Raw genomic sequence first — 56,901 nt, 5'->3', positions numbered from 1 at the left:
GATGAAAAAATTCGTGAAGTGTTAACTGCGCTTGATCAAAGCATTCGCACTAAACAACAAGAAAAAGCGAAAGTAGAAGCTGAAAAGAGCAAAGCTGAAGGCGAAAAATTCTTAGCTGAAAACGCGAAGAAAGAAGGCGTTACAGTAACTGAGTCTGGCCTACAGTACGAAGTGATCACACAAGGTGAAGGTGAAAAGCCAGTAGCAACTGACGTTGTTAAAGTACACTACAAAGGTACTTTACTAGACGGCACTGAGTTCGATAGCTCTTACTCACGTAATGAACCAACTACGTTCCCACTTAACCGTGTGATCCCAGGTTGGACTGAAGGTTTACAATTAATGCCAGTTGGCTCTAAGTACAAGTTCACTATTCCATCTGAACTTGCATACGGTGAGCGTGATCTTGGTAAGATCCCAGCTAACTCAACGCTTGTTTTCGAAGTAGAATTACTTGAAATCCAAAGCGATGAAAAAGCAGTACCAGCTGAGTAATATTTAACTCAATAAAAAAGGGCCGAATGGCCCTTTTTTTATGCGCGAATTGGTATTAACTAAATGCCGCTTCTGTCATTTTTAATGTGCCACTATCTGCATCAAGCTCAACCAAAGTGCCAACAGGCAAGATAAATTGGCGCTTAATATGGCCAATCATAGCCCCACGATAAGCAGGAATCCCCAGCGGTTTAATATAGTCTGCAAAAATATCATCTAGGGTTAATGAACCATAACCACGACCTGGCCTACAGTCATTACAATCGCCAAATACAAAGCCTGCAATCTTATCAAGTGCGCCCATAAGTTTTAGTGTGCTCATCATTCTGTCAATTCGATAGGGCGCTTCATCGATATCTTCTAAAAATAAAATTGCGCCGTCAAAATCGGGTAAATAGCTTGATCCCGCAAGTGCGGTCAGTACCGTTAAATTACCTCCAATTAACTGTCCTGTAGCCTTTCCTGAAGTAATTGTTTGGGTCAGGTATTGTGTGTTAACGAGCTCATCATCGGCTTTCGGCAAATTTTGAAAATGCATTAGTTTACGCGCTTCGAACATGTCTTTAAATTGCGCTACATGAAACGGATTCCAATCACTCGATGCATTGGGACCATGAAAGCTGATCAGCCCTGCTTTAGAGAGTAACGCGTTATGCAATGCTGTAATATCCGAATAGCCCATCAATGGCTTAGGATTGTTACGGATCATTGCGTAGTCGAGTAAAGGTAAAATACGGGCAGCCCCTGAGCCGCCGCGTAAACACAAAATAGCATCAACATCGTTATCACTAAATAAACTGTTTAAATCGCCGGCTCGCATCGCATCAGTGCCTGCTAAATGCCCTCGCCTTGCCAAAATGTTTGGTGCAAGCTTAGCTTTGTAACCCAGTGCCTCTATAACGCCTTGTGCTAATAAAATATCAGCGTGCGCAGCAGTGGCGGCAGAGGGGCTACATATGCCAATTGTGCCGCCTTTAGGAAGAGCTTTTGGCTTAATTAATGTTTGGGTACTGCTATTCTGAGCAGCCATTAAGGGAGCGGATGTTAGACTTGCGCCAGCGGCAAGGATTGAAAGTGACTTTAAAAATGACCGTTTGTTCATAGCGAACCTCATGTTTTTATAATATGAGTATCGCATTGAAAGAATTATTTCAAATTTTTGTTACGAAATGGAATAGTTGATTCTTTTGGAGGATGAAGTTTTACCACCAATCAAGCCGTTTTTAGACTTATATGGCGCAAGGTATTTATGGTTGGGTGCAAATTACTAGTACTTTCAGCAGAGAAATGCTTCTCTGCTGTCATCGCAAATTAGCTTGTATGATTCGAATAAAGGTTATCGATTAACTCATCTTCTAATTCAAAGCGTAACTCAAGTGCCTCACCTAATGTAGACAAGTCTTTATCAAACTCATCAAGTAAGTCATCTTTGTCAACTTCAGCATATTTATCATTAAAGTCGAGAGCGACGTCAGTTGTTTCTGAAATACGCGGGTAAAGAGCATTTGCTAGGTTTTGGCTTTCAGGGCCTTTCTCTTTGCAGGCTTTTGCGATGTCGTCATATATTTCAAAGTGACCAGCAGAAAGATAATCCATTAGAATTTGGCAAAAATTCTGAATTTGCAGTTGATCCGGTAGGGCGTGATCTTTCTTCTCGTACGGTGAAAAGCCAGCAATACGACAGAATAACACCAATAATTCTTGGCGCTCTGTTAGCCATTTGTCTATTACAGAGTGACTGCCACCCCATTTTTGTTGAGCTTTTTCCAAACGCGTCAGCATATTTCATCTCCTCGCTGAGTAGGTTTTCCTTTGTATATATAAAAAGGAAATATGACACAAAGATCAACTAAATTCTTAGTGTCTAATTGCAACAGATTGTAAAAGCCATCCTAAGCACGTAATTTTTTACAATGAAATTGCAACGCAACGACACCTGAGGCTAGCTTTTATGCTCTAACAGCAGTGTATGGGAAATAAATCAAAACTACTAGTGTTAATTTTGCATTACTTATCTAATGGGAGAAGGGGTTAATTTACTGATTCTAAAAAGAAAAAACCACCTATAAAGGTGGTTTAATTCTTTTTCTATGACTTGTTAAAACAAGCGTTCTTATTGTTATGGGAAGATTATTGTTCTTCTTGTTATAAGATTTTTATTGTTGTTATTGTTAACGCGGGATAAGTTATACCAAGCTTTTTGGTATGTTGCAAATTTATTAATGAAAAGTTTTAAAATTATTTTATTTTCGCTCAAAAAACGCACTATAGGCTTAGGCTGACCTAAAAAACATGATCTATATCTAGCCATGATTATCTATCCATAGTGAGACGTGTAATATGGTGGTACAATCTGCACAATTTCATTCAGTTCTAGGATTCTATACGCATGAGCGAATTAAAAAACGATCGTTATTTACGTGCACTACAAAAGCAACCTGTTGATGTCACACCGGTATGGATGATGCGCCAAGCTGGCCGTTATTTACCTGAGTACCGCGCTACACGTGCCCAAGCAGGCGACTTTATGAGTTTATGTAAAAATGCTGAACTTGCTTGTGAAGTAACGTTACAGCCATTACGTCGTTATCCGCTTGATGCTGCTATTCTATTCAGTGATATTTTAACTATTCCTGATGCTATGGGCTTAGGTCTTTACTTTGAAACAGGTGAAGGTCCGAAATTTGAACGTCCGATTTCTTCATTAGCAGATGTTAAAAAAATCCCAAATATCGATCCAACTGATGAGCTTGGTTATGTGATGAATGCGGTAAGTACGATTCGTCGCGAATTAAAAGGTGAAGTACCGCTAATTGGTTTCTCTGGTTCACCTTGGACACTTGCCACTTACATGGTTGAAGGTGGTAGCAGCAAAACATTCGGTAAAATCAAAAAAATGGCCTTTGCTGAGCCACAAACACTGCACTTACTACTTGATAAATTAGCTGACTCAGTCATTGACTATTTAAACGCGCAAGTTAAAGCGGGCGCGCAATCGTTAATGGTATTTGACTCATGGGGCGGTGTATTAAGCCCACGTGACTACAATGAGTTTTCATTACAGTACATGCACAAGATTGTTGATGGCTTAATTCGCGAACACGATGGTCGTAAAGTGCCAGTGACGTTATTTACTAAAAATGGTGGTCAGTGGATTGAAGCAATTGCAGCAACAGGCTGTGATGCAGTAGGTCTGGACTGGACTATTAACATCGGTGATGCAAAACGTCGTGTTGGCGATAAAGTAGCGCTGCAAGGCAACATGGACCCAGCAATGCTGCATGGCACGCCTGAGCGTATTCGCCAAGAAGTTGCCACTATCCTAGAAGACTTTGGTACAGGCTCTGGCCATGTATTTAATCTAGGTCATGGTATTACACCAGATGTTGATCCAGAAAACGCAGGTGTATTTATTAACGCCGTTCATGAGTTCAGCGGTAAATACCACAAATAAGCAACAGCTAATCGTAAAAAAGCCCGCATTAAGCGGGCTTTTTTATTTATTTAAACAAACGATTTAAACCATTTAATGCGGCTACGCGATAGGCTTCGGCCATGGTCGGGTAGTTGAACGTGGTATTTACAAAGTAATCAATGTTATTGCCGCCGTTCTTTTGTTCCATAATTGCTTGCCCGATATGAACGATTTCAGAGGCACGCTCACCGAAGCAATGCACACCAAGAACTTCTTTGGTATCAACATGGAATAGAATCTTTAAGCTACCTACCTCGGTGCCAGCTATTTGCGCACGCGCTAAATGCTTAAATTGAGCACGCCCTACCTCGTAAGGGATTTTCGCTGCAGTTAGCTCTTGCTCTGTTTTACCCACTGAGCTCATTTCAGGAATTGTATAAATACCCGCTGGAATATCAATGATCAGCTTCTCATCGCAATTACCACATGCAATCGCATCGGCAGCAATACGGCCTTGGTCAAATGCTGCACTTGCAAGGCTTGGGTAACCAATTACATCACCTACAGCATAAATATTATCGACTTCTGTTTGGTATGTTTCATTTACTCTAAGCTGGCCACGACCATCCGCTTTTAGGCCCACGGCTTCAAGGTTTAACGTATCTGTATTACCAGTACGACCATTAGCAAATAAAATACAGTCAGCTTTTACTCGCTTGCCTGATTTTAAGTGCATCACCACACAATCATCACGGGTTTCTACTCTATCAAACTCTTCGTTATGACGAATAACAATGCCGCTATTCCAAAAGTGATAGCTCAGAGCATCTGAGATTTCCGCATCCATAAAGGCAAGCAGGCGGTCGCGGGTATTCACTAGATCAACTTTTGCACCTAAACCTTTAAAGATAGAGGCGTACTCACAACCAATTACACCTGCACCATAAATTAGTACGCGATGAGGGTCATGCTCAAGGCCTAAAATTGTATCGCTGTCGTAAATGCGTGGGTGGGCAAAGTCTACACCAGGTGGACGGTAAGGGCGCGAGCCAGTAGCAATAACGATTGTTTGTGCGGTGATAGTTTCAAATGAACCGTCTAAGTGAGTCACCTTAATGGTGTGTTTATCAATAAACTCAGCATCGCCTTGATACATATGAATGCGGTTACGCTCATAAAAGCTGCTACGTAAATTAGATTGCTTTGAGATGACGTTACTTGCATGGTGCAAAATATCAGGGAAAGTTAAGCGGTTAGGACGCTCGCTGATATTAAATAGCGGGTTTGCTTTGTATTCAATGTAACGGCTTACTGAATGACGTAATGCTTTAGACGGGATAGTACCCCAGTGCACACAGCCGCCACCGACCGCTTCTTGACGCTCAATAACAGCCACTTTCTTGTTACTTTTAGACAGGTTCATGGCGGTACCTTCACCGCCAGGACCTGTGCCTATGATGATCGCATCATATTGATAAGATGGAGTATCTTTTTGCTTTACTTGTTGTTTGGCCACAGCCGCTCCTATGTTAACTAAAAGAGGCTTTTAACAACCTCGCATTTAGTGCAAGCCAAGCCTGCTTTTGGTTTTCCCAAGCGGCTTCAAGCTCGTGATATTGTGTCATTAATGCTGATTTTTCGCATTGTTTCATCATTTTGCTTTTCTTGATGTCTAACACGCGTTTTTGCAAGGCACAAAAATGCTGCAACTTCTTCAGCAATAAATCATATTCAGATTGTAGTAATGTAAGCTTATCTTGCGCTAAAGGCAATTTTGCAAGGCGAACTTGGGTTTTATTCATTAAGGTTTCGGCTTTGGCTTTTTCAATACGTTCCACAGGGGTGCGTTTTAGTTTTGAAGCCAGGCCTAGCGCTGCTAATGAGCGGATCATCCACTTCGTAGGATCATAGTGATACCACTTAATGCCATTGCGATAGTCACTAGCAAAAATATGGTGGAAGTTATGGTAGCCTTCACCGTAGGTGAATAATGCTAAAAAGCCATTATCACGTGCCGTGTTTTTTTCGGTGTAAGGGCGAGAACCCCAAATATGCGCAACTGAGTTAATGAAAAAAGTAAAGTGCTGGCTTAATACTAAACGCAGTAAACCGGCTAGTAATAACATACCCCATACATCGCCAAGCATTAAACCTAGCAATAAAGGAATACCAAAATTAGTCGCAATAACTAATTTCATATAATGACGATGTTGCCACATTACTACTTTATTTTTTTGTAAGTCACGGCAGTTGTTGTAGTTACTGTATTCTTCACCTTGATAATCGCGCAGCATCCAACCAATGTGGCTATACCAAAAGCCATTTGTTGCAGCGTAAGGGTCTTTGATTGGATCATCAACTTGACCATGGTGAATACGGTGATCGCTACTCCAGTGCAACGCACTGTTTTGTAATGCAAATGCGCCACCAAAGGCAAAAATCACTTCAATAACTGGGTGAACATCATATGCTTTGTGCGCCCATAAGCGGTGATAACCTGCAGTAATCGATAGTCCTGCATAAAACATACAGCCAACAAATGCGATCCAGTGTGTACTGGTAAAACCGTAAGTCAGACCATACCAAGGTACAAGAGTGATCGCGGCTAAAAATGTCAGGCTAAAAAAGAGGACGTTAGTCCAAATAATAGGTGGTTTTTTCATCTAAATTAATCTCGGCGTACAACTGTACGCTAAAATAGTATTTCAAACTCTTCGCGTCAAGTATTAGACTGTCTCATTAACCGAAAATCATTAAAAGTTCACGCTGGGAGTTTCCATGTCGGGTGTTAGGGCACAACAGAAACAAAAAACACGACAAGCACTAATTGAAGCTGCATTTAATCAACTAAGTGCAGATCATAGTTTTTCAAACCTAAGCTTACGTGAAGTTGCCCGTGAAGCAGGGATAGCGCCAACCTCTTTTTATCGCCACTTTAAAGATATGAATGAACTTGGTTTAACCATGGTTGATGAAGCCGGATTAACGTTACGTCAACTAATGCGTCAAGCTCGTCGCCGAATCGCCAGTGGTGGCAGCGTTATAAGTACTTCCATAGTGACTTTTATGGAGTTTATAGATAATTCAAGTAACCAATTTAGGCTGTTATTACGTGAGCGCTCTGGCACTTCAAAAGCATTTCGTGCTGCAGTAGCACGCGAAATTAAACACTTTATTTTAGAGCTTGCCCATTATCTTGAAAGCGAAACTCCTTGCGATGCGACTCATGCTTATATTCAAGCAGAAGCCATGGTTACGCTCGTTTTTAATGCAGGTGCTGAAGCGTTAGATATCGAAGGCCAGCAACGTGAAGAATTAGTAGAGCGACTGATCTGGCAATTACGTTATATTGCCCGCGGTGCAACTTTGTATGTACGTGATAACCATCAATCTTAAAAGTTAATCTAAACAATACAGTGATTGCTGAACGAATATTTAAACGCCGTTCTCATTAGTTTTGGATATTATATTCATTTTCAATGATTCTTTAGGTTTGTTTTTTCTATTTTGTGTAAATAAAAATGTGATTTTTGAAAAAATTATGCTTGCAAGCTGGTTTTTTGAATGTTAAAAATACAGCTCACTGAACACACATTTAGATAAATACAATGCAAATGATTCGTTTAATTACATTAAAACTAAACCTCTTACTGCTTAAATCAGTGAGCGGGGCTTAGTGTATTTGCATTTGTAGAACATTAAAAAACCCCGCAAACGCGGGGTTTTTTTTATCTCGCTAATGGGTCATTGGGAACGAGGACAGTTTTATGAAAGATAAGGTTTGGATTTTTGACACAACGTTACGTGATGGTGAGCAAGCATTAAAAGCAAGCCTAACCGAAGACGACAAAATTCAACTTGCGCATACCATTAGCCGCTTAAATGTGGATGTAATGGAAGTAGGTTTTCCGGTATCAAGCCCGGCGGATTTTCGCTCAGTACAGCGAATTGCGACTGAAGTGAAAGGGCCAATTATTTGTGGCTTAGCTCGCGCTGTAGCAAAAGACATAGAAGCCTGTGGTGAAGCACTTCGCCCGGCAGAGCAAGGCCGTATCCATACTTTTATTGCAACCAGCCCATTACACCTTGAGCACAAATTACGTATGAGCTTAGACGATGCAACAGCGATGGCTGTTAAGTCGATTAAACTTGCGCGTAACTACACGGATGACGTTGAGTTTTCGTGTGAAGATGCAGGCCGCACACCGCATTGGGATTTATGCCGTATCGTTGAAAGTGCTATTGATGCGGGTGCATCAACTATCAACTTACCTGACACCGTAGGTTATGTAACGCCAGACGAATACGCTGCGATGATCCATCACTTAATGAACAATGTGCCAAATATCGACAAGGCGCGTTTAAGTGTGCATTGCCATAACGATTTAGGCTTAGCGGTTGCTAACTCAATTGCTGCGGTACAAGCCGGTGCTCGCCAAATCGAATGTACTATTAATGGTATTGGTGAGCGTGCAGGTAACTGCTCGCTTGAAGAAGTGGCGATGATCATGAAGATGCGTGAAGACCACTTAAAAGTGCATACTGATATTCGCAGTGAAGAAATATACCGTGCTTCGCGCCAAGTCGCGAAGATTTGTAATATGCCAGTGCAGCCAAACAAAGCAATTGTTGGTGAAAATGCCTTTGCACATAGCTCAGGAATCCACCAAGACGGCGTATTAAAAGCACAAAACACTTACGAAATTATGTCGCCAGAAAGTGTCGGTGTACCAAATAACCAATTAAACATGACCTCGCGTTCAGGTCGTCATGTTATTGAGCATCGTTTAGAAGAGTTAGGCTATCAAAAATCTGATTATGATATGGATAGCTTGTATGAAAGTTTCTTAGCATTAGCAGACCAAAAAGGCACTGTGTATGACTACGACTTAGAAGCGATGATTTACTTTAATCAAATCAGAGATAAAGACGAGAAGTACCAACTTGAGTTTGTTAACTCTACGTCTAACTCGCAATCAGTGGCGAGCTCAACAATCGGCATGACAATTGATGGCGAGTCTAAGCAAGAGGCCGCAACGGGTAATGGTCCTGTTGAAGCATCATTCTTAGCAATTGAGCGCTTAACGGGTATGTCGGTCGAAATGATTGAATACAACCTAGAAGCAACAGGGCAAGGTGCCAGCTCACTGGGGCAAGTGAATATTATCGCTAAATACGATGGTCGCCCTTATCACGGCGCGGGCATTGCAGCGGATGTGGTTGAAGCGTCAGTACGCGCCATGATCCGCGTTTATAACTTAATTTATCGTGCACAAAAAGTGTCTGATTTAAAACAACAGAGGAAAGCAGGATGAGTCAATCGAATTACAGTATCGCAGTATTAGCAGGCGACGGGATTGGTCCAGAAGTTATGGCAGCAGCAGAAACCGTCTTGGATGCTGTAAGCGAAAAGTTTGGTTTTACTTTGACTCGTCATCACCACGCGATTGGTGGTGCTGCCATTGATGAGTTTGGTCAGGCACTGCCGCAAAGCACTCTTAGTGCTTGTGAAAATGCCGATGCGATTTTATTTGGTTCGGTAGGTGGTCCTAAGTGGGAAAACTTACCACCGAACGAGCAACCTGAACGAGCTTCGTTGTTGCCACTTCGTAAGCATTTTGGTTTGTTCTGTAATTTACGCCCAGCACAATTATTACCAGCACTAAGTGCTGCATCACCACTGCGTGCAGATATCAGTGCACAAGGCTTTGATATCTTGTGTGTTCGCGAGCTAACCGGTGGTATTTATTTCGGTGAAAAAGGCCGCAGTGGCGAAGGGGAGCAAGAAGCCGCTTTCGATACCCAAACATACTCACGTAAAGAAATTGAGCGCATCGCCCGCTTTGCATTTGAAGCCGCTAAGCTGCGTAGCAATCACGTTACTTCGGTTGATAAAGCGAATGTGTTAGCGTCAAGTGTACTTTGGCGTGAAGTGGTCACTGAAGTGAGTAAAGACTACCCAGAAGTGAGCCTTGACTACATTTATGTTGATAACGCGGCGATGCAATTAGTAAAACAGCCAAGCCAGTTTGATGTACTACTTTGCGATAACTTATTTGGCGACATTTTGTCTGATGAGTGCGCGATGATCACAGGTTCTATGGGCTTATTACCATCAGCAAGTTTGAATCAGTCTGGCTTTGGTTTATATGAGCCAGCTGGTGGCTCAGCACCAGATATCGCTGGTAAAGGGGTGGCAAACCCTATCGCACAAATTTTAAGTGCTGCGCTTATGCTGCGCTACTCACTAGGGCAAGATGAAGCGGCTCGTACCATTGAAAAAGCGGTAGCAGAAGCAGTTGAAGCCGGTGTTGGTACGCCAGATATCTACCCAAATGCAGGGTATACCACCAGTGATGTTGCTGCGGCAATTGTGGCACGTATTTAATTAAAAATTGTTTGCGCTGAGCTCGTCACTCAGCGTAACTAAAATGAGGGAATAGCAAGTGGCCCAAACCTTATACGATAAAATCTGGCAAGCTCATGTAGTCGCCAGCATTAATGATCAAACCGATTTACTTTATATCGACCGTCACCTAGTTCATGAAGTTACATCGCCGCAAGCCTTTGCTGGTTTACGTGAGAAAAACCGCAAAGTACGTTGCCCAGAAAAAACCTTTGCGACCATGGACCATAACGTTTCAACAAAAAGCCGCTCATTAGATGCTGCGAGTGAAGTGTCGAAAAATCAATTAATGGCACTGGATGCAAACTGTAAAGAGTTTGGTATTCAACTTTATGATTTAAATTCGATTAATCAAGGTATTGTGCATGTAATGGGGCCTGAGCAGGGCATTACTTTACCGGGCACAACCATAGTGTGTGGTGATAGCCATACCTCTACTCATGGTGCATTTGGTGCACTAGCGCACGGTATAGGTACTTCAGAAGTTGAGCACGTTCTTGCAACTCAAACGTTACAGCAGAAAAAAGCCAAGTCGTTAAAAATTCAAATAAATGGTCGCCTACGTCCAACTGTTACTGCTAAAGATTTAATCATGGCGGTGATCGGTAAATTAGGCACTGCGGGTGGTACTGGCTATGTTGCTGAATTTTGTGGTGAAGGGATCGAAGCGCTGTCTATGGAAGCGCGTATGACGCTTTGTAATATGAGTATTGAAATGGGCGCAAAAGCGGGTTTAATCGCACCAGATCAAACAACTTATGATTATTTAAAAGGTCGCCCATTTGCACCAAAAGGTGCGGACTTTGATAGTGCCGTTGCCTACTGGCAAACACTAAAAACTGATGATGGCGCAGAGTTTGATCATGTTGTTGAATTGGAGGCTGCTGACATTCAACCGCAAATTACTTGGGGTACCAGCCCTGAGCAAGTGATTGGCGTAGATGAATGTATTCCTGATCCTGAGCAAGAACCAGATCTAATCAAAGCTGATGCAATTCGTAGCGCACTAAAATATATGGGCTTAAAAGCGGGTGATAAATTATCTTCAGCGACTGTTGATACCGTATTTATTGGCTCATGTACAAATAGCCGTATTGAAGATTTACGTGCTGCCGCGCAGATTGTAGAAGGCAAGCAAGTTGCAGCGGGTGTTGAAGCTCTGATTGTTCCAGGTTCTGGCCTTGTTAAAAAACAAGCCGAAGACGAAGGCCTTGCTGATATCTTCAAAGCGGCTGGTTTTGAATGGCGTGAGCCGGGTTGCTCAATGTGCTTAGCAATGAATGATGACAGATTAGAAGCTGGTAAACGCTGTGCATCTACTTCAAATCGTAACTTTGAAGGTCGCCAAGGTCGCGGTGGACGCACGCACTTAGTGAGCCCAGCAATGGCTGCGGCAGCGGCAATTCATGGTCGTTTTGTTGATATCAGAGGAGAAGCCTAATGAGCGTATTTTTTAGTGGCTTAATGGCCCCGTTAGATAAAAACAATGTTGATACTGACCAAATTATTCCAAAGCAGTTTTTAACGTCGACCAGCCGTGATGGTTTTGATGCGGCGCTTTTTTACGATTGGCGTTATTTAGATAACGGCGAGCCAAATCCTGAGTTTATTTTGAACCGTCCTTGTTACCAAGGTGCGCAAATTCTTTTAACTCGCGACAACTTTGGTTGTGGTTCATCGCGCGAGCACGCGCCATGGGCATTAAAGCAATATGGTTTTGAAGTTATCTTAGCGGAAAGCTTTGCCGATATTTTCTTTAATAACTGCGGCAATAATCAAATGCTTGCTATCGCATTACCAGCAGAAACACTTGAGCAATTATTTGTACTGAGTGAACAGCATGATGATATTCATATTGAAGTTGATTTAGAAAACCAACAACTTCGTAGCGATAAGTTTGACACTATTCACTTTGATATTCGCCATGATATTAAAGAGCGCTTATTAAGTGGCTTAGACTTTATCGGTGTGACTGAAACACTTAACAGCCAAATTGATGCCTTTGAGCAGCAACTTAAAGCTGAGCGTCCTTGGCAATAAGTAGGTTTTACATGTGGAACTTAAACGCGGCGAGAGCCGCGTTTTTATTTTTGGGAACATTTTAGTCAATAATTATGTAAGGTTATGATTGATAGAAGCTTTGCTTTTGGTGATTGGCACTCTTTATTAGTCTAGTAGTCAAAATAAAATAACTCAGCTGTTTAAATTGTCTGTGCTATTTCTGCATATGATACTCATGTGTTTAAATCCTTTTAAGAATTAATGATTTAGTTGTTTTGTATGAGCGCAGTCATTTTTAGTGGTTGTTTTATATTGCAATTTGTTGGCGGTATATGAGCGTGCTCACCAGATGGTTTTAGGTTGTTTAGCTAATTTATTTCCTTTCTGCTTAGGGGCAGGCTAGGCTAGCGACATTATAATTCAAATAAAGGAACACACCATGAAATACTTAGTGGCATCGATACTCGTAGCAGCATCATCAGTAGCGGCTGCACGACCTGCGCCGTTAGTGTCAATTCCAAGCCATGACGGCTTTTTTGATAACATTGCGGCCCATTGCGGTAAAGCTTACGAAGGTAAAGTCAGCGTTGATAACGCTGCAGGCCCTAACTCGTTTGCGGGCAAAAAGTTAGTAATGCATGTACGTCGTTGTAACGAGCGTGAGTTACAAGTGCCATTTCATGTGGGTGATGATGCATCTCGTACTTGGATCATCACAAAAACGGGCAGTGGACTTAGTTTAAAGCATGATCATCGCCATAAAGATGGCAGCGATGACAAATCAACCATGTATGGTGGTCATACCCTTGATGCGGGTTTTGCTAATGCGCAGTCATTCCCGGCTGATCAGTATTCAAAAGAGTTGTTTGCAAGCCAAGGTATTCCCCAATCAATGGGTAACACGTGGCAAATGTATATTTATCCAAAGCAATTTACGTATCGCTTAGTACGTGAAGGACGTGAGTTTCGCGTTGATTTTGATTTAACTAAACCTATTACGCCGCCAAGCGCACCATGGGGATATGAAGACTAGTACTATTTAGCTTCGTCTTCACATTGCAAAACAACCGTTAAAGGTGGCTGATAGGCACGTGGTTTAGTTGGAAAACGTTCATACTCCTGCACCCCATCAGTCACTCTTAACATAAACGGTTCATCTTTACAGAGCCGACTTGCGTGACGTAATAAAAAAACGCTTTGGTTTTTGAAGTGTGCGTAATCATCCGATTGAATTTCTAGATGATAGCGGCCATCTGCTAGTTTGGTTTGATAGTAGTGCACCTTTTCGTCGAAGTCGTAGAGCTTTTCTGTTTCGTCTTTTGCTGCGTGCGCATTACTGCAAACCACTAACATTAAAAAGGCGCTAATTAATAGTGCTGGTGTACTTCTCACTTCACTCATAAACACTTAACTCCATGTGATTAAAACCTTGTTTCATAATGATGTTGAACCTGAATTAGCATCCATAGTCAAACTAAGGTAACGTAATGTCTTATACGTAGTCTAACACCCATAGGGGACAAATGTGATGCTCAACAAAATAAAACAACTTTTTTCAACTATGAGTGAGTCGCAATCTAGTATCAGTGAGCATGATCTCAAAACTGCTGTTGCTGCGCTGTTAATTGAGGTTATGCGTGCCGATGATGAATTACAGGATGATGAGCAACAGACCCTGAATGAGACCTTAAAAAAATATTTTTCTTTAACAGATGAAGCTGTTGAAGAGCTTATTGATGGTGCTTCACAAAGCTTAGATGATGCTATTGATTACTTTCAGTTTTCTAAGCAAATTAATGCTCAGTGCAGTGCCGAGCAACGTATTGATATTATCGAGCTGTTGTGGCGTTTGGCCTACGCTGATGGCAATTTAGATAAGCATGAAGAAATGGTTATTCGCCGCGTCGCAAGCTTACTGTATGTAACTCATGAAGACTTTATCGCTGCTAAGCTAGCAGCGACAAAGCTAAGCTAGGGCGTGTTGACCTTTGTGGATTAAAATTTGTTCACTCTAGGGGCGATTTTATCGCGGCGCGAGATTTGTAACCTAGTGGGCTAAGTAAAAATCGAGCAACAAAGAGTTAATCGTCCCTAGGAAGAACCCGAAGGGCAGCGCGTGTTTGGCATTGATACTGCGTTATCGCCTATTTATGTGGAACAACCACACTACATAGGCTCTGCCTTGCCTAAATACCAAACACACTGCTGCAAAATTAATCATAAAAGGTCAACACGCCCTTATATTACTTATTTAATTTGCTCGCTACGCTGACAAGTTGCTGGGCAAGGCTAGCAACTTTTTCGGCTGTATCAGCATCGCTGATGCGGCCTTGATCATCTAATTTAGTGTGGATAGCAGCCACTGCGAGTTGATCGGCAAGCACTAAACTACCAATACCCGATAAAATATCACGTACGTGATTTAAACCACGTAAGCCACCTAAACCACCCGGCGAAGCTGCATAAAGTGCTGTAACTTTATTGCGAAATGCAGGTACTGCACCTTGCTCTGTACGAGATGCCCAATCGATTGCGTTTTTAAGTGGCGCTGTAATTGAACCATTATATTCTGGGCTTGCTAGTAAAATGCCATCAGCTGCGCGAAGCTTATCTTTTAATAATTGTGCGCCAGCAGGTGTACCTTGCGCTTCAATATCTTCATCAAATAAAGGTAAGTTTAAATCGCTTAATTTAATCACTTCTACTTCAGCACCACTTTCGAGGGCGAAGCGTGCAGCTTCATTAATCAGTTTTTGATTAAAGCTGTCTTTACGTAGGCTGCCTGCTAGGGCAATAATTTTAGGTGCTGTCATGATGGCTTCCTTTTTAAGCTTCACTGTTGATATGCTCACTTTAGCAAAAAACAGCTTGCAGAAAAGCCAAATAAACGCAAAACTTATGTGCGTATATGCACACAAGGAGCCGTTATGGCGATTCAATTTGATGATTGGCAAGATGTAAAAGTCGCTTTTGAAGTGGCAAGACTCGGCACGTTAACCGCTGCTGCCGAATCGTTAGGTGTTCATCACAGCACAGTGCTTAGAAGAATCAACAATTTAGAAGATAACCTTGATGCGCGGTTATTCCACCGCCATGCCCGTGGCTATACAGTGACAGAAATTGGCGCTAAGTTGTTTGCTACTGCGAAATCGATTAACGCTGAACTTGAAAAGCTTCATAACGATATTGTTGCTGCAGATAGCCAATTGCGAGGCAGTTTATTATTAACTACGGTCAGTGGTTTTATTGATGTGCTGAGCGATGTGTGTGAGCAGTTTCAAAGTCTGCACCCGCAAGTGCAACTCGAAGTTATTCTTGATCAAAACCGTTTACGCCTTGATCACGGTCAAGCGCATATTGCTGTGCGAGCGGGCCCTCGCCCTGACGAAGGTGACTATATTGCCCAGCATTTAGCTGAGCTTTCATCAGGATTTTATGCTTCTAAGAGCTATATTGAAAAGTATGGTATGCCAAAAAACCTTCAGCAGTTGCAGCAGCATAGTTTTGTATCTGGGGTGGCTGGCTATAACGGTAAAGTCCCTTATTTTGCATGGGTAGATCAGCACATTGAGCCGGCGCAAATTAAGTTGCGGGTGTCTGAAACATCAGAAGCAACACGGGCGATTGTCAGAGGCTTAGGAATTGGTGGTCTACAGCATGAAGTGGCAAGCCAATACCCTGATCTGCTTCCAGTGCTTCCTAAAGAGCTAAACTGGCCAACAGACCTTTGGCTGGTGACACATCACTTGGTGCATCGCACAGCCAAAGTACAAGCATTTAGTCAGCTTTTAAAAGCGTATTTTAAAGCGTTAAAAGCTTAAACAGACTTTTTAACGCTAATGCCTAGCCGTTTGGCTAGGCGCACAAGGTTGGCTCTATCAACGCTTAAGCTGCGTGCTGTGGCTGCCCAGTTGAGGTTATTTAACTCAAGCTGTTGCATAATCAACTGATAGCTAAACGCATCGGTTGCCTCTTTCAGCGATAAGCGAGCGGTTTTTTGTTCGTTAACAGCAATTGGACTTGGTGTTGCAACCGCTGTTTTAGCAATATCACAATGCTCAGGCTCAATAGTAACAATGCTTTGTTGCCATTGCTGTTGCTTGGCTTTGAGTGCTGCGCGGCTGATCACATGTTCAAGCTCTCTCACATTGCCCGGCCAATTATATTGGCGCAGCAGTAATTGTGTATCGCTACTTAGCTTAAGTTGTTTAATCCCTAGTTTTTTAGACGTTTGTTCAACAAAAAAGCCTGCCAGTAAAATAACATCGTTGTCGCGCTCTTTTAATGGTGCAACATGCAATGGGTAGACGCTTAATCGGTGATAAAGGTCTGCACGAAAGCGTCCTGCAGCGACTTCTTGTTTTAAGTTTCGGTTGGTTGCTGCAATCACTCTAACATCGACATAACGGCTTTGGTCTTCTCCCACCGTTTGTACTTCACCACTTTGTAAAACGCGCAATAACTTACTTTGCATCGCAAGCGGAAGCTCGCCGATTTCATCTAGAAATAGCGTGCCGCCATCGGCAAGTTGAAACTTACCCTGGCGCGCAGTATGTGCGCCAGTAAACGCGCCTTTACTATGACCAAAAAATTCACTTTCGGCTAAGTTCTCTGGTAATGATGCGCAGTTTAAGTGGATCAACGGCATATCACGGCGTTTTGAGTTTAAATGGATATTGCGTGCAACCAGCTCTTTACCGACGCCTGTGTCGCCTTGTATCAATACGCTAAATTCTGAGGCAGCTACGAGCTGGATATCATTTTTAAGGGTCTGCATTGCTTGGCTATTGCCAATAATTTCGACACCTTCTCGTGTTAGCGCTTCAAGATTAAGCTGTTGTGCAACTTGATGACTGTGCTGTGCGTGTTGCATAAGATGCTGCAAGGTTAGGGCATGATCAACATAGCCTGCTGCTAGCTGTTTTAGTTGATTGAGCTCGTTCACTGTTAAAGCGTCAAAGGCATGTTCATCTAAACTATCAAAGGTTAAAACACCGAGTAATTCAGTGTTGTCTTTGCTGCTCTGCAGCGGCACACCCATGCAGGCATGAACAGGAAAGTCTCCATGCTGGCTTTGTAATAAACCATCGTAGGGATCGGGTAGGCCACAATCTTTGGCAAATTTAAGCGGCTCACTGCCACGGCATATTTCAAATAAGCGAGGATGCTCTGCTATTTTAAAGCGTCTTCCTAACGTATCGTCCGACAATCCATGCTGGGCTACGGGCTTTAACACATCACCTTGTTTCAATAACAAGGCAACGGCATCACATTCAAGCCAATCATTAATGCAACTCAACAAATAACTGAAATTATGATCAACTCTGCTTGCCTTGGTAAGGGCAAGAGCAACATCAAGAAGGGATTTTTTGAGCGCCATGTCAATTTGACCTGAATGTGTTTTTTTGATGTTTTTAATGGTGTGTCATTTTGACTTTTTTATCAAGCATTAAAGTTTAATTGCCTGATATTTAATGGTTTTTATTTCTGGCTTGAACTGTGCATTAGCTAGGGAAATTAAACCCTGAGAGCACTAATGAAAGTCATTAATTTAACTGAACCTATGCCAGCTAAAATCAAATTTTATCAACTCAGCCAGTGGCCGTTATGGGCATTAGCATTTCGGCCTTTTTTCTTGGCAGCGGGTGCCTTAGCTGTGTTTGCAATGAGTTACTGGTTTTTAGTCTTGGCGGGTTATGCACAGTGGCACCTAACAATGCCCGCAACACTTTGGCATGCCCACGAAATGCTGTTTGGCTTTGCAGGGGTCGTTGCTATGGGCTTTTTGCTCACCGCCGCACAAACTTGGACAGGCGTGCCGAGTGTAAGTGGCATTAAGCTCTGTTTGCTGAGCATAATTTGGCTTGCTGCACGACTTAGTTTTTTTATTGATATTGCAGGGTACGAGCAGCTAAACCTTTATATTGTAAGTGCATTACAACTCGTTTGGTGGCTGGCTGGAATTGTTATTTTAGCTGACATGCTGATACAGGCGAAAAGCCGCCATAACTATTTATTTATTGTCATCGCATCTTTGCTCTGTGCACTCAATGTGATTTTTTTGAGCTTAGTTGTGCTTAATAAAATGTCGCTGGCACTGGGGGTTGTTGATACTGGTGTACTTATCATGACGCTGCTGGTTGGTGTTGTCGCTGGGCGAGTTGTGCCATTTTTTACCGCGCGCGGTCTTAACTTAAGTGAACAAGTTAGAATCCCCAAGCTCGATAAATTAGTCCTATTTAGCTCATTGTTCGCCATTGCATGGTTCTTTATGAGTCAGCTATTTTTTAGCGCAATGAGTACTGGTTGGGTTTTTGCTTGGCTTGCTTGTTTACATTCAGCCCGGTGTGTTTTGTGGTGGCATAAAGGCATTCTAAAAGTGCCTTTGCTATGGTCATTACATGTGGCTTATTGGGCTTTATCGGTTGGTTTAATACTCGTCGCGCTCAGTTATTTCAGCCCTATTATCTTATTCAAAGACGCGCTTCATCTGATCACTGTTGGCACCATCGGTTTAATGATCATCGCCATGATGGTACGTGTCTCTCATGGTCACACAGGGCGCATATTACAAGCCCCTGCGTTTATTAGTTTGGCATTTTTACTCATTGCGTTAGCTGCCATTGTACGTTCGTTACTTCCCGTTTATTTAGGTCATCACCTTGCATGGCAGTTAAGTGCGTTGCTTTGGATTGCTGGCTTTAGCTTATTTTTATTTCATTGTGCGCCCATTTTAGTCAATCGTCGTGTTGATGGTCGCCGCGGTTAATCTCTCCAATAGGAAAAACTATGTTATCTGAAAAAACGATCCAGATTGTTAAAAGTACTTTGCCTTTGCTTGCGCAAGCAGGACCTCAAGTGACTGAGTATTTTTATGATCGTATGTTTAGCTACAACCCAGAGCTTAAAAATATTTTTAATATGACACATCAGCAATCGGGCACTCAGCAATTCGCGTTGTTTAATGCTTTGGCGGCCTATGCTGCAAATATTGATAACTTGGCAGTGTTAAAAGGAGCGCTTGCGCGCATTAATCACAAACACACCAGCTATCATATTTTGCCAGAGCATTACCCTATTGTTGGTGGGCATTTGATTGCAACTTTAAAAGAGTTACTGCCTGAGCAATTTACCCCTGAGGTCGAGTACGCATGGCGTGAAGCTTATTCTTTATTAGCGGATGTATGTATCACCGAAGAGATGGCGTTATACCAAACGACCAAAAAGGCGCCGGGAGGCTGGTTCGGTACCCGTACTTTCACCATTACAGAAAAACGGATGGAATCAGCGCAGATATGTAGTTTTACATTAACACCTGTCGATGCAAAACCTGTTGTGGCGTATTTACCGGGTCAATATTTAGGGATAAAAGTAACGCCAGCAAACAGCAACTTAACTCAAGTTAGGCAATACTCATTGTCGCAACAAAGTAACGGTCGAAATTATCGAATTAGCGTGAAAAAAGAAGGCTTAGTATCTAATTACTTACATAGCTTAGCAGAGGGAGATGAGGTAGAGGTTTACCCTCCTGCGGGAGACTTTGTGCTTCGCGAAATTGATTTTCCTGTCGTGTTGATTTCGGCAGGTGTTGGTCAAACCCCAATGATGGCAATACTCGAGACATTATTAAGTAATCAACATAACCAGCCAATTCATTACCTGCATGCTTGTGACAGTGAGACGCAGTTTGCCTTTAAAGAGTATTTATTAAAACAACAGCAAGCGCACGCTTCATTACATTTTGTTACTTGGTTTAAAGATGGCAAGGGGGGAGATTTTGCGGGCTTGATGGATGTAAATCACATTGCTGCTAGCTTACCAATTAGTAAAGGTGACTTTTACCTATGTGGTCCAATGGCATTTATGGCAATGATAAAAGAGCAGCTACTTAGTTTAGGGGTTGCAAGTGAGCGAATTCATTATGAGGTGTTTGGCCCTCATCAACAGTTATAAAACAACGAAAGGCGCAGTGGGTCACTGCGCCATTATTGTCTATTCTGCTTCACATTCTACATTCGGTAGTGGTACTCGCAGCTCTTTTTTTGGGTAATAGAGCAAACACTGTTCACCCATTTTTTGCAGCACAAATTTTTCTGAAGGGATACTATGCGCCCCCATAATTGGCAATCCATCGGGCCCTTTATTTGTCCCATGATCTATCAATAGTTCAGCACTTTTAGTAAACACGTTATCAGCTAAAGTAACCAATGGGCCCCCTTTAGCTGATTGAATCGCTTGTTGTATTTCAGTGATTACGCCAGGATTTACGCGCGTTAACGTGGCGTTTTGTGGCTCCCCTGCTTGGGTGCTTTTACAGCCCGTTAAACTCACTAATAGTGCGCAAGTGAAAAGTGCTTTATTGTTCATTGTTGTCGTCCTTAGCCGGAGATGGACGTGTTAAGTCCATGTTTTCCTTATAAAGCGGTTGTTTATAAGAAAGTGGGATTCCACTGGCTTGTTCTGCTTGAGAGGCAAAGCTTGGTTGTTTGATGTTATTTGTTTGTACAACAATTGGACAGCTGCCATTCTCAATATGATGTATTGCTGTTGAAAATAAGCGTTCTTGTGTATCACCTAGTTTGTTATCAAAATCATCAGCAACTACACAACCTTTAACATCTGCATCAAACTGAGGTGAAGGAGTTGGTTTAAAACCGTCAGCATATTCCCCAAAGCCTTTATCATTAGCTCCAGAGAATTGGATAGTGTAGTAAGTAGTGGCGCAATTATGAGTGGGTGTAAAGCCATAAGGCTTGCCGCAGGTCGTATCACCAATAAGTACGACTTCTGCATCTATACCTTTTAAACCATTTATAAACGCTTCTGACGCAGAACAAGTTCCTGCTGTACTTAGTACATATACTTTAGATAAGTTGAGATCAGGAAGTCTGCTATTGGTTGTTTGAAATGTAGAGTAATCTATTTCACGGTCAATAAATGGGTAAGGAGCCTCTTGTGGTTGCTTGTCGTTTTTGATGGTTTGATAGTAGTAATAGTCATCAGTATTAGCTGGGCCGGCAACCATGTAAGCAAGCTGAGATGATAACGCTAATAAGCCGCCACCATTATACCTAAAGTCAATTACTAGCTCGTCAATGTTATCGCTTTTAAACTTGTTAACAGCGCTTATCAGCTCTGGTTGAGCAATACTAATAAAACTATTAAATTGCATATAGCCGACTTTTGTACCATTGGCGGTAGTGATGGTATTAACATTCTGAACAGGTGTTTGCGCGATATTGCCCGCTACAAGTGTGAATGATTTTTCACTGCCATCGTTACTGCGCACAACAAAGTTATGCGAATCACCCGCTGTTGGTCCAAAAAGCGCTTCATTTAAAATATCTACGCCTTCTTGGGTATTAGTGTTAATACTAACGCCGTCGACCATTAAAATAGTATCACCGCGCTGTAATCCGACATTTTTAGCTGGTGAATCATCTTCTAAATAAGCAATACGTAATTCACGAGGGGGGACATTGCTTAAAAATGCCCAGTTAATACCGTAGCCAGAAACCACGCCTGATTGTGCTTCTTTATAGTACTCTTCGGTTGGGCGACTGAAGTGGAAGTTATCTTTATATGCCCCTGAGTCAGTTGTTTGATATGTTTTTAATTGCGCAAAATAAGCGGCGACAGAGTTGAAGTTGTCTGGGTCGTTATCTTCAATCTCATCGTACCAAAGGTAAGTTTCATCACTCCATGAACGTAACCACATTTTTTCTGTAAACTCACTGCCAGCAGTATCTGGGTAAGGCCTATTATTATTGTAAGGGTCATTGCCTGTTCGAGGAACCGCACATTGGTTTTTAAATTCACTTGATGGGGCGAAAACTCCTGCCGTCCAAGATGGCTCAGAAGTTGTTGGCGGTGGCGGATTAGTTGTACTATCAGACGAGCCACTTCCTCCTCCGCACCCTGTTAAAGAGAAGCCAGACACTGCCAAAAACACCGCTGGAGCAAGTTTATTACAATTAAACATATGAATTACTTTCCTGTAAATATTTGCTTAAAACGTATCAATAACTATAGCCCATAGCAATAGATAGCCGCCCCTTTTTTATGAACATTATTGCTCTAAACTAGAGTGCTTTACGGTCATTTACTTGAGCCACTTCAAGTCGTTGCCATGCCTCGAATAGCTGTCGTTGTTTATTTGAAATTTTTAATCCGTAGGTTTGCTGCATGTAGAAATAGGCATCAGCGATACGTTTTCGTGCATAAATAGGAGGCTCAAACACCCGTTGCTTAAAATCTATTTTAATAGGACAAGCACCGTATTTAGGACTATGGGATGTGACCATTCCATAGCGAAAATTCGAGCGATCAGCGTTGATTTCACCTATTGCAGGTGCCAGATTATTGATATCAGCTTCCATTTTTCGGAACTTTTCGCTGACTTTTCGGCAATTTTTGCGTCCGCCGTTTTGCCAACATTGTAACTGATGGCCAAATTCCCACGCAGGTACTATGTGCTCCCACTCAATTCGTTTTGCGCGAACATTTTCTTTGCCTGAACGTGTCATTGCATTTCGAGGTATATAGCCACATCCATTAGGATCTGGTACAAGTTTCTTACCTTGGCGTTTTATGTCACATCCACAGTAAAGGCTTTTACTATCGTCTGGTAGGGTTTTTATTAAGTGCTTTTTGGCACTAGAAAAGCTTGAAAATTGCTCTGCATTTACAGAGAAATTGATTATTAAACAAAGGGTAAAGTAGAGAAATAAACGCATAACAATCACATCAGTGAACTACAGGAAAGCTCATTTTAGAGTGACTATTCTAAAAGGAAAAGTTTTTCAACTCAGCTATAGTTGTTAGGCCGTTTTCATTAAAGGAATTACTACTATGTTACTAGGTGCTTTTTCTGTGAGTTTAAATGTAAAAGATATCCATGCCTCTAAGCTGTTTTATGAAAAGCTGGGTTTTAAAGAGTTTGCCGGCGAAATAGAGCAGCATTGGCTAATTATGAAAAACGGTGAACATTTAATTGGTTTGTTTCAAGGAATGTTTGATAAAACCATGCTGACCTTTAACCCCGGTTGGGATCAAAATGCTAAAACGTTAGCTGAGTTTGCTACTTTTGAGCAATTAGCTCTGCATTTTCAGCAGCAAGGTTTAGCAATACAAAAGGCCGGTGAAGCGAGCTTTATTATCACCGACCCAGATGGCAACCCTATTTTGATAGACCAACACGTGTAGCTGGTTTTTTACGCTTTATACGAACGTTTTGCAGTAACAAAATAATTCCGGTAATACAAAACAGCACGCTGGTGGCTGAGAAGCTGATAAGCAGTGGGTTATTAAAGTTTTCTCGCTCGTCGTAATCCATAATATGCAGCATCCAGAAAAAGTCGAAAATACGCCACAGGGTGCTGCGTACAGTGATGACTTTACCGTTTTGGCTGTCTAAATATATGGTTGTCGCAAGCCAATCATCGAAACGAACTTGCCATATGTTTTGTTTATGGGCAGCTTCGCGGGGGCCTTGTTTTAATTGCTGTACTTGCAAAACATTGGCATCAATCAGTAAGTGTGCTTTGGCGTTCGCGATAATTTCAGCCTCACTGGGTTTTGCCATGATAGCTCCAGTATGACCATTAAAGCTGACAGTGCTTTGCTCAGTAGTAACTTCAATGATTGGTGCATTTAAAAAGTGACTATAGTTAATCGCTTTTATTTGTTGAAATTGGGCGGTTATCCGATCAACTGATGCTGTGTAATCGGCTATCATAAATGGATTATCTAAACTGCGTTTTGCTAAATGTTTACCATGCACTTTTTCGAGGGGGAGTGAACTCATTACTAAGCCTCCCGATAGCCATAGAAGTAGCTGAATGGCTAGCAGATAGCCAAGCCATTTATGCCCTTTTCGAGCATATTTGAACATGCGTTTATTCATCATTACTCCGTTATTATTGTTGTATGGGAGCTATTTTAGGTTGTTTAACTGTATTGCCAATGCGGCATAATGTCGCATTAACTGTATTCTAGATTTGGTATATATACAAAACTGAGTTAAAGTTTCAGTCGATATCAATAGAGGGTAAAAACGAGAGTATGTCGGAAATTCAATTTTTAAATGTGGATCTGGAGCTTGAATCAAAGCACGATATTAGTGCACTTGTTGCTGATTTAAAGAAAAATGCCATGGTTTTACATTACGACCAAGATGAATACCGTCAACTAGCGCGTATTGAGGCTGCTGCTGATATCAGTACACCAGACAAAGCGATTAATCAGTTGTGTGAATTAATTGAATCGTGTTCACGAAATGCTCTTAAGCAGTGGTTATCGTGCTCTAAACGTACATTTGATATTGGCTTTGAATCAGGCGTTTCACCAAAATGTTTTAATCAAGCCCTGCATGCTGATACTTTGTTGCGTATTTCAGCGATTGGCGCAGGGGTTGAAATTACGATTTATCCAGTCGAAAAGTAGCCTGAGCTTAGCGCTCTACAACAGCTGCGGTCATTCTTGATACGCAGCAAAGCTCTCCTGCGGCATTGGTAATTTTAATATCCCACACTGAAGTGCGCTTACCTAAATGAAGAGGCTTTGCTGTAGCCGTTAATACACCCTTACGAGATGCTTTCATATGGTTGGCATTAATTTCTTGGCCAACAGCATAAAATTTATTGAAATCAACCACAAAGTTAGCCGCATAGCTTGCCACTGTCTCGGCTAACACAACGTTCGCTCCGCCATGTACCATGCCCATAGGGTTATGATGCTCAGGAATGGCAGGCATAGTCGCCACTAAATAATCATCACCAATTTCAGTCACCTCAATGCCCATGGTTTTCATTAAAGTACCTTGCCCGGTGATCCCTTGCTCTAAACTTTTACAAAGCTCTAGTGTGATTGGTTGATGCCAAATACTCATTGTATTTCCTTGCGTGCAAATTAAAAATAATACCTTATGGCATCTTTATACCTGGTTCAATGTTAGTTTTGTAGCAATATGATGGCGTTAATTTAAATTTGCGATTTTCAGATAACTGTATATACTCACAGTTAAATGTACTGTATGGAAAACCAGTTGTATGCGCCCATTAACAAAACGCCAATCGCAAATTTTAGAACTAATTAAAGTCTTTATTAAAGATACAGGCATGCCACCTACGCGTGCTGAAATAGCTCAAACATTGGGTTTTAAAAGTGCCAATGCTGCCGAAGAGCATCTAAAAGCACTGGCAAAAAAAGGCATGATCAAAATGAAGCCTGGGGCGAGTCGTGGTATTCAATTAATTGAAGAAGACGAACCTGAGCAATTAGGTTTACCTTTAATTGGACGAGTTGCAGCGGGTGAGCCCATTTTGGCGCAAGAACATGTTGAAAGTCATTGTCAGGTTGATCCTTCACTATTTAAACCTGCGGCTGACTTTTTACTGCGTGTAAATGGTATGAGTATGAAAGACATTGGCATCATGGATGGTGATTTACTCGCAGTACATAGAACGCAAGTTGCTGAAAATGGTCAGGTTGTTGTTGCTCGTGTTGATGAAGATGTAACTGTTAAGCGTCTTGAAAAAGCTGGGCGTAAAGTATTTTTACATGCTGAAAACGAAGAATTTTCGCCAATTGAAGTTGATCTTGAGCATGAATCTTTCAATATTGAAGGGTTAGCGGTGGGTGTTATTCGTAATGCCGACTGGATGTAGCTGTTTCTAAAATAGTGCACCAAATTGCTGTAATTTGGTGCGTTGCTTGTTTTTTATTATTTAGCATTGATTTGTAAACCCTTACTCTTTGTATAAAGCCTTATATGGCGCAGTTTTTCACTCTTTTTTTACTCTCACTCTGCCTCTCATTTTAAAATAACGCGCTGATTATAGTTGTTATTTTTGCACCAAAATAAACATTTATTACTACTAAAACTTGCTTATTGCTCATTTTTTAACTAATTGGTTAATACAGTGTATTAACACCTGATTAATAAAAATACACTCAAATGTGCTAGGTGTTAAACATAGGGTTGGTATCATCGCTGGGTCAAAATGATACGTAGTCGCTCTGAACAATAAAAAAAACGAATGGGCACCTTGTTGTATCGCCTTTTCGCTTTGCGTCTTGCAATAGCATTAAAAGGAGCCGTCACATGGGTAAACTGCGTTATGCCTTGTGGCTTATATTACTCTCACCTGTGCAGTTAGCATTGGCAAATAGCCAATTTAATATGCGTAAAGGGGTGACTGATATAAGTAATAGTGTTTATGAATTACACATGACGATATTTATTATCTGTTGTGTGATAGGCATCATCGTTTTTGCGGTGATGTTTTGGGCTTTGATCCATCATCGAAAGTCGAAAGGAGCCAAGCCTGCGCAATTCCACGAAAGTACCAAGGTTGAAATTCTTTGGACTGCCATACCATTTGTGATCTTAATCGCCATGGCAATTCCAGCTACAAAAACACTGATAGCGATGGAAGATGCTTCTAAAGCCGATATTACAATTAAAGTAACGGGCTCACAGTGGAAATGGCATTACGAGTACATGGGCGAGGAAATTGCTTATTACTCAATTCTATCTACTCCAAAAGACCAAATAGATAACCAAGCTGACAAAACAGAACATTACTTACTTGAGGTTGATAAGCCTTTAGTACTTCCTATCAATAAAAAAGTTCGTTTTCTAATGACCTCAGATGATGTTATTCACTCATGGTGGGTGCCTGACTTTGCGGTTAAAAAAGATGCAAACCCGGGTTTTATCAATGAGGCATGGACACGCATAAATGAGCCAGGCATCTACCGGGGTCAGTGTGCTGAGTTGTGTGGTAAAGATCATGGTTTCATGCCTGTTGTTGTGCAAGCGTTGCCTGAAGACGAATTTGCTAACTGGCTAGCAGAGGCTAAGCAAGAAAAGGCCAATGCTGCAGCAGCTGATGCGGCTTTATTAGATCAAACATTACCGAAAGAAGAATTAATGGTTCTTGGGGAGCAAGTTTATATGGCAAGTTGTGCGGCTTGTCATCAGCCTACAGGAATGGGCTTGCCGGGAGTGTTTCCTGCTCTTAAGGGGAGTCCAATTGTGCTTGGAGATGTAAAAGACCACATCGACATCGTATTACATGGTAAGCCGGGTACAGCGATGCAAGCATTTGATAAACAGCTTTCAATTAAGCAACTTGCTGCGGTTATCACATATAAGCGAAATGCATGGGGTAACGACACAGGCGATGTGATTCAACCAAGTCAAATTCAAGCAGCTATCGATGCAGCAACGGAGGCGAAAGAATGAGCAACGTTATTAATGAACAAGCCACTGAGCATGCGCATCATGACCATCATCCTGCAAAAGGTTTCAAACGTTGGCTTTACACCACCAATCATAAAGATATTGGCAGTTTATACCTGATATTTTCGCTCACTATGTTTTTAATTGGTGGCGCGATGGCAATGGTGATCCGCGCTGAATTGTTTCAACCTGGTTTACAACTAGTCGATCCACACTTTTTTAACCAAATGACCACAGTGCATGGTTTGATAATGGTATTTGGTGCGGTAATGCCGGCATTTACAGGGCTTGCTAACTGGATGGTGCCTATGATGATCGGTGCACCCGATATGGCGCTACCACGGATGAATAACTGGAGTTTTTGGATTTTACCATTCGCGTTTTTAATCTTGTTGGCTTCGTTACTTATGCCGGGTGGTGGCCCTGCATTTGGTTGGACTTTTTATGCGCCACTTTCAACGACCTATAGTAACGATAATACAGCCTTGTTTGTGTTTGCTATACATATCATGGGTATTAGTTCAATCATGGGCGCGATTAACGTTATTGTGACTATCGTTAATATGCGAGCGCCCGGCATGACATGGATGAAGTTACCACTGTTTGTGTGGACTTGGCTTATTACGGCATTTTTGTTGATTGCTGTGATGCCTGTTTTAGCTGGGGCGGTCACTATGGTGTTGACCGATAAATACTTTGCAACCAGCTTTTTTGATGCGGCGGGGGGCGGTGACCCTGTGATGTTCCAGCACATCTTTTGGTTTTTCGGTCACCCTGAAGTGTACATCATGATTTTGCCGGCATTTGGTATTATTTCAACCATCGTGCCGACCTTCTCACGCAAGAAGTTATTTGGCTACGCTTCTATGGTGTATGCGACCTCGTCGATTGCACTTTTGAGCTTTATTGTATGGGCACACCACATGTTCACCACAGGGATGCCTGTAGCCGGTGAGCTGTTCTTCATGTATGCAACCATGCTCATTTCGGTACCAACTGGGGTTAAAGTGTTTAACTGGGTTGCAACCATGTGGCGAGGCTCGATTAGCTTTGAAATTCCGATGATGTTTGCCATTGCCTTTATTGTGCTGTTCACCTTAGGTGGGTTCTCTGGCTTGATGCTGGCGATTACACCGGCAGATTTCCAGTATCACGATACTTACTTTGTGGTTGCGCATTTCCATTATGTATTAGTGACCGGGGCTGTGTTCTCAATTATGGCAGGAGCCTACTACTGGCTACCTAAATGGACTGGCAACATGTACAACGAAACACTTGCGAAATGGCATTTCTGGCTATCGCTGATCAGTGTCAACGTGTTGTTCTTCCCTATGCACTTTGTTGGCCTTGCGGGTATGCCGCGCCGTATTCCTGATTACGCCCTTCAATTTGCTGACTTTAACGCCATTATCAGTATTGGTGGTTTTGCCTTCGGTTTATCACAGCTACTGTTCGTGCTTGTTGTTTTTAAATGCGCACGAGGCGGCGAAAAAGCACCTGCTAAGGTATGGGACGGTGCAGAAGGTTTAGAGTGGGAAGTTGATTCGCCCGCACCGTATCACACCTTTGAAACACCGCCGGAGATCAAATAATGAACCATGCACCTTTGCTCAAAAAGCTGTTGTTAGCATGCTTAGGTATGTTTGCATTCGCCTTTGCATTGGTGCCACTTTACGATGTGTTTTGTGATGTCACAGGTTTAAATGGTAAGCCATCACTCGAACAAGCAAAAGAGAGTGAAACGGTAAGCATAGACCGTCAAGTTGATGTGAGTTTTACAACGCATGCGCAAAGTGGTGCGCCTTTTGATGTGCAATCAACTCAGTACAGTGTGGTTGTTCAACCAGGAGCGATGCGAGAAGTAAAGTTTACAGCCAAAAACACCAGTAATAACGACAAAGTGATGCAGGCTATTCCGTCTGTATCACCGGGAAAAGCAGCAAAATACTTACATAAAATCGCGTGTTTTTGTTTTGATCAACAACCACTAAAAGCGGGCGAAGAAGTTGAGTTTACCTTGTTGTTTTATGTTGATACGGAATTACCCGACGATGTAGAAGAGCTGACATTGTCCTATACCGTGTTTGATATTAGCGGGCAAGTTGTGGCTAAAAACGATTAAGCCGCCAAGCTAATTGCTAATTGGGAGCAAACAAAATGAGTCAAAATTACGAAAAATATTATGTTCCGGCCCAGAGCCCATGGCCAATAGTGGGTGCGATTGCAATGTTCTTAATTGCTGTCGGGGCAGGCCTGACAGTGATGCAAGTAAGCGCAGAAGCTAGCAGTGGTCAATATGTGTTGTATTTAGGCATTGCGATACTATGTTACATGCTGTTTAGCTGGTTTAAAAACGTCATCGAAGAATCACACAGTGGTTTATATTCAGCGCAAATGGATCGTTCATTTAGACAAGGAATGAGCTGGTTTATTTTTTCTGAAGTTATGTTTTTTATGGCATTTTTTGGTGCTCTGTTTTATGCCCGTATGATTTCAGTACCTTGGCTTGGTGGTGCTGGAAATAATGCCATGACCAATGAGGTACTCTGGCCAACGTTTGAAGCAGTATGGCCGTTGTTAACTACGCCTGCAGGTGATACAACTCAAGCAATGGGGTGGCAAGGTCTACCTCTTATTAATACGCTCATCCTACTCACCTCATCAGTCACTATCCACTTTGCTCACGTTGCAATGGAAAACAATAAGCGTGGTGCTTTAAAAGCATTTTTATCACTTACCGTGCTATTAGGCGCAATCTTTCTGGGTTTGCAAGTGTATGAATATATGCATGCATACCAAGATTTAGGTTTAACACTGGATGCTGGCGTTTATGGAAATACCTTCTTTTTATTGACGGGTTTTCATGGCATGCATGTAACGCTTGGGACCATTATTTTATTTGTCGTACTGCTAAGAATTTTTAAAGGCCACTTTACGAGCGAAAAGCATTTTGCATTTCAAGCGGCTGCTTGGTATTGGCACTTTGTAGATGTGGTGTGGTTGTGTTTATTTGTATTTGTGTACGTGCTGTAGCTTTGTGAAGCGGCGACGGGTTGGTGTGAATAAAGCCCAATTTCATTGCGGCAATAATGAGGAGCAGCACAATACCTGAAAACAGCACCCGACGACCTAAGTAATGCGACATGGGTTTCGAGTGCTCTTTTGCTGACATCATCACAAACAGCGCTCTAAATAGATTGAACAGAATATAAAGTAATAACAAAACAATAATGATTTTAATCATATTAGGTATTCCAAATGCAGTTAATTTTATGGCGTAAACAAAAGCTTAGCTCAATTATCGCAATTTGCGTTGTGATACTTGCAGTGCTTATTTGTTTACGACTAAGCGTTTGGCAATACCAGCGAGGCGAGCAAAAACAGCAGCAACTAAGCCAGTTAGCCGTTTCGAAAGAGCAAGGAGTTTTGAGCTGGCAAGAGCTGCAAAATTTACCTAGAGAGCTGAATAAAACGGGCTTGCAAGTCAAGGTCTCTGGCGAGGTAAATAAACAGCAGTATTGGTTACTTGATAATCAAATTTATCAGGGGCAAGTGGGCTATGACTTACTTGTCGCGATGACAATTGCAGGTGAAACCGCACCTTTAATCGTTAACTTTGGTTGGCTAAAAGCTCCAACAAACCGTAACCAGTTGCCAACCGTCGTGTGGCCAGAATCAACAAGGCTTACGGCCACAGTGCAATTGAAACAAGGCAACTTACAAGGTTTTACACTTGCCGATGATATTGGTGCAGAGCAAGGCTGGCCCAAGCGCATTCAAGGCATCGATTTAGCAATTTTTAGTGCTCAATTAGCAAAGCCCTTACAAGGCTTTATTGGTTATCGCAATGAAGCAGATGGTATAGCAACCCCGCATTATCAGAGTGTTGTGATGGGACCAGATAAACATTACGCCTATGCCGTGCAGTGGTTATTAATTGGCTTGGCTTGTGTGGTTATTGCTTATTTTGCGATGAGAAGGAGAGGTTATGAAAATAAACCCGCTTAGTTTATTCGTTTTATGCTGCTTTGTGCCGCTGGCACTTGCTTATGCAGCATTAAAGCTTGAGTGGTTACCGAGTGGTTCGAGTAATCATGGTGAGCTTTTAAGGGAGGAAGTGAAACTAGCTGATTGGCAGCAAGGCGAGCCTAAACAATGGACTATTGCGCTCAATTATCCAAAAGAGTGCAGTGAAGTGTGTGAAAACCAATTAGCAAGTTTAGACAACCTATACGTCGCTTTAGGGAAAAATCAGCAAAAAGTAGATGTGGCGGTACTGACGAATCAACAGCAGGTATCGGCTAATTGGCGTCAATTAGCAGTAAGTCCAGCGCTCAAAGCGGGAGACTTATACTTGGTTGATCACATGGGCTTGGTGGTTTTGCATTACCCCTATACGGCTGAGCCCGAACAAAACAGACTTATTCAAAAAGGCTTACTTAAAGATTTAAAAAAACTACTTAACTATGCGCGTTCAAGTTAAACCTCATTAAGGGGATAAAGATGTATAAAAATTATAAATATTTAGTCTTAATTACGGTTTTCTTTTCTATTTTGGTTGTTGGGCTCGGTGCTTATACACGGCTTAGTGATGCAGGGCTTGGTTGTCCTGATTGGCCAGGGTGCTATGGGTTTTTGACTGTACCAAAACATGAAACTGCTCTGTTACATGTTGAACAAAACTACCCTGATATGATGTTTGAGGCAGCAAAAGCCTGGAAAGAGATGATCCATCGCTATTTTGCTGGTGCCCTTGGTCTACTGATTCTAGCTTTGTTTGTTTTTGCATGGTTAAAACGTCAATATCCAAATACGCCAGTTAAACTGCCATTAGCGCTATTACTATTGGTGATTTTCCAGGCTGCATTAGGCATGTGGACAGTCACCATGAATTTACAGCCCTTGGTCGTAATGGGGCATTTGCTAGGCGGCTTTAGTATTCTATCCTTGCTTTTTCTTCTTTATTTACGGCTAACAACAAAGCCGATCGCAGGAGGTGATGCAGGAGCAAGACCATATTATCGCTTAGCGCTTGTTGGTTTAGTGGTTTTGGTTTTACAAATCGCATTAGGCGGTTGGTTGGCTGCAAACTATGCAGCTCCTCATTGTAATGGCTTACCTTTATGTAGCTACGGACAACCGTTTTCGTTAAAGAGTGTGTTTCAGCTTCCACTTGAACATAGCACTTACGAGTATGGCGTGCTGTCACAACAGGCTCGTATGTCGATTCACTTACTGCATCGCATTTGGGCGTTAGTCACTTGTGTGGTGCTAGCGCTTATTATGTGGCGTATATATTCACAGAGTTTTTCCAGAAAAATTAAGCATTGTACAGTAACAGTATTAGTCGCCTTATTGTGCCAAATCTGTCTCGGCCTTGCTGTTGTGCATTGGCACTTTCCATTGAGTGTAGCGCTTGCTCATAACCTGATGGCTGCACTGTTATTGTTGAGCATGGTACGTCTGTGCTTTCATTTAAAAGCAAGAACTTAGGAGGCTATTATGGCGATATTATTAAGCACAGAGAAGTCGTTAATCAGTCAATCAACTGAGCGATTGAAGGATTATCTTGCCATTAGTAAGTTTAAAGTTGTTGCTATGCTTGTTTTAACTGCATGGGTCGGTTTAGCGCTTGCTCCTGATATGGGGCGAGGGTTGTTTGTTCAATTAGCCAGTTTGCTTGGAATTGGCCTGTTATCTGCGGCAGCAGCGGTGATAAATCATGTTGTAGATAGTGAAATTGATAGCAAAATGGCGCGAACCCGTCATCGCCCTGTTGCTAAAGGACGTTTAAGTAAGCAGCATGCGCTGAGTTTTGCTGCGATAATTGGCTCACTTGGTTTCACTATGCTCATAGTCTGGGCAAATACATTAACTGCCGTGCTAACTTTATTTGCACTGGTTGGTTATGCCTTTATTTATACCTCTTTTTTAAAGCGAGCAACACCGCAGAATATTGTGATTGGTGGCTTAGCTGGCGCGATGCCACCGTTATTGGGCTGGGTGTCTGAAACAGGTCATATGGCAGCAGCGCCTTGGCTGTTGGTAATGATTATTTTTACTTGGACACCGCCGCACTTTTGGGCACTCGCGATTGCTCGAAAAAGCGATTATGAACGGGCAAAAATTCCAATGCTGCCCGTGACTCATGGTATTGAATTTTGTAAAACCTGCGTTGTAGCTTATTCAATATTGTTAGCCTTGGTCTGCGTATTACCATACCTGATTGGAATGTCGGGAGTAATTTACTTACTTGCGGCATGTGCCTTGAATACGGTGTTTATTTACAAAGCGCTGAAACTAAAAATTGCCCCTAAAGATGACACCGCAATGGATTTATTTCGTTTTTCAATTGTCCATTTAATGCTACTCTTCATCGCCTTATTTATTGATAAATGGTTAGTTTTATGACTCGAATAGGCGCTTTTTTGTGTTTGAGTGCGGTATTGTTTGTAACCGGTTGTGGTAAAAGCAACACCGCTCCTGAGGTCGAAGCACTGGTGTATGAGCAAGCAAAGCCGATTAGTCCGTTTTTATTAACCGATCAACATGGTGAGCCCACTGATAACAGCCAGTTTATGGGACATTGGAATTTAGTCTTTTTAGGCTACACCAGTTGCCCAGATATTTGCCCAATGACATTGGCAAAGTTAACAGCAGTACAAAAGCAGTTAAGCCAAGATTACCAAGTGCAAGTGTGGTTTGTAGCAGTTGATCCAAAGCGCGATACCACTGAAAAACGAAAAGCCTATATTGATTACTTTAACCCTGAGTTTCTTGCTGTATCAGGCCCCCATAAGCAACTTTTCCCATTTGTTAGGGAGCTTGGCTTAATTTACGCAATTAATGATAGTGATGAGCAGGAATATGCCGTTGACCACAGTGCCTCTGTGGTGATGGTTGATGCAAACGGCGCCGTTCGGGCTATTTTTAAGCCTGAGTTTAAGGCTGGTAGTGTGCCATTAATCAACGCCACGACATTGACTGAAGAGTTCCGAAAAATTGCAGATTATTACATAAATTGATTTTTTTAATATTTTGTAAAAGTTTGCTCGAAAGAAAAGCTTTATTTTTTGCAATAAATGTCTAAGCTACTAAAAAATTTTACTATTTTTTGATTCAAATTATGGCATTTTCATTAACTAGGACTAAGCTTTTGTTATGAGTTGCTTTGAACGGGGAAAGTATTAAGAATGTTAAAGCTCCCTACAGAATTAGCTATTACTCAGGTCGAGTCATTACATCAAGATTTACTGCATGAATTATCTGCAAACGATGATATCTGTCTTGATATTAGTGAGGTTACTCGGGCTGACACGGCGTCGGTTCAGCTGTTATGTGCGTTACAAAAACATTTACTCTCTGTGCATCATAAAATTATATGGGTGGGCGAGAGCGAGCCATTGCAGCAGGCAATAAATAGTTTGGGTTTAGGCCATTATCTTGTGCTTGAAAATGCCAATTAAGAGGTTTATATGAAAAGAATTTTAGCAGTTGATGATTCAGCATCTATGCGCCAAATGGTTGGCTTTACGCTTAAAAAGGCAGGGTTTGATGTAACGGAAGCGAAAGATGGTAGTGAGGCATTAAGTATTGCCAAACAGCAAGGTTTTGATGCTGTTATTTCCGACGTTAACATGCCGGTAATGGATGGTATTACACTGATTCGCGAGTTACGCAGCTTACCTAACTATAAGTTTACGCCATTGCTAATGCTCACCACTGAGTCAGGTTTAGACAAAAAAACAGAAGGTAAAGCAGCGGGTGCTACTGGGTGGATTGTTAAACCTTTTAACCCAGAGCAATTGTTAGCGGTATTGAAAAAAGTGATTCGCTAACAATAGGAGCGAGGCATGAGTATAGATCTAAGCCAATTTTTTGAAGTGTTCTTCGAAGAAAGCTTTGAAGGACTTGATGCGATGGAAGCTGAGTTATTAAACTTGGTTCCCGGCGAAGAAGATCAGGAAACTATAAATACCATTTTCCGTGCCGCGCATTCAATTAAAGGAGGTAGTGGTACTTTTGGTTTTAGTGCTGTTGCAGATTTTACTCATGTCCTAGAAACTCTGTTAGATCAAATACGTGAAGGTACACGAGACTTAACAGCGGAACATGTTAATTTACTCCTAAAGTCAGTCGATTGTTTACGTGCATTACTCAGAGCCTTACAAGCTGAACAACAACCTGATTTAGCGGAAGCGGATGAACTTCGAATAAAATTTGAAGAAATCCTTGGTATGCGTGCAGCGAGTCAGGCATCGGAACAAGTCGAAGAAACAGTTGCCGAAAGCAGCTTTAATACTTACCAAATCGACTTTAAACCCCATCATCATTTATTCAAAACGGGTAATGAACCTCTTTATATGATCAGCGAGTTAGCTGAACTTGGTGAGCTTGAAACACATGCTTTTCAAGATGGTATCCCCGATATTACTAATTACGCACCAGAAGATTGCTTTTTAGCCTGGCGATTCTTCTTAACCACAGACAAAGAGCAAAGCAGTATTGAAGAAATCTTTGAGTGGGTCGAAGATGATGCCGATATCACTATTACACTGTGTGGGGGCTTGTTTGGTGCTGAGGTAGAGCCATCATCAGCAAGTGAGCCTGCAAAGGAAACGAACACCAACACAGTTGAACCGATTGCTAAAGCAAGTACTGATGCTAAAAAAGCGGCGCCAGTAAAAACGGCGACTGCAAATGCAGAGTCAACGTCTATACGGGTTGGTATCGACAAAGTTGATTCACTCATCAATATGGTGGGTGAGTTAGTTATCACACAAGCTATGTTAAGCCAGCTTGGTGAGCAGGAGATAACCGAAGCAACGATCGCCTCGTTGCAAGAAGGTTTGGCTCAATTGGCACATAACACACGTGATTTACAAGAAAACGTCATGCGTATTCGCATGTTACCGATTAGTTTTGTATTTAGTCGCTTTCCGCGCTTGGTTCGAGATATCTCACAAAAGCTTGATAAACAGGTTGAATTGAAATTACTTGGTGAACAAACCGAGCTTGATAAAACAGTGATGGAAAAGCTGTCTGATCCTATGGTCCACCTCGTAAGAAACTCTCTTGATCATGGCTTAGAAACCGTAGATAAACGTGTTGCGGCAGGTAAGGATCCTGTTGGTACAGTGACACTTAATGCGTTTCATCAAGGTGGTAATATTGTGATTGAGATTATGGATGATGGACAAGGCCTAAATACTACCAAAATACGTGAAAAAGCGATTAAAAATGGTCTGATCTCAGAAGCAGATGATTTATCTGACAATGAAGTTAATGAGCTTATATTTTTACCCGGCTTTTCCACCGCAGATCAAGTGAGTGATTTGTCTGGCCGTGGTGTGGGTATGGATGTTGTACGTCGCAATATTGAAGCACTGAGTGGCTCTGTTGAAGTGTCATCTGCCCCAGGTGTTGGTTCAACCTTCACAATTCGCTTGCCATTGACGTTGGCAATTCTCGATGGGCAATTAGTACGTGTTGCCGAGCACACTTATATTATTCCGCTGATTTCGATTATCGAGTCACTGCAAATAGATATCACAAAAGTTAGCCGAGTTGGGAAAGATCTCGACGTATTGCGCTTACGTGATGAATACATTCCTATTTTACGGTTGTACAACATATTTAATCACCAAGGAGCGATTGAAACGTTGGATAAGACCTTGCTGGTGGTTGTAGAAAGCGATAACCAAAAAGTGGGCTTGTTAGTTGATGACTTATTGTCGCAACAACAAGTCGTTATAAAAAGTTTAGAGGCTAATTATCAAAAAGTAGATGGTGTCTCAGGGGCAACAATTTTGGGCGATGGTCGAGTTTCATTAATTGTAGATATTAGTGGCTTAATTAAATTGTCAGGACTGAGAAAACCTGGCAGCCAAGAATTAATCATCGAGTCAAAAGCGAATTTGGAGGCATCATGATAGCACAGCACGATGACCTGCATAACAAGCTTAATTTAGAACAAAATCAAGATGTAAAACAGTTTCTAACTTTCTTTATGGCTGAAGAAGAGTACGGAGTTGATATTTTAACGGTGCAAGAAATTCGCAGTTGGGAAGAGATCACTGTAATCCCTAATTCCCCTGATTTTGTTAAAGGGGTAATCAATTTGCGCGGCACCATAGTGCCTATTATCGATTTGCGACTTCGCTTTGGTATTCCAGCCATTGAGTATGGGCCATTGACTGTTGTTATTGTTTTAAAAGTAAAGTTAGAAAACGCGAGTAAAATTATGGGCATCGTTGTCGATGCTGTTTCGGATGTCTATAGCATTGCTGAGCATGAAGCTAAAGCGGTGCCGCATTTGTCAGACTCAGATAATGCGCAATATGTTGCGGGTTTGGTCAATGTGGGTGAGAAAATGGTTGCGCTATTGGACCTACAAAAAACAATGGACATTTAACTGGGTAGATTAACAAGAAGGTGAAGGGTATGGGTTGGTTTAGCAGTCCTAAAAATGTTGAGTCGAACAATGATTTAATTGTTACGGCACTAAACAAGTCGCTTGCAGTAATTGAATTTCAGCCGACAGGATCGATTATCACAGCCAATGCTAATTTTTTAAGCGTAATGGGCTATCGACTTGAAGAAATTCAGGGACAACATCATGCTATATTTGTCGCTGATGATGAATCAAAAAGCCCTGAGTACCAGCAGTTTTGGCAGCGCTTACGAAACGGTGAATTTATTTCTGACGAATTCAAACGTTTTGGTAAAGGTGGCAAAGAAATCTGGATTCAAGCCACATATAACCCGATTATTGATGGTAACGGCAATGTCATCAAAGTCATCAAATTTGCAACCGATATCTCCGCACAGAAAGAGTTAGAAAAACAATCGAAACGTGATGCTGATCTGTCTAATGCATTACGAGTATGCCAAGCGAATGTGATGATTGCCGATAACGATCTGAAAATTATATTCGTGAATGAGCAAGTAAAACAAATGCTACAAGCACGCGAGTCGACCTTACAGACAGTGCTGCCAAGCTTTTCAGTGTCTAACTTAATCGGTACATGTGTTGACGATTTTCATAAACAGCCAAGCCATCAACGTGAGTTATTGAAATCATTAAAAGAACCTTATAAAACAACGTTACGTTTGGCTGGTCTTATTTTTAGCCTGATTGCAACGCCTTGGTTAAGTGCATCAGGTAAGCGTTTAGGAACAATTGTTGAATGGCAAGATATCACTGATCGAGTGAATAAAGCCGAAACTGAAAAACGTGAAGCGGAAGAGAATTTGCGCGTACGTCGCGCACTTGACCGTGTAGCTACTAACACTATGATTGCAGACTCTGGGAATAACATCATTTATATGAACGAGGCCGTTCTTAATATGATGAAAATCGCAGAAAGTGATTTACGAAAAGACTTGCCGAATTTCAACAGCAATAATTTGATTGGTCAAAATATTGATGTATTTCACAAAAACCCGGCACATCAACGCAACATGCTAGCTAAATTAAGCAGTACTTACAGTACGGAAATTCAAGTCGGTGGTCGCACCTTTGGTTTGGTTGCGAACCCTATTTTCACTCCTGAAAATGAGCGTATTGGTACTGTTGTTGAGTGGGAAGATAGAACGGCTGAAGTCGCGATTGAAAAAGAGATTGCGGGTCTTGTTTCTGCTGCAGGTAAAGGTGACTTAGAAGCCCGTGTTGAAGAGACGGGTAAACAAGGCTTCTTCTTACGGTTAGCGCAAGGTTTAAATAGCCTTGTAAGCATTGTTGATGATGCAGTTAAAGATACAGGCAATATGCTTGATGCCATGGCGAATGGTGACTTATCAAAACGTATCGAGCAAGACTATCAAGGTTCATTTGAGAAGCTAAAACGTGATGCAAATGCCACGGCTGATAAGCTTACTGAAGTGATTAATCGCATTAATACCTCAGCAACTCTGGTTGCAAGTGGCGCAGAAGAAATCTCACAAGGTAATGCTGATTTAAGTCAACGAACTGAAGAGCAAGCTTCATCACTTGAAGAAACAGCATCTAGTATGGAAGAGATGACCAGTACGGTTCGCCAAAATGCGGATAACGCAAAAGAAGTGAACGAACTGGCAGAAGAAACACGCACGAAAGCACAAAAAGGCGGTGAAGTTGTAAACCGTGCTGTAGTGAGTATGTCTGCAATTAACGAATCAAGTAAGAAAATTGCAGATATCATTAGTGTTATTGATGAAATCGCTTTCCAAACAAATTTACTCGCATTGAATGCTGCTGTTGAAGCTGCACGTGCAGGTGAGCAAGGTCGAGGCTTCGCAGTTGTTGCAGGTGAAGTTCGTAATCTAGCGCAGCGCTCTGCAGCGGCTGCAAAAGAAATTAAAGAATTGATCCGAGACAGTGTTGGAAAAGTTGAAGACGGTACATTACTCGTTAATGAGTCAGGTTCAACATTACAAGAAATTGTTACAGCGGTGCAACGAGTGACTGCGATGATTTCTGATATTGCTCAAGCATCAGAAGAGCAAAGCTCTGGCATTGAGCAAGTTAATAAAGCAATTACACAAATGGACGAGATGACTCAGCAAAATGCTGCCTTAGTTGAGCAAGCATCTGCGGCAGGGGAATCAATGGCAGAACAAGCAAATGACATGCGACGCTTATTAAACTTCTTCTCGTTATCGAAAGAAGAGGTAGATGTCTCGAGTCGAGTAAGTGCAGCACCTGCGGTTAAGCAATCGAACTCGCCTGTACGTCCAGCACCGAAAGGCAATAACTTTGTTGACCCTAGCGATGAGTGGGAAGAGTTCTAATACTCTTCCCTATTAACAGAAAAAACTAGGTTATGTAGTGTATCTAATGTCTAGGCTGCAGGGTCAAAAACATGAAAGAGTTTTTATTAACAGATAGTGACTTTAAAGCTATTTCGTCGCAAGTTTATGATGCTTGTGGCATTGTTTTGGCCGAGCATAAGCGCGAGATGGTTTACTCGCGCTTAGCAAGACGAATCCGACATCATAAACTAAAAAGCTTTAAAGAATATTTAGACTTTCTTGAAGAAAATAAAGAACGAGAGTTTAGCGAGTTTATTAATGCGATAACCACTAATCTAACGTCTTTTTTTCGTGAGCCCCACCACTTTAACTATTTAAAAAACACCATTGTTCCAAAACTACTTGTGAGTAATGCTAAGCATAAACGTGTACGTGTTTGGTCTGCTGGGTGCTCAACGGGGGAAGAGCCATACACTATTGCAATGACATTAAGTGGTTTGTTTCCTTCTGATTGGGATGTGAAAATACTAGCCACTGATCTTGACTCGAACGTATTAGCCAAAGCTCAAGCGGGAACATACACAGCGTCGAATGTTAATGGTTTAGAGAAAGCTCAACTAAAGCGCTGGTTTTTAAAAAGTCATGATGGGCAGTTATACAAAGTTAAGCCAGAGCTACAAAAAAACATATTTTTCAAAAGGTTAAATTTACTTCAAGGTTGGCCAATGAAGGGGCCATTTGATGTTATTTTTTGCCGAAACGTGGTTATCTATTTTGATAAACCAACAAAAGATACGCTGTTCAAGCGTTACTATGACCTACTGACCGACTCAGGCCATTTATTCCTGGGGCATTCGGAAACACTGGGTAAGGATCACAAAGAGTTTAAGAATTTAGGCCAGACGATTTATCTAAAAGGTGGTCTATGAGCAATCATTTTAAACCTGTGTTACCTGGTTTCGAGCATGTTAAACGATTTTGGGATAACCAGAGACAAAAAGTGGTCGCAAAGGTTTTGCCTGGCGAGTTTTATGTATCAAAAACAGATGAACTGATTACCACGGTGCTTGGTTCATGTATTGCCGCATGTATTTATGATGAAGGACTCGGCATAGGTGGCATGAATCACTTTATGTTGCCAATGGAAAAAGGGGTCGACCCAGCGAATGCACATAGCTTAAATTGTCGCTATGGTAACTGGGCAATGGAGTATCTGATCAATGAAATCTTGAAAAATGGTGCTTCAAAACGTAATTTAAAAGTCAAACTGTTCGGTGGCGGTAAAATTATTCGCTCAATGACAGACATAGGAGTAGGCAATATTCGTTTTGCAAATGCCTATATACTTGAGGAAGGATTAGATTTAGTATCTCATGATGTGGGGGGCCCTTGGCCTCGAAAAGTATTATTTAATCCACAAACAGGTTCAGCGCAGGTGAAAAAAATGCGTGAATTACATTCTGATAAGCTTGAAAAACGTGAAATTAAATACTTACACGATATTGAGCATCAAGATGCTGAAACGAATATTGAATTATTTTAGGAGCGCATATGATCAAAGTACTCATTGTTGATGATTCTGCTTTGATCCGTGGTTTGCTCAAGGAAGTACTGGAACAAGCCGATGATATTCAGGTTGTTGGTGTTGCAGAAGATCCTTATCAGGCACGAGATTCTATTAAACGGCTAAATCCTGATGTATTAACACTTGATATAGAAATGCCAAAAATGGATGGGTTGAGTTTTTTAAAAAACTTAATGCGCCTACGTCCTATGCCTGTTGTGATGATCTCTACCCTAACTCAAAAAGGCTCGCCAATCACACTTGAAGCACTAGAGATTGGTGCGGTCGACTTTATTGCAAAACCAACTGCAAATGTATCAGAAAATATTCAACGCTACGCTCACTTATTACAACAAAAAGTACGCACAGCGGCTTCGGCCAGAGTACGTACCTTTAAAGCGCAAAAGGTGGAAGATGATAAATCTTTAACTTCTTTGCAGTTTAAACAGAATGCTGTTTTGGCTATTGGCGCTTCAACAGGGGGAACCGAAGCAATTAAAGAAGTGCTGGTTCGTATGCCAGAAAATTGCCCACCCATAGTGATCACTCAGCATATTCCGCCGGTATTTAGTACCTCATTTGCGATGCGTATGGATCGAACGTGTAAAATTAACGTCAAAGAAGCTGAACAGGGTGATAAATTAAAGCCGGGTTGGGCTTATATTGCACCGGGCGATCAGCATTTAAGTGTTGTTAAAAAAGGCAGCGCTCTATATTGCCAACTCGATGCTAATGAGCTGGTAAATCGCCATCGTCCAGCTGTCGATGTGTTGTTTAATTCACTTGTTATAGCTTGCCCTAAAGTAACTGTTGCAGCATTGCTAACCGGTATGGGAAGTGATGGCGCTCAAGGCTTACTGGCGTTAAAACAAGCGGGTGCTTATACAATTGCACAAGATGAATTGTCGTCAGTGGTGTGGGGAATGCCAAAAGCCGCAGTGGAGCTCAATGCGGCTCATGAAGTTGTGCGCCTTGATAAAGTGACGGCACAAATGCTGAAACAGGCTATTACTGCGTGATAACCCAAGGTTGTGAGAACCAATAATAGCTGCCTTTTTTCGCGATTGAAGGGGCTGTGCAGTTAAAGCGAGAGCGACCTTTTTTCAGTTTTTCAGGTGAGGTGATCTTCACCGTATCTTTGCTAAGCCAAGCTAAATCTGCTTGGCCAATACCTGAAACATAACAAGCAAACTGACTTTTATGAAAATCTTGCATATCAAATTGCATCGTTAAACTAGGTGGGTTTTCGTCTGTCACACTATCTGAGTAGGTAAGCTGTTTGATAGTGAATGCTTGCGAGTCGAGTTTAGTGGCAAGCGTATCAAGCTTTGAATAAAAGCCTGATGCCGGAAAACGTGGTAATCGAGTAAAGTCAGAATGGATCCCTACAGCACCCGAATGCTGACCTATACCAACAAACCCGAGTGATTTAACTAACTGCTGTAATGAATTATTAAACTCGCCATAAGGGTAAGCAAGGTATTTATAATCATGACCAATTTCTTCTTTTATGCGCTGCTGGGCAGATAGAATGTCGTTCTTAGTACGCGCAAGCCATGCTTGCTCAGTTTCGTCTGGCTGTTTGCGATGCAAGTAATTATGAGTTTGCGTGTGGTTGCTAATTAAGGCGCCTTTACTTGATAGCTCTTTTAGCTGTTGCCACGTCATCACATAGCTTTTGCCTTCATCAATAAGTTCAGGATTTACGAAAATAGTATACGGATAGCCAAACTTTTCTAAGATAGGAGCAGCTTCTTCGTAATTGTTTTTATAGCCATCATCGAAGGTAATCGCGACAGTTTTATCTGTTAAAGGGTGTCCCGCTTGTAACGAGGTGATGAGGTCATTTAATGGAATAACTTTGAAGTTATTGTCTTTTAAATATTGCATGTGTTCAGTGAATGTTTCGCTGCTGACACTGGTTACCGCAGGAAGGCTTTCACTGACGTGATGATACTGTAGAATGACTGCGCCATGGGCACGCAAAGATAAACCTAACAGGACTGCAAATACTACATGAAACATTTTCTTAAACGTCATAAGGCACACCATAAAAGTTTACTGTTATTAGCCGGTCCGATGATTTTATCAAATATTACCGTGCCAATGTTAGGTTTAGTTGATACTGCTGTAATCGGTCATCTAGGAAGCGCTCACTATTTGGCTGGTATAGCACTCGGTTCAGCAGTTATCTCGTTATTATTTTGGCTAGCAGGTTTTTTACGCATGAGTACCACAGGTTTGGTTGCACAGGCCTATGGAAAACACGATCACAGCTTACTTGCTGAGCTATTAAAGCGCAGCTTGCTACTAGCAACAGCGGTTGCGCTGCTATTAATAGCGCTGAGTATACCTATTCAATCCTTAATGGCATATTTATCAAATGCCAATGAAGCTGTTTTAGAACAAGCAAATAGCTATTTTTCGATTCGTATTTTTAGTGCACCTGCCGCCTTATGTAATTTGGTGTTACTTGGTTGGATGTTAGGAGTGCATTATGGCCGGGGGCCATTTTATTTATTACTTATTACCAACATAACCAATATCGTGCTTGATATTTATTTTGTAGTGTTTCTTGATTGGGGCGTTGCAGGAGCTGCGTGGGCATCTTTAATTGCTGATTATATTGCACTTGCTTTTGCACTTATGTTAGTTGCACAACTAGCTAAAAAACAAGGTGTTAACCTTGCTGTGAAAGACTGGTTAAGTGTTGCTAAGTTACTTGATTTAGTAAGCTTAAATCGCGATATTTTTATTCGCTCATTAGCACTCCAGCTATGTTTTAGCTTTATGACTTTTTATGGCGCACGGATCGGCGAAACAACCTTAGCGGCTAATGCCGTATTGCTAAACTTTTTAATGTTGGTGAGCTTTGCACTAGATGGTATTGCTTATGCGAGTGAGGCAAAGGTCGGCAAGGCTAAAGGTGAGCACAGCGCTAAGCAGATTCAATTATGGGTTAACTTGAGCTTATTTTGGGGCGGGTTATTTGCGCTGTTTTATAGCCTTATATTTTTACTATTTGGCGAGGCTATTATTCGCTTACTTACCGATGTTCCAGAAGTTATTGAAATGGCAACAGATTACTTGCCTTGGGTAATTATATTGCCTATTGCGGCGATGGGGTGTTTCTTATTTGATGGCGTATTTGTAGGGTTAACCCGTGCCAAAGACATGCGTAACACTATGCTATTTAGTGCTGTAGTGGGCTTTTTCGGGCTGTTTTGGTTAGTGAGTAGCTGGCAAAATCATGGTTTATGGTTTGCGATGACCAGCTTCATGCTAATGCGCGGATTAACTCTTTGGTTTCGCTACCGTAAAATTGTCAACAACCAGCAATTATTAGAGTAAATTATTTCCACAAATTGGGGTCATGATCTTTTGGGGATGAGCGTTCTAAAACTTGCGCAAACCGGTTGGCAAAAATGCCTAGGTAACCCCAACCAGCAAAGAATAAAGCTATTGCTAATACGACTAAGCCGATTAATTGAAAAAATGCGGGTCCATAGTAGCCTATGGCAATAAAAATCACGGCTAGCACAAAGAGTGCTAGGCCGCGAAGAAAGCGTTTTAAGCTTAACTTGGGGTCGCTACCTAAGCGAAATACCCACTTTTTAAGCATGCTTTAGAGACCGGTTAGTAGTAAGAATGCTCACCAGATTGGTGATCAGTGATGTCTCTTACACCATTGATTTCATCAAACTTGGCAATCATTTCTTTTTCGATGCCTTCTTTTAGCGTGACATCAATCATTGAACAACCGTTACAGCCACCGCCAAATTGCAGTACTGCAATGCCATCAGCAGTAATTTCTACTAGGCTAACTTGGCCGCCGTGGTTAGCGAGCTGTGGGTTCACTTCAGTTTCAAGCATGTGTTGTACACGCTCTTGTAATGACGCATCATCGCTAAGTTTACGTGCTTTTGCATTTGGTGCTTTAAGTGTTAACTGAGTACCCATTTTGTCAGTTACAAAATCGATTTCAGCTTCTTCCAAGAAAGGGGCACTTTCAGCATCAACAATGGCATCAAAACCATTAAATGGTAGACGAATATCAGTCGCTTCAACGGCGTCTTCAGGGCAGTAAGAAACACCACACTCAGCCTGCGAAGTACCTGGATTTACAACAAAAACACGAATGTTAGTTTGTTCAGCTTGGTCTGCTAAAAGTTTAGCAAAATGAGATTGTGCAGATTCAGAAATAGAGATCATAAAACGGACTATACTTGACTAAATTACTCGGATACTGCCTATCATACTCCGCTCATCGTGTTGTCGCCAGTGTTGAGCGTAAAAAGTTGCATCTATTTTATCGAATGGTAGCGTTAAAACATCAAATAATTATGGGTGCTATCTATGCGTTTTATAATAACAATATTAACTATGCTAGTGAGCGTTAGCGCATTAGCAAAACCTCTTTCTTATTACTTTGAACAAGATGTGAAATTTGACCCAAATATTCCTACCCCTGAGCAGGTACTAGGTTACGAGGTGGGTGAGTGGCATGTGCGACATGATCAGCTTGTGCAATATATGCAAATTCTGGCCGAAAAAAGTGACCGAATGAACTTTAAAGTAATTGGTCGCACTCATGAGCAACGTCCGCTGGTGATGTTAACGATTACTGCACCAGACAAGCTAGGCCAAGTTGAATCTATTCGTAAAGCTCATTTAGCGCGTTTAAATGGTGGTGCTACTGACTCAAGCAAACAGCCGGCGGTTGTTTGGATGGGTTACAGCGTACATGGCAATGAATCATCAGGTAGCAATGCATCGCTATTGGTTGCCTATTACTTGGCCGCTGCACAAGGGCCAGAAATTGACACCTTACTGAATAACACGGTTATTTTGCTCGACCCATCATTAAACCCCGATGGCTTAGCGCGTTTTGCAAATTGGGCAAACAGCAACCGTGGTATGAAGTTGTCATCAGATCCACAAACTCGCGAGCATATTGAAAGCTGGCCAAGCAGTCGTACTAACCATTACTTGTTTGATTTAAACCGTGATTGGTTATTGCTGCAACACCCTGAATCACGTGCACGTATCGCACAGTTTCACCAGTGGAAGCCAAATATTCTGACTGACTTCCACGAAATGGGCCCGAATAGCACGTATTTTTTTCAGCCAGGGATCCCAACTCGTAAACACCCAATCACGCCTGAAGAAAACGTTACGCTGACTAAAGCAATTGCAAATTATCATGCAAAGACACTTGATGAGCATAATGCGCTTTACTTCACTGAAGAAAGCTTTGATGACTTTTACTATGGTAAAGGCTCAACTTACCCAGACGTAAATGGCGGTGTAGGTATTTTATTTGAACAAGCAAGCTCACGTGGTCACTTACAAGAAACCATCAACGGCCCGTTAAGTTTTCCGTTTACGATTAAAAATCAGTTATTAACTAGCTTGTCGACGTTCCAAGCGGCGATTGATAACCGTACTGACTTACTTGATTATCAAGCCAAATTTTACAACAAAGCGATAGATCTTGCTGGCGATGAAGACTTCAAAGGTTATGTTGTTAAAGGTGGTGCTGATACGAGTCGCATGCAGTACTTCCTTGATTTATTGAAGCAGCATCAAATTAATGCGTATGTGCTCGAAGAGCCGTTAAAAGTAAATGGTCAAAGCTTTTCTGAAAAAAGTTACTATGTGCCATTAGCACAGCCGCAATTTCGTTTAATTAAAGCGATTTTTAGTGAGCAACAGCGTTTTGTCGATAACACGTTTTATGATGTATCTGGCTGGACTCTTGCGCATGCTTTCAATCTAGAGTTTGCAAAAGTAAGCAGCAATTGGGGCTTAAATGTTGCTAAAGAGCCTTGGCAACAGCCTGTAAAATCAAGCTATGCAGCATTACCACAAAGCTATGCTTATGCATTCAAATGGGATGATTATTTAGCGCCAAAAATGCTTAATAGCTTACTCGAACAAGGTGTAAAAGCGCGTGTGGCATTAAGCCCACTCACAGCAAAAACGCCTATGGGTGAGATTGCTTTTGAGCCTGGAAGTATCCTTGTGCCTGCAGGTCTGCAAACAGATAGCAACTGGGTTAGCTATTTAAACCAAGCACAAAACGAGTTTGGCATTGAAATTACACCAATTAGTTCTGGCTTAACGGTAAAAGGTGCTGACTTGGGCTCTCGTTCAATGGCGGTAGTGAAAGCGCCGAAAGTGCTATTAGTCGGTGGTGAAGGGAGCAGCCAGTATGAGCTTGGCGAGGTATGGTATTACCTAGACCGTTTCGTTGGCACAGCGCCAAGCATTGTTGAAATGCAACGTCTTGATGATATTGATCTCGAAAACTACAGCCATATCATTCTAGCGCACGGTAATTACAATCGTCTTGATGATGCAACGAAAGTGGCAATTAAGTCGTGGGTTCGTAAAGGCGGAGTTATTTGGGGACACAAAGGCGGAGCTAAGTTCCTAGCCGATCAACAATTATTAAAAGCTAATTACTTATCTCGTCGTGATGTAGCCAGCGCCTTTGATACAACAGGGCTTACCTATGCTGATAAAGATGACCTCGCTGGTCGTCAGCGTATTGCGGGTGCAATTTTTAATACTTCAGTGGACTTATCTCACCCTCTGACGTATTCGCTAAATCGCAATACATTGCCAGTGTTTAAGAATAGCACTTGGTTACTTGAGAAATCAGACGCACCTTTTGTTAACGTACTTACTTACACAGACAAGCCGCTTTTAGCTGGCTTTACTGATGACGTAAACGTGGAGCAAGTAGCGGGTGCAGCAGGACTGATTGCACACTCATACGGTAAGGGTAGTGTCATTGGTATGACTGATAACCCAGTGTTTCGTGGTTACTGGTACGGCACTAGTCGCTTACTGAGCAATGCATTATTTTTTGGTAACGCATTCTATGCCTCAGCTGACTAATCACCTTTAATGTGCACCTAACGGAGTTAAGCAGGTAAGCATAGCCCACACCTGTTTAGCTCCGGCTTCTTTAATGACCTCAGTCGCTGCATTTAAAGTTGCGCCAGAGGTCATCACATCATCAATGATTGCCACGGTTTTTGCAGACAAATCCTGCTGGCAAATAAACGCACCCTTTAAGTTTTTAATTCTGTTCGTTTTACTGAGCTTTGATTGTGCTTTTGTAGCTTTTAGCTTTTGAAGAGGCGAAATAATAGGCTCATTTTGTGTTTGTAGTACAGGCAACCATGTTTGACTGACTTGGTTGAAGCCACGGGTTAAAAATCGCTGTTTATGTAAGGGCATTATAATAAAAGCGTCTGGCCAGTGGATATTTACTTTGCGAGCAACTGCAAGTTGCTGGCTAATGATTTGTTGTAGAGCAATCTTATAATACTGTTGGTCATTAAATTTTAACTGCTTTAACCATTGATTTAAGGGCACTTGGTACCAAGCGCAGGCAATTAAGTGGTCAAACTGACAGTCAGGAAAAGCATCACAGACATCAGGTCTGTGTAACAGGTTTGGGTGGCGTTCTAAATCAAATAAGCTTAGATCTTGCAAACAATAACTGCATAAAGCATGGTTAGGATTAATATGGCTGTTACAGCCAATACAAAAGTTTGGAAGTAACGTGTCTAAACCTAGTTTTAAAGCATGGGTTAAACGAGACATTGCATTCATTCCTTTAAACGCTATCATGAGCGCTAAGTGTGGTCTGGAATGATGAAATATGCAAAATGATATGGTGTTACTACATGGTTGGGGAATGAACCAAGGCGTGTGGCAAGTAATAATGCCTGAACTGGAATTTTTCCATGATGGTGAGGTTCGTTGCTTGGATTTACCGGGATTTGGTAATGCACAAAACTGCCCAGCCCCTTACACCTTGCATGCCGCTGCTGAGCAACTTAGTGAGCAATTGAATGAAGGGTCATTACTCGTTGGATGGTCATTAGGTGGATTATTTGCTTTGTACATTGCAGCTCATTGGCCAGAAAAGGTGGCTAAAGTTGTGCTTGTTGCATCAACGCCTTTCTTTGCCGAGCAGAATGACTGGCCAGGTATTAAACCGAATGTATTAAATACCTTCAAAGAGCAACTTGTTAGTCACCGCGAAAAAACCATTGAGCGATTTTTAGCAATCCAGGCGATGGGCAGTGAATCGGCCCGTGACGATATTAAACAACTAAAAACTTTATTAAATCAGTATCCAGCACCACAAGAGCAGGCTTTAAGCGCAGGTTTAGAAATTTTGCAGCATGACGATTTACGCTCACTGTTTGCTGAGCTAAGTGTGCCAGTATGTGGCATTTTTGGTCGCTTAGATTCACTGGTTCCTTATCGAGCAATTGAAAAAATGCATGCTTTACAGCCTGAGTTTGAGTATGAAGTATTAGATAAAGCATCGCATGCCCCGTTTATCTCCCATAAAAAAGCATTTATAACAGCACTGAAATCAATGTGTTAATTTAAACTCGGCCGTAGGCCACAAAAATAGCGGGATTTAGCTTTATTTTGCTCGTTTTATGAGCGATACTTAACAAGTGAATCTCACTGTTGGAGGGTGTTATGCCAATCAGTTCTGTTTTTAATAATGCGGTAGAAGGTTATAACCGTGCAAGCCAAGGTATCGAAAAGGCGAGCGCTGAGATTAGCCGTGCCTCAATTGATCAGCAAGATGATGCCCAACTAGCTCAACAACGTCAATTACAAGCGGCAACTCCAAATGAAGCTGTAACTCCGCCAGTTTCACAACCTGCCCCAATCGATGAGTCGCTTGTTAATTTGAAAGTTGAAGAATTTAATGCAAAAGCAAACATCAACACCATTCAAACTGCTGATGAAGTGCTGGGTACGTTAATTGATATCAAAGTTTAGCACTTATGAATATCGTTACTCCGTTTCCCTCGATTAATATCAACACGGCGAATGTGCACACCGAAAGTGCTCGCCGTGATAATCAGTTACGTGAAGTAATCCCTCCACCTGCTGCTACTAAACCAAGTAATGCCGAAAATAAAACGCTTAGTGATGGTGATAAAACCAAGCAACCGGGTTCTGAGGCTGGTACTTATGATGCCAAAGGTCGTTTATCAGAAGATAAAGTGATTGAGGAGCGTCAACAAGGCAGTGAACAAGGCGATCCAGAGCAATCAGAACAAGACGCTAAACAAGAACAGAAAAAAGAGCAAAAGGTTGCTGAGCAAGAGCAACAAGACGCTGAACAAATAAAAGAATTAAAAGCGCGTGATACCGAAGTGCGTATTCATGAGCAAGCGCATGCCACAGTAGGGGGGCAGTATGCGGGCTCTCCTAGCTATGAGTATCAACGTGGCCCCGATGGTACAAACTATGCTGTTGGCGGCGAGGTGCAAATTGATGTTGCTGAAATAAAAGGTGACCCACAAGCCACAATCGAAAAAATGCAGACGGTGCGTGCAGCGGCACTTGCGCCACAAGAGCCTTCAAGTGCTGATCGCTCAATTGCTGCAGATGCCACACAAAAGCTTATGGCAGCGCAGGCTGAGCTTGCCAGCCAATCAGCTGATGGCGATGCTGACTCAGGCAAATCGACCTTCAAAATAAACAGTGAGTATGCCGAAGATAGCGCAACTCAAAGCAGTGAAACAAAAACAGCAAAGCGTGATGTTGAAGTAGATGAGCGTGCCGCACGTATTGCTAATTTTTATCAAGCAGCTACCTCGCCCACTAATCAAAATCAGTTCTCTGCTTTTATTTAAGCTTCTTAAATTAAAAAACCGCGTAAGTTAAACTCACGCGGTTTTTTATTATCGATTTACACCTATAGGGTATTATTTTTTCACTTTTGCATTGGCAAATGCATCAGCAAAGGCATTACCCATTGCTGCATTACCAAAATCACGTTTTTGTTTAGGTGCTGCACTTTTCGCTTTCGCAGCTGGCTTAGGTTTGCTAGCTGGTGCTGCTTTATTACTAGTATCAACATCATCGTCTAAACGCATAGTAAAGCTGATACGTTTGCGTGCTGCATCTACTTCAAGTACTTTTACTTTAACAATATCGCCAGCTTTAACTACTTCGCGTGGATCAGAGATGAACTTGTTGGTAATAGCAGAAATATGCACTAAACCGTCTTGGTGAACACCCACATCAACAAAGGCACCGAAGTTCGCAACATTCGACACTACACCTTCTAGGATCATACCCGGTTTTAGGTCGTTAATGGTTTCAACACCGGCTTTAAATTCAGCTGTTTTAAACTCAGGACGCGGGTCACGACCCGGTTTATCAAGCTCTTTAATAATATCGGTAACTGTTGGTAAACCAAACTTTTCGTCTGTGTAGTCGTTAGCAACCAGTTTATTTAAGATATCAGAGTTACCAATTAAGCTATTTACATCGAGGTTGTTCTTTTCGCAGATGCGTTTAACAACCGGGTAAGCTTCAGGGTGAACAGATGACTTATCAAGAGGATCTGTACCATTAGTGATACGTAAGAAACCAGCCGCTTGTTCAAAGGCTTTTGGCCCTAAACGCTCTACTTTTTTCAGTTCAGAGCGTTTGCTAAATGAACCATTCGCATCACGGTAGCTAACAATATTTTGTGCTAACGTTATATTTAAGCCCGATACGCGAGTAAGTAGTGGCACCGAGGCCATATTTAAATCTACACCTACTGAGTTTACACAGTCCTCTACAACGGATGTTAGCGTTTGTCCTAGCTGGCTTTGTGATACGTCGTGTTGGTATTGGCCCACACCGATTGATTTAGGCTCAATTTTTACCAGCTCAGCAAGAGGGTCTTGTAAGCGACGCGCAATTGACACCGCACCACGCAGTGAAACATCAAGGTTAGGGAACTCGTTGGCAGCAAATTCAGACGCTGAATAAACAGATGCACCTGCTTCACTGACCATGATTTTATTTAGTTTAAGTTCACTGTTCGCTTTGATAAGTTCAGCAACTAACTTATCTGATTCACGTGAAGCTGTTCCATTACCGATGGCGATTAGCTCAACTTTGTGCTGGCGACATAACTGCTCTAAGGTACGTAATGATTTTTCCCAGTGGTTTTGGGGTGCATGAGGGAAAATGGTTTGCGTGGTTAAAAGCTTACCTGTGCTGTCTACAACGGCAATTTTACAACCTGTACGTAAACCAGGATCAAGACCTAGAGTAGTACGCGGGCCTGCAGGTGCAGCCATTAATAAATCTTTTAAGTTTTTCGCAAAAACGTCAATTGCGCCAGTTTCAGCTTTTTCACGCATTGCGCCTAAAAACTCATTCTCAAGGTGAAGGCTTAATTTAATCTTCCACGCCCATTGCACCACACTCATCAGCCAGCTACTTGCAGCAGAGTTGCTTACATCTAAGCGATAATGATCGGCAATCATCTGTGCGCACACTTGGGCTGGGTTTTCTGCGCTTGGTTCAGGGTTGATACTGAGTTGTAAAACCCCCTCATTGCGAGCACGAAGCATAGCAAGTGCACGGTGTGATGGTACTTTCTTAAGTGGCTCTTGATGCTCAAAGTAGTCGCGGTACTTAGCGCCATTATTTTCTTGGCCTGCTATAATTGTGCTTTCAATTTGACCATGCTGTGAGATGTGGCTGCGGAATTTAGCCAATAACTTAGCATCTTCTGCAAAGCGTTCCATCAGAATAAATTTAGCGCCATCAAGTACAGCCTTACTATCAGCAAAGCCTGCATCAGCATTTATGTAATCAGCTGCGAGTTGTTCTGGATCGAGGTTTGGATCATTAAATAATGCATCGGCAAGCGGCTCAATGCCGGCTTCAATAGCAATTTGACCTTTCGTGCGACGCTTAGGCTTGAACGGTAAATATAAATCTTCAAGCTCAGTTTTACTGTCAGCGTTATTAATATCAGCATTTAGCTCTGCTGTTAATTTGCCTTGTTCTTCAATGGTGGCAAGAATAAAACTGCGGCGTTCTTCTAATTCGCGTAAATAAGATAAACGTTGTTCAAGTAAACGTAATTGTGTGTCGTCTAGACCACCAGTTACTTCTTTACGATAACGGGCGATAAAAGGGACTGTGGCACCTTCATCAAGTAATTTGATTGCAGCAACAACTTGTGTTTGCTGGGCATTTAGCTCGGTCGCTAAGCGTGCAGAGATATTGCTCATGCATAAACCTTTTTAGAAATAGAAAATCAGTAAAACTGAAGATTAATTGCCTGAATAATATCACAATAAGAAGGCCTTAAAAGCACTGCTTTTAAGGCCCGCAAAAATAGTTTTACACAACGCTGATTTTAGGCGTTAGTGTGGGTGGTCAATCTGCTGCATGACTTCACTGAAGCTGTTAGCTATTGGATTGATATTGACCGGAATATGGAGTTTCTTAGCGATTTCTCGCGCAGAAATCAAACCGCAAATTTCATGGTTTGCGCTAGTCACTAATAAGAACATCATACCTTGATGCTCCATAGTTTGCAGTGCATCTCCAATACATGCATAGCTGATGCTCTGCAAGCTTACTCCCGCTAAATTGCTAAGTGGTGTCATTACATCGTGTAGTGTTAATTCATCACGATGTAAGTTTAAACGCTGCGCAAGAATCATAATCTTTGAGCTTTGTAAATCTGCGCTAGAGGTGATCCCGAGCAGTTTATCTTCGCCATCAATCACTAAAATAAAATCTGAACAGCAACTATTTGTTTGTTTTAACGCATCAACGATAGATGTGCCATAGTGGGCACGAAGCGGGTCTTTTTTAGTAAAGCTATTAAGTACTTTAAGTGCAGAAGAAGTGAGATCTAGTGTTGGCTCAACTTCATTTACTGCATTAGATAATGCGCCATTAGAGATATCTTGAAGACGTAATTCTTTGAATTTATTCATTTTGTTCACCATACATTTTAATAAAACTGAAATAGAAAAATTTGAGTTAATTAAAAAGCAGGTGGCCCTCGCTGGTGTGCGCTATAAACAGACGCCTTGTTACAAGGTTGAGCATACAACACAACACGTGCATCTGGCAGTGGTTGGGCTACATTGGCGATGTACGCAGGTGTATGTTTGTCTAGGTCGGTATCTAGATTGGCAGGGTCTGCACTATCACACGCAATAAAATGTGCGGTTGGTGTAACACTGTCTGAGTGGCTTTCTATATCGTTGGCATAAGATATCAAACTCACACTTATTAAAAGTGCGAATACAATTGCATTACTTATTATGCGTTGCATTGCGTTTGACATAATTACTACCTTCTAAAACTCAAGTAATGATTTATCTTGAGTATCTTTAGTTATAGATCACATTTTTAGACTAAACAATCATTAATTAACGCTTTCTGAATTTTCTGGGAAAAATTATTTTGCATCAGGATAGGTTATCTCATTGATGAACCACTCTTTTGTACCTTCAGGCGTGTTTACCGTAAAGTCATCATCGACCTGTTTGCCAAGCAGTGCCCGAGCCATTGGTGCATCGATAGATATGTAGTCTTTACGCTCGTAAATTTCATCAGGACCAACAATACGAAAGCGTTTTGTCTCGCCTTGTTCGTTTTCAATTTCGACCCAAGCACCAAAAAATACTTTGCCAGCTTGTTGAGGGTTGTAGTCAACAATTTTAAGGTCAGGCATACGCTTGCGCAAATAACGAACTCTGCGATCGATTTGTCGTAAAACACGTTTATTAAATTGATAATCGGCATTTTCAGAGCGGTCGCCCAAACTTGCTGCCCAAGTCACTATTTTGGTAATTTCGGGGCGTTTTTCATGCCATAAATAATCATGTTCTTGTTGTAATTGCTGATACCCTTCTCGGGTTATTAAATTTGTCTTTGCCATTTTATTCAGCCTAAAAAGAAAACCAGCCGCAAAGTATACCCTTTGTCGAGCAGGATTTTGAAATGTTCAGTAACAATCTAAGCGCGTAATTCGTTTTTTATTCTTAACTTTTTCATTTATATTAATAAGTAACATATTACAAAAAGAATGAAAGTTATGGGACACGAAACGACAAAAGTATTGGTTGTTGATGATGATATGCGCTTACGCAGTTTGCTAGAGCGTTACCTTGTAGAACAAGGTTTTATTGTTCGTACAGCAGCAAATTCAGAGCAAATGGATCGCTTACTAGAGCGCGAAAACTTCCACTTGATTGTATTAGATTTAATGTTACCGGGTGAAGATGGTCTTTCAATTTGCCGTCGTTTACGTCAAAAAGAAAATGACATTCCTATTGTAATGCTCACAGCAAAAGGTGATGAAGTAGACCGCATCATTGGTTTAGAGCTCGGTGCAGATGATTATATTCCTAAACCATTCAATCCACGTGAGTTACTCGCGCGTATCAAAGCAATTTTACGTCGTCGTGCTAAAGAAGTGCCAGGCGCCCCTGCTGCCGAAGAAAACGAAATTAGTTTTGGTGAGTTTACTCTTAACCTTGCGACCCGCGAAATGAGTCATGGTGACAAAACAATGTCGTTAACCAGTGGGGAGTTTGCTGTATTGAAAGCCTTGGTAACACATCCTCGTGAACCGCTTAGTCGCGATAAGCTAATGAACTTAGCACGTGGCCGTGATTACAGTGCACTTGAGCGCAGTATCGATGTTCAGGTATCGCGCTTACGTCGTATGATTGAAGTTGATGCGGCTAATCCTCGTTATATACAAACAGTATGGGGCTTAGGCTACGTATTTGTGCCAGATGGTGAAAAATAACAATAATGGGCATGTTTCCACGTAGTGCGTTTGGACAAACGGTATTTTTGGTTGCGGCCCTGCTGTTAATCAATCAAATAGTCTCTTATATCACAGTCAGTTTTTATGTTGTTAAACCAACGATAGAACAAGTAAACCTTATTCTCTCAAAACAGGTGAAAACCGTGTTTATTGAATGGGAAGAGGGAGTGGAGGTAAGCAAAGAAGCCTCTGACAAGTTTTTTGAGATCACCGGCATTGAAGTCATGACGCAGCGCCAAGCTATGCGTGAAGGGTTGGCTGAAACTCGCGAGTACTCTATGCTATCGCGCAGCATGTCGAAAGAGCTTAATGGCTCTGCGCGGGTACGTATTAGCCAAACCGATCCGCTTGTGTATTGGGTTGAAGCTCCGCAAGCGCCAGGTTATTGGGTACG

Annotated in this window: 60 protein-coding genes (2 of these 60 running past the window's edge); 39 read left to right on the top strand and 21 right to left on the bottom strand. The window is 41.8% G+C overall.

Features of this window, described 5'->3' with window-relative positions; translation table 11 throughout:
* A protein-coding gene (gene fkpA / locus E5N72_RS01535) for an FKBP-type peptidyl-prolyl cis-trans isomerase (RefSeq protein ID WP_135922937.1) crosses the window boundary here: on the top strand, positions 1-495 show its 3' portion. Its footprint begins 261 nt before the window's first position; only the last 495 of its 756 coding nucleotides appear in the window; its start codon lies beyond the left edge, outside the window; it ends in the stop codon at positions 493-495.
* Between the two features lie 55 nt (positions 496-550).
* Here the strand turns inward: fkpA and E5N72_RS01530 are convergent, their stop codons facing one another.
* Entirely contained in the window at positions 551-1,597 is a 1,047-nt protein-coding gene (locus E5N72_RS01530) for an LD-carboxypeptidase (RefSeq protein WP_205994280.1), read from the bottom strand.
* A gap of 209 nt (positions 1,598-1,806) precedes the next feature.
* Positions 1,807-2,277 carry a sigma D regulator gene (gene rsd / locus E5N72_RS01525; protein ID WP_135922935.1) on the bottom strand — a complete coding sequence of 157 codons (471 nt, stop codon included), beginning with the start codon at positions 2,275-2,277 and terminating at the stop codon, positions 1,807-1,809.
* A 607-nt stretch (positions 2,278-2,884) separates the two neighbouring features.
* Here rsd and hemE point away from each other — a divergent pair.
* The gene (gene hemE, locus E5N72_RS01520) at positions 2,885-3,949 is read left to right on the top strand and encodes a uroporphyrinogen decarboxylase (protein ID WP_054562901.1); all 1,065 of its coding nucleotides are present in this window, start codon (positions 2,885-2,887) and stop codon (positions 3,947-3,949) included.
* A gap of 46 nt (positions 3,950-3,995) precedes the next feature.
* Here hemE and sthA read toward each other — a convergent pair whose 3' ends face one another.
* Together sthA and E5N72_RS01510 are read right to left on the bottom strand one after the other, a co-directional pair.
* Entirely contained in the window at positions 3,996-5,426 is a 1,431-nt protein-coding gene (sthA, locus tag E5N72_RS01515) for a Si-specific NAD(P)(+) transhydrogenase (RefSeq protein ID WP_135922934.1), read from the bottom strand.
* Between the two features lie 13 nt (positions 5,427-5,439).
* Complete coding sequence (locus E5N72_RS01510; protein WP_135922933.1) at positions 5,440-6,573, bottom strand: fatty acid desaturase; 1,134 nt, start codon at positions 6,571-6,573, stop codon at positions 5,440-5,442.
* Positions 6,574-6,688: 115 nt separating this feature from the next.
* Between E5N72_RS01510 and fabR the strand changes: the two genes are divergently transcribed.
* From fabR to E5N72_RS01480, 6 genes are all read left to right on the top strand, one after another.
* Positions 6,689-7,306 carry an HTH-type transcriptional repressor FabR gene (gene fabR / locus E5N72_RS01505; RefSeq protein WP_135922932.1) on the top strand — a complete coding sequence of 206 codons (618 nt, stop codon included), beginning with the start codon at positions 6,689-6,691 and terminating at the stop codon, positions 7,304-7,306.
* A gap of 371 nt (positions 7,307-7,677) precedes the next feature.
* Positions 7,678-9,225, top strand: a complete 1,548-nt coding sequence (leuA, locus tag E5N72_RS01500) for a 2-isopropylmalate synthase (RefSeq protein ID WP_135922931.1) — start codon at positions 7,678-7,680, stop codon at positions 9,223-9,225.
* Positions 9,222-10,298, top strand: coding sequence for a 3-isopropylmalate dehydrogenase (gene leuB, locus E5N72_RS01495; protein ID WP_062568366.1), 1,077 nt, complete (start codon positions 9,222-9,224; stop codon positions 10,296-10,298). Before leuA ends, leuB begins: the two co-directional genes overlap by 4 nt.
* 58 nt (positions 10,299-10,356) lie before the next feature.
* Positions 10,357-11,757, top strand: coding sequence for a 3-isopropylmalate dehydratase large subunit (gene leuC / locus E5N72_RS01490; protein ID WP_135922930.1), 1,401 nt, complete (start codon positions 10,357-10,359; stop codon positions 11,755-11,757).
* Entirely contained in the window at positions 11,757-12,356 is a 600-nt protein-coding gene (gene leuD / locus E5N72_RS01485; protein ID WP_135922929.1) for a 3-isopropylmalate dehydratase small subunit, read from the top strand. Before leuC ends, leuD begins: the two co-directional genes overlap by 1 nt.
* A gap of 400 nt (positions 12,357-12,756) precedes the next feature.
* The gene (locus E5N72_RS01480; protein ID WP_135922928.1) at positions 12,757-13,350 is read left to right on the top strand and encodes a hypothetical protein; all 594 of its coding nucleotides are present in this window, start codon (positions 12,757-12,759) and stop codon (positions 13,348-13,350) included.
* A 2-nt stretch (positions 13,351-13,352) separates the two neighbouring features.
* Here E5N72_RS01480 and E5N72_RS01475 read toward each other — a convergent pair whose 3' ends face one another.
* The gene (locus E5N72_RS01475) at positions 13,353-13,718 is read right to left on the bottom strand and encodes a hypothetical protein (RefSeq protein ID WP_135922927.1); all 366 of its coding nucleotides are present in this window, start codon (positions 13,716-13,718) and stop codon (positions 13,353-13,355) included.
* A 127-nt stretch (positions 13,719-13,845) separates the two neighbouring features.
* Here E5N72_RS01475 and E5N72_RS01470 point away from each other — a divergent pair, with 127 nt between their 5' ends.
* Positions 13,846-14,292, top strand: a complete 447-nt coding sequence (locus E5N72_RS01470) for a TerB family tellurite resistance protein (protein WP_135922926.1) — start codon at positions 13,846-13,848, stop codon at positions 14,290-14,292.
* A 268-nt stretch (positions 14,293-14,560) separates the two neighbouring features.
* On the opposite strand, the gene E5N72_RS01465 is transcribed toward E5N72_RS01470, so the two are convergent.
* Entirely contained in the window at positions 14,561-15,130 is a 570-nt protein-coding gene (locus tag E5N72_RS01465; RefSeq protein ID WP_135922925.1) for an NAD(P)H-dependent oxidoreductase, read from the bottom strand.
* A 114-nt stretch (positions 15,131-15,244) separates the two neighbouring features.
* Between E5N72_RS01465 and E5N72_RS01460 the strand changes: the two genes are divergently transcribed.
* On the top strand, positions 15,245-16,138 hold the full coding sequence (locus tag E5N72_RS01460; RefSeq protein ID WP_135922924.1) for a LysR family transcriptional regulator: 894 nt from the start codon (positions 15,245-15,247) through the stop codon (positions 16,136-16,138).
* Here the strand turns inward: E5N72_RS01460 and norR are convergent.
* Positions 16,135-17,697 (bottom strand): nitric oxide reductase transcriptional regulator NorR, encoded by a 1,563-nt coding sequence (gene norR, locus E5N72_RS01455; RefSeq protein ID WP_135922923.1) that lies wholly within the window; start codon positions 17,695-17,697, stop codon positions 16,135-16,137. The two genes, E5N72_RS01460 and norR, sit on opposite strands and share 4 nt — an antisense overlap.
* Before the next feature lie 156 nt (positions 17,698-17,853).
* Between norR and E5N72_RS01450 the strand changes: the two genes are divergently transcribed.
* Together E5N72_RS01450 and hmpA are read left to right on the top strand one after the other, a co-directional pair.
* Positions 17,854-19,086 carry an NnrS family protein gene (locus tag E5N72_RS01450; RefSeq protein ID WP_135922922.1) on the top strand — a complete coding sequence of 411 codons (1,233 nt, stop codon included), beginning with the start codon at positions 17,854-17,856 and terminating at the stop codon, positions 19,084-19,086.
* A gap of 20 nt (positions 19,087-19,106) precedes the next feature.
* The gene (gene hmpA, locus E5N72_RS01445; protein ID WP_135922921.1) at positions 19,107-20,270 is read left to right on the top strand and encodes an NO-inducible flavohemoprotein; all 1,164 of its coding nucleotides are present in this window, start codon (positions 19,107-19,109) and stop codon (positions 20,268-20,270) included.
* A gap of 39 nt (positions 20,271-20,309) precedes the next feature.
* On the opposite strand, the gene E5N72_RS01440 is transcribed toward hmpA, so the two are convergent.
* From E5N72_RS01440 to E5N72_RS01430, 3 genes are all read right to left on the bottom strand, one after another.
* Complete coding sequence (locus E5N72_RS01440) at positions 20,310-20,684, bottom strand: hypothetical protein (protein WP_135922920.1); 375 nt, start codon at positions 20,682-20,684, stop codon at positions 20,310-20,312.
* Complete coding sequence (locus E5N72_RS01435) at positions 20,674-22,299, bottom strand: S41 family peptidase (RefSeq protein WP_135922919.1); 1,626 nt, start codon at positions 22,297-22,299, stop codon at positions 20,674-20,676. Before E5N72_RS01435 ends, E5N72_RS01440 begins: the two co-directional genes overlap by 11 nt.
* 100 nt (positions 22,300-22,399) lie before the next feature.
* Positions 22,400-23,053, bottom strand: coding sequence for an endonuclease (locus E5N72_RS01430; protein ID WP_135922918.1), 654 nt, complete (start codon positions 23,051-23,053; stop codon positions 22,400-22,402).
* Between the two features lie 115 nt (positions 23,054-23,168).
* Here E5N72_RS01430 and E5N72_RS01425 point away from each other — a divergent pair, with 115 nt between their 5' ends.
* Positions 23,169-23,522: a VOC family protein gene (locus tag E5N72_RS01425; protein WP_135922917.1), complete on the top strand. Its 354-nt coding sequence runs from the start codon at positions 23,169-23,171 to the stop codon at positions 23,520-23,522.
* Here the strand turns inward: E5N72_RS01425 and E5N72_RS01420 are convergent.
* On the bottom strand, positions 23,497-24,222 hold the full coding sequence (locus tag E5N72_RS01420) for a hypothetical protein (RefSeq protein ID WP_135922916.1): 726 nt from the start codon (positions 24,220-24,222) through the stop codon (positions 23,497-23,499). The two genes, E5N72_RS01425 and E5N72_RS01420, sit on opposite strands and share 26 nt — an antisense overlap.
* 158 nt (positions 24,223-24,380) lie before the next feature.
* On the opposite strand from E5N72_RS01420, the gene E5N72_RS01415 reads away from it, so the two are divergent.
* Complete coding sequence (locus E5N72_RS01415) at positions 24,381-24,761, top strand: hypothetical protein (RefSeq protein WP_135922915.1); 381 nt, start codon at positions 24,381-24,383, stop codon at positions 24,759-24,761.
* 7 nt (positions 24,762-24,768) lie between these two features.
* On the opposite strand, the gene E5N72_RS01410 is transcribed toward E5N72_RS01415, so the two are convergent.
* On the bottom strand, positions 24,769-25,206 hold the full coding sequence (locus E5N72_RS01410) for a PaaI family thioesterase (RefSeq protein WP_135922914.1): 438 nt from the start codon (positions 25,204-25,206) through the stop codon (positions 24,769-24,771).
* A 160-nt stretch (positions 25,207-25,366) separates the two neighbouring features.
* Between E5N72_RS01410 and lexA the strand changes: the two genes are divergently transcribed.
* The 5 genes from lexA to E5N72_RS01385 all read left to right on the top strand — a co-directional run bounded on the left by lexA (position 25,367) and on the right by E5N72_RS01385 (position 30,597).
* Positions 25,367-25,984 (top strand): transcriptional repressor LexA, encoded by a 618-nt coding sequence (gene lexA / locus E5N72_RS01405; RefSeq protein WP_063702469.1) that lies wholly within the window; start codon positions 25,367-25,369, stop codon positions 25,982-25,984.
* A gap of 437 nt (positions 25,985-26,421) precedes the next feature.
* On the top strand, positions 26,422-27,567 hold the full coding sequence (gene coxB, locus E5N72_RS01400) for a cytochrome c oxidase subunit II (protein WP_135922913.1): 1,146 nt from the start codon (positions 26,422-26,424) through the stop codon (positions 27,565-27,567).
* On the top strand, positions 27,564-29,156 hold the full coding sequence (gene ctaD, locus E5N72_RS01395) for a cytochrome c oxidase subunit I (RefSeq protein ID WP_135922912.1): 1,593 nt from the start codon (positions 27,564-27,566) through the stop codon (positions 29,154-29,156). The genes coxB and ctaD overlap by 4 nt, the downstream gene beginning before the upstream one ends.
* On the top strand, positions 29,156-29,686 hold the full coding sequence (locus E5N72_RS01390) for a cytochrome c oxidase assembly protein (RefSeq protein ID WP_135922911.1): 531 nt from the start codon (positions 29,156-29,158) through the stop codon (positions 29,684-29,686). The genes ctaD and E5N72_RS01390 overlap by 1 nt, the downstream gene beginning before the upstream one ends.
* Before the next feature lie 35 nt (positions 29,687-29,721).
* Entirely contained in the window at positions 29,722-30,597 is an 876-nt protein-coding gene (locus tag E5N72_RS01385; RefSeq protein WP_135922910.1) for a cytochrome c oxidase subunit 3, read from the top strand.
* Here the strand turns inward: E5N72_RS01385 and E5N72_RS20835 are convergent.
* Positions 30,497-30,808: a DUF2909 domain-containing protein gene (locus tag E5N72_RS20835; protein WP_135922909.1), complete on the bottom strand. Its 312-nt coding sequence runs from the start codon at positions 30,806-30,808 to the stop codon at positions 30,497-30,499. The two genes, E5N72_RS01385 and E5N72_RS20835, sit on opposite strands and share 101 nt — an antisense overlap.
* 14 nt (positions 30,809-30,822) lie before the next feature.
* Between E5N72_RS20835 and E5N72_RS01375 the strand changes: the two genes are divergently transcribed.
* The 13 genes from E5N72_RS01375 to E5N72_RS01315 all read left to right on the top strand — a co-directional run bounded on the left by E5N72_RS01375 (position 30,823) and on the right by E5N72_RS01315 (position 42,879).
* On the top strand, positions 30,823-31,572 hold the full coding sequence (locus E5N72_RS01375; RefSeq protein WP_135922908.1) for an SURF1 family protein: 750 nt from the start codon (positions 30,823-30,825) through the stop codon (positions 31,570-31,572).
* Positions 31,553-32,047, top strand: a complete 495-nt coding sequence (locus E5N72_RS01370) for a transmembrane cytochrome oxidase associated protein (RefSeq protein ID WP_135922907.1) — start codon at positions 31,553-31,555, stop codon at positions 32,045-32,047. The genes E5N72_RS01375 and E5N72_RS01370 overlap by 20 nt, the downstream gene beginning before the upstream one ends.
* 20 nt (positions 32,048-32,067) lie before the next feature.
* On the top strand, positions 32,068-33,057 hold the full coding sequence (locus tag E5N72_RS01365; RefSeq protein ID WP_135922906.1) for a COX15/CtaA family protein: 990 nt from the start codon (positions 32,068-32,070) through the stop codon (positions 33,055-33,057).
* Positions 33,058-33,066: 9 nt separating this feature from the next.
* Positions 33,067-33,975 carry a heme o synthase gene (cyoE, locus tag E5N72_RS01360; RefSeq protein WP_135922905.1) on the top strand — a complete coding sequence of 303 codons (909 nt, stop codon included), beginning with the start codon at positions 33,067-33,069 and terminating at the stop codon, positions 33,973-33,975.
* Entirely contained in the window at positions 33,972-34,589 is a 618-nt protein-coding gene (locus E5N72_RS01355; RefSeq protein ID WP_135922904.1) for an SCO family protein, read from the top strand. Before cyoE ends, E5N72_RS01355 begins: the two co-directional genes overlap by 4 nt.
* Positions 34,590-34,757: 168 nt before the next feature.
* Positions 34,758-35,030 (top strand): STAS domain-containing protein, encoded by a 273-nt coding sequence (locus tag E5N72_RS01350; RefSeq protein WP_135922903.1) that lies wholly within the window; start codon positions 34,758-34,760, stop codon positions 35,028-35,030.
* A gap of 9 nt (positions 35,031-35,039) precedes the next feature.
* Positions 35,040-35,402: a response regulator gene (locus E5N72_RS01345; RefSeq protein ID WP_135922902.1), complete on the top strand. Its 363-nt coding sequence runs from the start codon at positions 35,040-35,042 to the stop codon at positions 35,400-35,402.
* 15 nt (positions 35,403-35,417) lie between these two features.
* Positions 35,418-37,496, top strand: a complete 2,079-nt coding sequence (locus E5N72_RS01340; RefSeq protein WP_135922901.1) for a chemotaxis protein CheA — start codon at positions 35,418-35,420, stop codon at positions 37,494-37,496.
* Positions 37,493-37,978 (top strand): chemotaxis protein CheW, encoded by a 486-nt coding sequence (locus E5N72_RS01335; RefSeq protein WP_135922900.1) that lies wholly within the window; start codon positions 37,493-37,495, stop codon positions 37,976-37,978. Before E5N72_RS01340 ends, E5N72_RS01335 begins: the two co-directional genes overlap by 4 nt.
* A gap of 29 nt (positions 37,979-38,007) precedes the next feature.
* Positions 38,008-40,335: a methyl-accepting chemotaxis protein gene (locus tag E5N72_RS01330; RefSeq protein ID WP_135922899.1), complete on the top strand. Its 2,328-nt coding sequence runs from the start codon at positions 38,008-38,010 to the stop codon at positions 40,333-40,335.
* 71 nt (positions 40,336-40,406) lie between these two features.
* A complete protein-coding gene (locus E5N72_RS01325; protein WP_135922898.1) occupies positions 40,407-41,225 on the top strand; it encodes a protein-glutamate O-methyltransferase CheR in 819 nt (272 codons plus the stop codon).
* Entirely contained in the window at positions 41,222-41,839 is a 618-nt protein-coding gene (cheD, locus tag E5N72_RS01320) for a chemoreceptor glutamine deamidase CheD (protein ID WP_135922897.1), read from the top strand. Before E5N72_RS01325 ends, cheD begins: the two co-directional genes overlap by 4 nt.
* 8 nt (positions 41,840-41,847) lie before the next feature.
* The gene (locus E5N72_RS01315; RefSeq protein ID WP_135922896.1) at positions 41,848-42,879 is read left to right on the top strand and encodes a chemotaxis response regulator protein-glutamate methylesterase; all 1,032 of its coding nucleotides are present in this window, start codon (positions 41,848-41,850) and stop codon (positions 42,877-42,879) included.
* Here the strand turns inward: E5N72_RS01315 and E5N72_RS01310 are convergent.
* Positions 42,869-43,900, bottom strand: coding sequence for a polysaccharide deacetylase family protein (locus E5N72_RS01310; RefSeq protein ID WP_240704480.1), 1,032 nt, complete (start codon positions 43,898-43,900; stop codon positions 42,869-42,871). The genes E5N72_RS01315 and E5N72_RS01310 overlap by 11 nt on opposite strands.
* On the opposite strand from E5N72_RS01310, the gene dinF reads away from it, so the two are divergent.
* Entirely contained in the window at positions 43,877-45,211 is a 1,335-nt protein-coding gene (gene dinF / locus E5N72_RS01305) for an MATE family efflux transporter DinF (RefSeq protein ID WP_135922895.1), read from the top strand. The two genes, E5N72_RS01310 and dinF, sit on opposite strands and share 24 nt — an antisense overlap.
* Position 45,212: 1 nt before the next feature.
* Here dinF and E5N72_RS01300 read toward each other — a convergent pair whose 3' ends face one another.
* Positions 45,213-45,482, bottom strand: coding sequence for a hypothetical protein (locus tag E5N72_RS01300; protein ID WP_135922894.1), 270 nt, complete (start codon positions 45,480-45,482; stop codon positions 45,213-45,215).
* A 14-nt stretch (positions 45,483-45,496) separates the two neighbouring features.
* Positions 45,497-46,072 carry a Fe-S biogenesis protein NfuA gene (gene nfuA, locus E5N72_RS01295; RefSeq protein WP_063702428.1) on the bottom strand — a complete coding sequence of 192 codons (576 nt, stop codon included), beginning with the start codon at positions 46,070-46,072 and terminating at the stop codon, positions 45,497-45,499.
* 144 nt (positions 46,073-46,216) lie between these two features.
* Here nfuA and E5N72_RS01290 point away from each other — a divergent pair, with 144 nt between their 5' ends.
* The gene (locus E5N72_RS01290) at positions 46,217-48,766 is read left to right on the top strand and encodes a M14 metallopeptidase family protein (RefSeq protein WP_135922893.1); all 2,550 of its coding nucleotides are present in this window, start codon (positions 46,217-46,219) and stop codon (positions 48,764-48,766) included.
* Between the two features lie 6 nt (positions 48,767-48,772).
* Here E5N72_RS01290 and E5N72_RS01285 read toward each other — a convergent pair whose 3' ends face one another.
* A complete protein-coding gene (locus E5N72_RS01285; RefSeq protein WP_135922892.1) occupies positions 48,773-49,480 on the bottom strand; it encodes a phosphoribosyltransferase family protein in 708 nt (235 codons plus the stop codon).
* Positions 49,481-49,538: 58 nt separating this feature from the next.
* Between E5N72_RS01285 and bioH the strand changes: the two genes are divergently transcribed.
* The 3 genes from bioH (at position 49,539) to E5N72_RS01270 (ending at position 51,549) form a co-directional block, all read left to right on the top strand.
* Positions 49,539-50,276 carry a pimeloyl-ACP methyl ester esterase BioH gene (bioH, locus tag E5N72_RS01280; RefSeq protein WP_135922891.1) on the top strand — a complete coding sequence of 246 codons (738 nt, stop codon included), beginning with the start codon at positions 49,539-49,541 and terminating at the stop codon, positions 50,274-50,276.
* A 101-nt stretch (positions 50,277-50,377) separates the two neighbouring features.
* Complete coding sequence (locus E5N72_RS01275) at positions 50,378-50,686, top strand: hypothetical protein (RefSeq protein WP_054554434.1); 309 nt, start codon at positions 50,378-50,380, stop codon at positions 50,684-50,686.
* Positions 50,687-50,691: 5 nt separating this feature from the next.
* Positions 50,692-51,549, top strand: a complete 858-nt coding sequence (locus E5N72_RS01270; RefSeq protein ID WP_135922890.1) for a putative metalloprotease CJM1_0395 family protein — start codon at positions 50,692-50,694, stop codon at positions 51,547-51,549.
* 72 nt (positions 51,550-51,621) lie between these two features.
* Here E5N72_RS01270 and E5N72_RS01265 read toward each other — a convergent pair whose 3' ends face one another.
* The 4 genes from E5N72_RS01265 to greB all read right to left on the bottom strand — a co-directional run bounded on the left by E5N72_RS01265 (position 51,622) and on the right by greB (position 55,610).
* Positions 51,622-53,940, bottom strand: coding sequence for a Tex family protein (locus E5N72_RS01265; protein WP_135922889.1), 2,319 nt, complete (start codon positions 53,938-53,940; stop codon positions 51,622-51,624).
* A gap of 135 nt (positions 53,941-54,075) precedes the next feature.
* Positions 54,076-54,657, bottom strand: coding sequence for a hypothetical protein (locus E5N72_RS01260; RefSeq protein WP_135922888.1), 582 nt, complete (start codon positions 54,655-54,657; stop codon positions 54,076-54,078).
* A gap of 50 nt (positions 54,658-54,707) precedes the next feature.
* Positions 54,708-55,013, bottom strand: a complete 306-nt coding sequence (locus tag E5N72_RS01255; protein WP_135922887.1) for a hypothetical protein — start codon at positions 55,011-55,013, stop codon at positions 54,708-54,710.
* 114 nt (positions 55,014-55,127) lie between these two features.
* On the bottom strand, positions 55,128-55,610 hold the full coding sequence (greB, locus tag E5N72_RS01250) for a transcription elongation factor GreB (protein WP_135922886.1): 483 nt from the start codon (positions 55,608-55,610) through the stop codon (positions 55,128-55,130).
* A 156-nt stretch (positions 55,611-55,766) separates the two neighbouring features.
* Here greB and ompR point away from each other — a divergent pair, with 156 nt between their 5' ends.
* Positions 55,767-56,486 carry a two-component system response regulator OmpR gene (gene ompR, locus E5N72_RS01245; protein WP_063702407.1) on the top strand — a complete coding sequence of 240 codons (720 nt, stop codon included), beginning with the start codon at positions 55,767-55,769 and terminating at the stop codon, positions 56,484-56,486.
* Positions 56,487-56,491: 5 nt separating this feature from the next.
* Positions 56,492-56,901, top strand: partial view of a two-component system sensor histidine kinase EnvZ gene (gene envZ / locus E5N72_RS01240; protein ID WP_135922885.1) — the 5' portion only. It continues 886 nt past the right edge of the window; 410 of the gene's 1,296 nt are visible here — the first part of the coding sequence; it begins with the start codon at positions 56,492-56,494; its stop codon lies off the right edge, out of view.

This window comes from Pseudoalteromonas sp. MEBiC 03607 (genome assembly GCF_004792295.1).
Lineage (GTDB): Bacteria > Pseudomonadota > Gammaproteobacteria > Enterobacterales > Alteromonadaceae > Pseudoalteromonas > Pseudoalteromonas lipolytica_C.
Note: the sequence above shows the minus strand (reverse complement) of the source record. Positions and strands in the feature narration are given on the sequence as shown.

Bases quoted from the DNA above. Each gene is read 5' to 3' on its own strand.
- E5N72_RS01530 (WP_205994280.1), bottom strand. From the start codon at position 1,597: ATGAACAAACGGTCATTTTTAAAGTCACTTTCAATCCTTGCCGCTGGC.
- rsd (WP_135922935.1), bottom strand. From the start codon at position 2,277: ATGCTGACGCGTTTGGAAAAAGCTCAACAAAAATGGGGTGGCAGTCAC.
- hemE (WP_054562901.1), top strand. From the start codon at position 2,885: ATGAGCGAATTAAAAAACGATCGTTATTTACGTGCACTACAAAAGCAA.
- E5N72_RS01510 (WP_135922933.1), bottom strand. From the start codon at position 6,573: ATGAAAAAACCACCTATTATTTGGACTAACGTCCTCTTTTTTAGCCTG.
- fabR (WP_135922932.1), top strand. From the start codon at position 6,689: ATGTCGGGTGTTAGGGCACAACAGAAACAAAAAACACGACAAGCACTA.
- leuA (WP_135922931.1), top strand. From the start codon at position 7,678: ATGAAAGATAAGGTTTGGATTTTTGACACAACGTTACGTGATGGTGAG.
- leuB (WP_062568366.1), top strand. From the start codon at position 9,222: ATGAGTCAATCGAATTACAGTATCGCAGTATTAGCAGGCGACGGGATT.
- leuD (WP_135922929.1), top strand. From the start codon at position 11,757: ATGAGCGTATTTTTTAGTGGCTTAATGGCCCCGTTAGATAAAAACAAT.
- E5N72_RS01480 (WP_135922928.1), top strand. From the start codon at position 12,757: ATGAAATACTTAGTGGCATCGATACTCGTAGCAGCATCATCAGTAGCG.
- E5N72_RS01475 (WP_135922927.1), bottom strand. From the start codon at position 13,718: ATGAGTGAAGTGAGAAGTACACCAGCACTATTAATTAGCGCCTTTTTA.
- E5N72_RS01470 (WP_135922926.1), top strand. From the start codon at position 13,846: ATGCTCAACAAAATAAAACAACTTTTTTCAACTATGAGTGAGTCGCAA.
- E5N72_RS01465 (WP_135922925.1), bottom strand. From the start codon at position 15,130: ATGACAGCACCTAAAATTATTGCCCTAGCAGGCAGCCTACGTAAAGAC.
- E5N72_RS01460 (WP_135922924.1), top strand. From the start codon at position 15,245: ATGGCGATTCAATTTGATGATTGGCAAGATGTAAAAGTCGCTTTTGAA.
- norR (WP_135922923.1), bottom strand. From the start codon at position 17,697: ATGGCGCTCAAAAAATCCCTTCTTGATGTTGCTCTTGCCCTTACCAAG.
- E5N72_RS01450 (WP_135922922.1), top strand. From the start codon at position 17,854: ATGAAAGTCATTAATTTAACTGAACCTATGCCAGCTAAAATCAAATTT.
- hmpA (WP_135922921.1), top strand. From the start codon at position 19,107: ATGTTATCTGAAAAAACGATCCAGATTGTTAAAAGTACTTTGCCTTTG.
- E5N72_RS01440 (WP_135922920.1), bottom strand. From the start codon at position 20,684: ATGAACAATAAAGCACTTTTCACTTGCGCACTATTAGTGAGTTTAACG.
- E5N72_RS01435 (WP_135922919.1), bottom strand. From the start codon at position 22,299: ATGTTTAATTGTAATAAACTTGCTCCAGCGGTGTTTTTGGCAGTGTCT.
- E5N72_RS01430 (WP_135922918.1), bottom strand. From the start codon at position 23,053: ATGCGTTTATTTCTCTACTTTACCCTTTGTTTAATAATCAATTTCTCT.
- E5N72_RS01425 (WP_135922917.1), top strand. From the start codon at position 23,169: ATGTTACTAGGTGCTTTTTCTGTGAGTTTAAATGTAAAAGATATCCAT.
- E5N72_RS01420 (WP_135922916.1), bottom strand. From the start codon at position 24,222: ATGAATAAACGCATGTTCAAATATGCTCGAAAAGGGCATAAATGGCTT.
- E5N72_RS01415 (WP_135922915.1), top strand. From the start codon at position 24,381: ATGTCGGAAATTCAATTTTTAAATGTGGATCTGGAGCTTGAATCAAAG.
- E5N72_RS01410 (WP_135922914.1), bottom strand. From the start codon at position 25,206: ATGAGTATTTGGCATCAACCAATCACACTAGAGCTTTGTAAAAGTTTA.
- lexA (WP_063702469.1), top strand. From the start codon at position 25,367: ATGCGCCCATTAACAAAACGCCAATCGCAAATTTTAGAACTAATTAAA.
- coxB (WP_135922913.1), top strand. From the start codon at position 26,422: ATGGGTAAACTGCGTTATGCCTTGTGGCTTATATTACTCTCACCTGTG.
- ctaD (WP_135922912.1), top strand. From the start codon at position 27,564: ATGAGCAACGTTATTAATGAACAAGCCACTGAGCATGCGCATCATGAC.
- E5N72_RS01390 (WP_135922911.1), top strand. From the start codon at position 29,156: ATGAACCATGCACCTTTGCTCAAAAAGCTGTTGTTAGCATGCTTAGGT.
- E5N72_RS01385 (WP_135922910.1), top strand. From the start codon at position 29,722: ATGAGTCAAAATTACGAAAAATATTATGTTCCGGCCCAGAGCCCATGG.
- E5N72_RS20835 (WP_135922909.1), bottom strand. From the start codon at position 30,808: ATGATTAAAATCATTATTGTTTTGTTATTACTTTATATTCTGTTCAAT.
- E5N72_RS01375 (WP_135922908.1), top strand. From the start codon at position 30,823: ATGCAGTTAATTTTATGGCGTAAACAAAAGCTTAGCTCAATTATCGCA.
- E5N72_RS01370 (WP_135922907.1), top strand. From the start codon at position 31,553: ATGAAAATAAACCCGCTTAGTTTATTCGTTTTATGCTGCTTTGTGCCG.
- E5N72_RS01365 (WP_135922906.1), top strand. From the start codon at position 32,068: ATGTATAAAAATTATAAATATTTAGTCTTAATTACGGTTTTCTTTTCT.
- cyoE (WP_135922905.1), top strand. From the start codon at position 33,067: ATGGCGATATTATTAAGCACAGAGAAGTCGTTAATCAGTCAATCAACT.
- E5N72_RS01355 (WP_135922904.1), top strand. From the start codon at position 33,972: ATGACTCGAATAGGCGCTTTTTTGTGTTTGAGTGCGGTATTGTTTGTA.
- E5N72_RS01350 (WP_135922903.1), top strand. From the start codon at position 34,758: ATGTTAAAGCTCCCTACAGAATTAGCTATTACTCAGGTCGAGTCATTA.
- E5N72_RS01345 (WP_135922902.1), top strand. From the start codon at position 35,040: ATGAAAAGAATTTTAGCAGTTGATGATTCAGCATCTATGCGCCAAATG.
- E5N72_RS01340 (WP_135922901.1), top strand. From the start codon at position 35,418: ATGAGTATAGATCTAAGCCAATTTTTTGAAGTGTTCTTCGAAGAAAGC.
- E5N72_RS01335 (WP_135922900.1), top strand. From the start codon at position 37,493: ATGATAGCACAGCACGATGACCTGCATAACAAGCTTAATTTAGAACAA.
- E5N72_RS01330 (WP_135922899.1), top strand. From the start codon at position 38,008: ATGGGTTGGTTTAGCAGTCCTAAAAATGTTGAGTCGAACAATGATTTA.
- E5N72_RS01325 (WP_135922898.1), top strand. From the start codon at position 40,407: ATGAAAGAGTTTTTATTAACAGATAGTGACTTTAAAGCTATTTCGTCG.
- cheD (WP_135922897.1), top strand. From the start codon at position 41,222: ATGAGCAATCATTTTAAACCTGTGTTACCTGGTTTCGAGCATGTTAAA.
- E5N72_RS01315 (WP_135922896.1), top strand. From the start codon at position 41,848: ATGATCAAAGTACTCATTGTTGATGATTCTGCTTTGATCCGTGGTTTG.
- dinF (WP_135922895.1), top strand. From the start codon at position 43,877: ATGAAACATTTTCTTAAACGTCATAAGGCACACCATAAAAGTTTACTG.
- E5N72_RS01310 (WP_240704480.1), bottom strand. From the start codon at position 43,900: ATGACGTTTAAGAAAATGTTTCATGTAGTATTTGCAGTCCTGTTAGGT.
- E5N72_RS01300 (WP_135922894.1), bottom strand. From the start codon at position 45,482: ATGCTTAAAAAGTGGGTATTTCGCTTAGGTAGCGACCCCAAGTTAAGC.
- nfuA (WP_063702428.1), bottom strand. From the start codon at position 46,072: ATGATCTCTATTTCTGAATCTGCACAATCTCATTTTGCTAAACTTTTA.
- E5N72_RS01290 (WP_135922893.1), top strand. From the start codon at position 46,217: ATGCGTTTTATAATAACAATATTAACTATGCTAGTGAGCGTTAGCGCA.
- E5N72_RS01285 (WP_135922892.1), bottom strand. From the start codon at position 49,480: ATGTCTCGTTTAACCCATGCTTTAAAACTAGGTTTAGACACGTTACTT.
- bioH (WP_135922891.1), top strand. From the start codon at position 49,539: ATGCAAAATGATATGGTGTTACTACATGGTTGGGGAATGAACCAAGGC.
- E5N72_RS01275 (WP_054554434.1), top strand. From the start codon at position 50,378: ATGCCAATCAGTTCTGTTTTTAATAATGCGGTAGAAGGTTATAACCGT.
- E5N72_RS01270 (WP_135922890.1), top strand. From the start codon at position 50,692: ATGAATATCGTTACTCCGTTTCCCTCGATTAATATCAACACGGCGAAT.
- E5N72_RS01265 (WP_135922889.1), bottom strand. From the start codon at position 53,940: ATGAGCAATATCTCTGCACGCTTAGCGACCGAGCTAAATGCCCAGCAA.
- E5N72_RS01260 (WP_135922888.1), bottom strand. From the start codon at position 54,657: ATGAATAAATTCAAAGAATTACGTCTTCAAGATATCTCTAATGGCGCA.
- E5N72_RS01255 (WP_135922887.1), bottom strand. From the start codon at position 55,013: ATGTCAAACGCAATGCAACGCATAATAAGTAATGCAATTGTATTCGCA.
- greB (WP_135922886.1), bottom strand. From the start codon at position 55,610: ATGGCAAAGACAAATTTAATAACCCGAGAAGGGTATCAGCAATTACAA.
- ompR (WP_063702407.1), top strand. From the start codon at position 55,767: ATGGGACACGAAACGACAAAAGTATTGGTTGTTGATGATGATATGCGC.